General features: G+C 38.6%; 46 protein-coding genes, 2 tRNA genes, 1 pseudogene and 3 other annotated features (1 of these 52 cut by a window edge). Of the genes and pseudogenes, 41 read left to right on the top strand and 8 right to left on the bottom strand.

Annotation, left to right across the window (positions count from 1 at the left end; translation table 11 throughout):
* Window positions 1–255 precede the first annotated feature (255 nt).
* The 19 genes from DES38_RS08185 (at window position 256) to DES38_RS08095 (ending at window position 18,293) form a co-directional block, all read left to right on the top strand.
* Window positions 256–957: a response regulator transcription factor gene (locus DES38_RS08185; protein ID WP_110251624.1), complete on the top strand. Its 702-nt coding sequence runs from the start codon at window positions 256–258 to the stop codon at window positions 955–957.
* A complete protein-coding gene (gene pnpS, locus DES38_RS08180; protein ID WP_110251623.1) occupies window positions 954–2,339 on the top strand; it encodes a two-component system histidine kinase PnpS in 1,386 nt (461 codons plus the stop codon). Before DES38_RS08185 ends, pnpS begins: the two co-directional genes overlap by 4 nt.
* A gap of 149 nt (window positions 2,340–2,488) precedes the next feature.
* Complete coding sequence (polA, locus tag DES38_RS08175; protein ID WP_110251622.1) at window positions 2,489–5,122, top strand: DNA polymerase I; 2,634 nt, start codon at window positions 2,489–2,491, stop codon at window positions 5,120–5,122.
* 17 nt (window positions 5,123–5,139) lie between these two features.
* Window positions 5,140–5,988 carry a DNA-formamidopyrimidine glycosylase gene (gene mutM / locus DES38_RS08170; RefSeq protein ID WP_110251621.1) on the top strand — a complete coding sequence of 283 codons (849 nt, stop codon included), beginning with the start codon at window positions 5,140–5,142 and terminating at the stop codon, window positions 5,986–5,988.
* A gap of 5 nt (window positions 5,989–5,993) precedes the next feature.
* Window positions 5,994–6,593, top strand: coding sequence for a dephospho-CoA kinase (gene coaE / locus DES38_RS08165; protein WP_110251620.1), 600 nt, complete (start codon window positions 5,994–5,996; stop codon window positions 6,591–6,593).
* Between the two features lie 241 nt (window positions 6,594–6,834).
* Window positions 6,835–7,212 carry an adenosylmethionine decarboxylase gene (speD, locus tag DES38_RS08160; protein ID WP_342767370.1) on the top strand — a complete coding sequence of 126 codons (378 nt, stop codon included), beginning with the start codon at window positions 6,835–6,837 and terminating at the stop codon, window positions 7,210–7,212.
* Window positions 7,213–7,379: 167 nt separating this feature from the next.
* Window positions 7,380–7,760: a DUF1499 domain-containing protein gene (locus tag DES38_RS08155; RefSeq protein WP_110251618.1), complete on the top strand. Its 381-nt coding sequence runs from the start codon at window positions 7,380–7,382 to the stop codon at window positions 7,758–7,760.
* Window positions 7,761–7,805: 45 nt separating this feature from the next.
* Entirely contained in the window at window positions 7,806–8,285 is a 480-nt protein-coding gene (gene nrdR, locus DES38_RS08150) for a transcriptional regulator NrdR (protein ID WP_110251617.1), read from the top strand.
* A gap of 120 nt (window positions 8,286–8,405) precedes the next feature.
* A complete protein-coding gene (locus tag DES38_RS08145; RefSeq protein WP_110251616.1) occupies window positions 8,406–9,770 on the top strand; it encodes a replication initiation and membrane attachment family protein in 1,365 nt (454 codons plus the stop codon).
* 10 nt (window positions 9,771–9,780) lie between these two features.
* Window positions 9,781–10,716 (top strand): primosomal protein DnaI, encoded by a 936-nt coding sequence (gene dnaI / locus DES38_RS08140; RefSeq protein ID WP_110251615.1) that lies wholly within the window; start codon window positions 9,781–9,783, stop codon window positions 10,714–10,716.
* Window positions 10,717–10,774: 58 nt separating this feature from the next.
* Window positions 10,775–10,998, top strand: a binding site (T-box leader).
* A gap of 77 nt (window positions 10,999–11,075) precedes the next feature.
* Window positions 11,076–13,028 (top strand): threonine--tRNA ligase, encoded by a 1,953-nt coding sequence (thrS, locus tag DES38_RS08135; RefSeq protein WP_110251614.1) that lies wholly within the window; start codon window positions 11,076–11,078, stop codon window positions 13,026–13,028.
* Window positions 13,029–13,204: 176 nt separating this feature from the next.
* A complete protein-coding gene (locus tag DES38_RS08130) occupies window positions 13,205–14,179 on the top strand; it encodes an aldo/keto reductase family protein (protein WP_110251613.1) in 975 nt (324 codons plus the stop codon).
* Window positions 14,180–14,295: 116 nt separating this feature from the next.
* Window positions 14,296–14,423 (top strand) — a sequence feature (ribosomal protein L20 leader region).
* A 131-nt stretch (window positions 14,424–14,554) separates the two neighbouring features.
* On the top strand, window positions 14,555–15,076 hold the full coding sequence (infC, locus tag DES38_RS08125) for a translation initiation factor IF-3 (RefSeq protein ID WP_211305845.1): 522 nt from the start codon (window positions 14,555–14,557) through the stop codon (window positions 15,074–15,076).
* Between the two features lie 35 nt (window positions 15,077–15,111).
* A complete protein-coding gene (gene rpmI, locus DES38_RS08120; protein ID WP_110251612.1) occupies window positions 15,112–15,306 on the top strand; it encodes a 50S ribosomal protein L35 in 195 nt (64 codons plus the stop codon).
* Window positions 15,307–15,351: 45 nt separating this feature from the next.
* Window positions 15,352–15,711: a 50S ribosomal protein L20 gene (gene rplT / locus DES38_RS08115; RefSeq protein ID WP_110251611.1), complete on the top strand. Its 360-nt coding sequence runs from the start codon at window positions 15,352–15,354 to the stop codon at window positions 15,709–15,711.
* Window positions 15,712–15,799: 88 nt separating this feature from the next.
* Window positions 15,800–16,081: a DUF1294 domain-containing protein gene (locus tag DES38_RS08110; protein WP_110251610.1), complete on the top strand. Its 282-nt coding sequence runs from the start codon at window positions 15,800–15,802 to the stop codon at window positions 16,079–16,081.
* A gap of 48 nt (window positions 16,082–16,129) precedes the next feature.
* Window positions 16,130–16,699, top strand: a complete 570-nt coding sequence (locus DES38_RS08105) for a TVP38/TMEM64 family protein (RefSeq protein ID WP_110251609.1) — start codon at window positions 16,130–16,132, stop codon at window positions 16,697–16,699.
* Window positions 16,700–16,704: 5 nt separating this feature from the next.
* Window positions 16,705–17,190 (top strand): dUTP diphosphatase, encoded by a 486-nt coding sequence (locus DES38_RS08100; protein WP_110251608.1) that lies wholly within the window; start codon window positions 16,705–16,707, stop codon window positions 17,188–17,190.
* Between the two features lie 26 nt (window positions 17,191–17,216).
* Entirely contained in the window at window positions 17,217–18,293 is a 1,077-nt protein-coding gene (locus DES38_RS08095) for a M42 family metallopeptidase (RefSeq protein ID WP_110251607.1), read from the top strand.
* A 115-nt stretch (window positions 18,294–18,408) separates the two neighbouring features.
* Here DES38_RS08095 and DES38_RS08090 read toward each other — a convergent pair whose 3' ends face one another.
* From DES38_RS08090 to DES38_RS12185, 3 genes and pseudogenes are all read right to left on the bottom strand, one after another.
* A complete protein-coding gene (locus DES38_RS08090) occupies window positions 18,409–20,331 on the bottom strand; it encodes a BCCT family transporter (protein ID WP_110251630.1) in 1,923 nt (640 codons plus the stop codon).
* Between the two features lie 150 nt (window positions 20,332–20,481).
* Window positions 20,482–20,912, bottom strand: a pseudogene (locus tag DES38_RS12125) (zinc ribbon domain-containing protein); the annotation flags it as partial.
* 194 nt (window positions 20,913–21,106) lie between these two features.
* The gene (locus DES38_RS12185; RefSeq protein WP_110251606.1) at window positions 21,107–21,703 is read right to left on the bottom strand and encodes a lytic transglycosylase domain-containing protein; all 597 of its coding nucleotides are present in this window, start codon (window positions 21,701–21,703) and stop codon (window positions 21,107–21,109) included.
* Between the two features lie 174 nt (window positions 21,704–21,877).
* Between DES38_RS12185 and DES38_RS08075 the strand changes: the two genes are divergently transcribed.
* Window positions 21,878–22,618: a TrmH family RNA methyltransferase gene (locus DES38_RS08075; RefSeq protein ID WP_110251629.1), complete on the top strand. Its 741-nt coding sequence runs from the start codon at window positions 21,878–21,880 to the stop codon at window positions 22,616–22,618.
* 75 nt (window positions 22,619–22,693) lie between these two features.
* On the opposite strand, the gene DES38_RS08070 is transcribed toward DES38_RS08075, so the two are convergent.
* Window positions 22,694–23,026: a hypothetical protein gene (locus DES38_RS08070; protein WP_110251605.1), complete on the bottom strand. Its 333-nt coding sequence runs from the start codon at window positions 23,024–23,026 to the stop codon at window positions 22,694–22,696.
* Window positions 23,027–23,632: 606 nt separating this feature from the next.
* Window positions 23,633–23,882: a binding site (T-box leader), on the top strand.
* 84 nt (window positions 23,883–23,966) lie between these two features.
* Between DES38_RS08070 and pheS the strand changes: the two genes are divergently transcribed.
* Entirely contained in the window at window positions 23,967–25,001 is a 1,035-nt protein-coding gene (gene pheS / locus DES38_RS08065; protein ID WP_110251604.1) for a phenylalanine--tRNA ligase subunit alpha, read from the top strand.
* Between the two features lie 15 nt (window positions 25,002–25,016).
* A complete protein-coding gene (gene pheT / locus DES38_RS08060) occupies window positions 25,017–27,443 on the top strand; it encodes a phenylalanine--tRNA ligase subunit beta (protein ID WP_110251603.1) in 2,427 nt (808 codons plus the stop codon).
* A gap of 34 nt (window positions 27,444–27,477) precedes the next feature.
* Here the strand turns inward: pheT and rnhC are convergent, their stop codons facing one another.
* On the bottom strand, window positions 27,478–28,401 hold the full coding sequence (gene rnhC, locus DES38_RS08055; RefSeq protein WP_110251602.1) for a ribonuclease HIII: 924 nt from the start codon (window positions 28,399–28,401) through the stop codon (window positions 27,478–27,480).
* Between the two features lie 178 nt (window positions 28,402–28,579).
* Between rnhC and zapA the strand changes: the two genes are divergently transcribed.
* The 6 genes from zapA to uvrC all read left to right on the top strand — a co-directional run bounded on the left by zapA (window position 28,580) and on the right by uvrC (window position 35,837).
* Window positions 28,580–28,840: a cell division protein ZapA gene (zapA, locus tag DES38_RS08050; protein ID WP_110251628.1), complete on the top strand. Its 261-nt coding sequence runs from the start codon at window positions 28,580–28,582 to the stop codon at window positions 28,838–28,840.
* Between the two features lie 6 nt (window positions 28,841–28,846).
* Window positions 28,847–29,374 (top strand): CvpA family protein, encoded by a 528-nt coding sequence (locus DES38_RS08045; protein ID WP_110251601.1) that lies wholly within the window; start codon window positions 28,847–28,849, stop codon window positions 29,372–29,374.
* 63 nt (window positions 29,375–29,437) lie between these two features.
* Entirely contained in the window at window positions 29,438–31,165 is a 1,728-nt protein-coding gene (polX, locus tag DES38_RS08040) for a DNA polymerase/3'-5' exonuclease PolX (RefSeq protein WP_110251600.1), read from the top strand.
* An 8-nt stretch (window positions 31,166–31,173) separates the two neighbouring features.
* Window positions 31,174–33,516 (top strand): endonuclease MutS2, encoded by a 2,343-nt coding sequence (locus tag DES38_RS08035; RefSeq protein ID WP_110251599.1) that lies wholly within the window; start codon window positions 31,174–31,176, stop codon window positions 33,514–33,516.
* 92 nt (window positions 33,517–33,608) lie between these two features.
* The gene (gene trxA / locus DES38_RS08030; RefSeq protein ID WP_484421908.1) at window positions 33,609–33,926 is read left to right on the top strand and encodes a thioredoxin; all 318 of its coding nucleotides are present in this window, start codon (window positions 33,609–33,611) and stop codon (window positions 33,924–33,926) included.
* Window positions 33,927–34,046: 120 nt separating this feature from the next.
* A complete protein-coding gene (gene uvrC / locus DES38_RS08025) occupies window positions 34,047–35,837 on the top strand; it encodes an excinuclease ABC subunit UvrC (RefSeq protein WP_110251597.1) in 1,791 nt (596 codons plus the stop codon).
* Between the two features lie 36 nt (window positions 35,838–35,873).
* Here the strand turns inward: uvrC and DES38_RS08020 are convergent, their stop codons facing one another.
* Window positions 35,874–36,314, bottom strand: a complete 441-nt coding sequence (locus tag DES38_RS08020; RefSeq protein WP_170114372.1) for a DUF2507 domain-containing protein — start codon at window positions 36,312–36,314, stop codon at window positions 35,874–35,876.
* A gap of 342 nt (window positions 36,315–36,656) precedes the next feature.
* The gene (locus DES38_RS08015) at window positions 36,657–37,574 is read right to left on the bottom strand and encodes an aldo/keto reductase (RefSeq protein ID WP_110251595.1); all 918 of its coding nucleotides are present in this window, start codon (window positions 37,572–37,574) and stop codon (window positions 36,657–36,659) included.
* 172 nt (window positions 37,575–37,746) lie between these two features.
* On the opposite strand from DES38_RS08015, the gene DES38_RS08010 reads away from it, so the two are divergent.
* The 8 genes from DES38_RS08010 (at window position 37,747) to DES38_RS07975 (ending at window position 42,462) form a co-directional block, all read left to right on the top strand.
* Window positions 37,747–38,202, top strand: a complete 456-nt coding sequence (locus DES38_RS08010) for a MarR family winged helix-turn-helix transcriptional regulator (RefSeq protein ID WP_110251594.1) — start codon at window positions 37,747–37,749, stop codon at window positions 38,200–38,202.
* A gap of 36 nt (window positions 38,203–38,238) precedes the next feature.
* Window positions 38,239–39,057, top strand: coding sequence for a glutamate racemase (gene racE / locus DES38_RS08005; protein WP_110251593.1), 819 nt, complete (start codon window positions 38,239–38,241; stop codon window positions 39,055–39,057).
* 53 nt (window positions 39,058–39,110) lie between these two features.
* Window positions 39,111–39,878, top strand: coding sequence for a ribonuclease PH (rph, locus tag DES38_RS08000; protein ID WP_110251592.1), 768 nt, complete (start codon window positions 39,111–39,113; stop codon window positions 39,876–39,878).
* Window positions 39,871–40,458, top strand: coding sequence for an XTP/dITP diphosphatase (locus DES38_RS07995; protein ID WP_110251591.1), 588 nt, complete (start codon window positions 39,871–39,873; stop codon window positions 40,456–40,458). The genes rph and DES38_RS07995 overlap by 8 nt, the downstream gene beginning before the upstream one ends.
* A 24-nt stretch (window positions 40,459–40,482) precedes the next feature.
* The gene (locus DES38_RS07990; RefSeq protein ID WP_110251590.1) at window positions 40,483–40,998 is read left to right on the top strand and encodes a metallophosphoesterase; all 516 of its coding nucleotides are present in this window, start codon (window positions 40,483–40,485) and stop codon (window positions 40,996–40,998) included.
* A gap of 188 nt (window positions 40,999–41,186) precedes the next feature.
* Window positions 41,187–41,260 (top strand) — tRNA-Gly (locus tag DES38_RS07985).
* Window positions 41,261–41,266: 6 nt separating this feature from the next.
* Window positions 41,267–41,340 (top strand) — tRNA-Arg (locus DES38_RS07980).
* Between the two features lie 567 nt (window positions 41,341–41,907).
* Window positions 41,908–42,462 (top strand): CueP family metal-binding protein, encoded by a 555-nt coding sequence (locus tag DES38_RS07975; protein WP_110251589.1) that lies wholly within the window; start codon window positions 41,908–41,910, stop codon window positions 42,460–42,462.
* 70 nt (window positions 42,463–42,532) lie between these two features.
* On the opposite strand, the gene DES38_RS07970 is transcribed toward DES38_RS07975, so the two are convergent.
* Window positions 42,533–43,804, bottom strand: coding sequence for an O-antigen ligase family protein (locus DES38_RS07970; RefSeq protein WP_110251588.1), 1,272 nt, complete (start codon window positions 43,802–43,804; stop codon window positions 42,533–42,535).
* 180 nt (window positions 43,805–43,984) lie between these two features.
* Between DES38_RS07970 and DES38_RS07965 the strand changes: the two genes are divergently transcribed.
* From DES38_RS07965 to lon, 5 genes are all read left to right on the top strand, one after another.
* The gene (locus tag DES38_RS07965; RefSeq protein ID WP_110251587.1) at window positions 43,985–44,221 is read left to right on the top strand and encodes a DUF2164 domain-containing protein; all 237 of its coding nucleotides are present in this window, start codon (window positions 43,985–43,987) and stop codon (window positions 44,219–44,221) included.
* Window positions 44,222–44,312: 91 nt separating this feature from the next.
* The gene (locus DES38_RS07960) at window positions 44,313–45,296 is read left to right on the top strand and encodes a tetratricopeptide repeat protein (RefSeq protein WP_110251586.1); all 984 of its coding nucleotides are present in this window, start codon (window positions 44,313–44,315) and stop codon (window positions 45,294–45,296) included.
* Between the two features lie 171 nt (window positions 45,297–45,467).
* Window positions 45,468–46,754, top strand: a complete 1,287-nt coding sequence (gene tig / locus DES38_RS07955; RefSeq protein ID WP_110251585.1) for a trigger factor — start codon at window positions 45,468–45,470, stop codon at window positions 46,752–46,754.
* A 305-nt stretch (window positions 46,755–47,059) separates the two neighbouring features.
* On the top strand, window positions 47,060–48,325 hold the full coding sequence (clpX, locus tag DES38_RS07950) for an ATP-dependent protease ATP-binding subunit ClpX (protein ID WP_110251584.1): 1,266 nt from the start codon (window positions 47,060–47,062) through the stop codon (window positions 48,323–48,325).
* 154 nt (window positions 48,326–48,479) lie between these two features.
* Window positions 48,480–49,809: the 5' portion of an endopeptidase La gene (lon, locus tag DES38_RS07945; protein WP_110251583.1), read on the top strand. The gene runs 995 nt beyond the window's last position; the window shows 1,330 of its 2,325 coding nt (coding positions 1–1,330); it begins with the start codon at window positions 48,480–48,482; its stop codon lies beyond the right edge, outside the window.

Below are 49,809 nucleotides of genomic sequence, written 5' to 3'. Positions count from 1 at the left end.
TTCCGTAGGAAGAAAAAAGACTTATGCGATAGGCATAAGTCTTATACAACAAAGTTTTTATTTTTAATACTGTCTACTTGACACGTATCAGTTCAGGGTTCCCTTGCTTGTGTCTTTTTTATGAATGATTTTACATAAACTTTACTTTGTAAATAATTCTTAACTCAAATCATACAGTTCTTTCATTATCTAACTTCCTTTTAAAATCAAAACACGGTATGATAAAAAGAAAGCAAGGAAGAGGGGGCAATTCTATTGGTAAATAAAATTCTTATTGTAGATGATGAAGAATCAATTGTAACCTTGTTAGACTATCATATTCAGAAATCCGGCTTTGAAACGGATGTGGCCTATTCAGGAACTGAAGGATTAAATAAAGCAAAAGCAACAAGCTACGACTTGATTGTGTTGGATTTAATGTTACCTGGTATGGAAGGCACAGAAGTTTGTAAAGCTTTACGTCTTGAAAAGATTGACACACCGATTTTGATGTTAACAGCTAAAGACGATGAATTCGATAAAATTTTAGGTCTTGAATTAGGTGCTGATGACTATTTAACAAAACCATTTAGTCCAAAAGAAGTGGTCGCTCGTATTAAAGCAATTTTAAGACGGACAAAGAAAAAAGATGATGATCAAGACACGTCTCCAAAAATTACGATTGGTGAGTTAACCATCTTCCCGGAGCAGTATGAAGCTAATTTTAGAGAGGACCTTTTAACCTTTACTCGTAAAGAGTTTGAATTGCTTTATTATCTCGCCAAACACAAAGGGAAAGTATTATCCCGTGATCAATTGTTAAGTGCCGTATGGAACTATGATTTCTCTGGTGATACTCGAATTGTTGACGTACACGTCAGTCACTTGCGAGAGAAAATTGAACCAGATACCAAGCAACCGGTTTATATTAAAACCATTCGAGGTCTTGGTTATAAAATGGAGGAACCCAAAATATGAAGCGTGAACACTTGCGATTGTTCATTTTTCAAATTTTCATAGTATCACTTTTATTTTTAGGTCTTTTACTGATTCTAACGCCACTTACCGCAGGGGGGGATCGGATCATCACTGTGCTGCTTTTAGTGGGTGTCTATATGTCAACAATCTTTCTTTTTTATCAAGTGTTCTTGAACTATATTCGACCTGTCAAAGCAATTAATGATATGGTTGATGCCTTACTTCAAGGGAACTATAAGGTACGAGCACAGGAAGGTTTTTATACAGATACGGGTAAACTACAGGCTTCAGTGAATCAATTAGCAAAGCATCTTCAAACCCTTAATCGACAAGAAAAAATGCATCATCGTCAACTGAATAGTGTGATTGAGAACATGGAAAGCGGTGTAATGTTGATTGATGGACAAGGGTTTGTCCATTTGGTGAATCGGAAATTTCTCGAACTATTTGGACGTGAAAAAATAGATGTTGAAGAGCACTTGTACTATGATGTTCTTGATCAAGAGCGTATTTATCATACCGTACAAGAAGCATTCTTGTATGAACAAACCGTTAAAGATTCGATTATTCATAAGAAAAACTTACAATCGTATTATATCGAAGTCATTGGTGCGCCGTTTTTTAATTCTTCTGGTGATTTAAGAGGTGTTGTGTTAGTCTTTCATGATATTACTGATTTAAAACGTGTAGAACAAATGCGCAAGGATTTTGTTGCTAATGTTTCACATGAATTAAGAACTCCGATTACCTCTATTAAAGGTTTTGCTGAAACGATTTTGGATGATGAGTTCAATGATCCTAACTTAGAGCGAAAGTTTTTATCAATCATCCATAAAGAGAGTGACCGGCTACAAACGTTAATTCAAGACCTATTAGATTTGTCGAAACTAGAAAAAGAAGCCTTTGATTTAACTGTTCAACCACTAATGGTGACAGAGTTGTTAGAAGAGTGTATTGACTTTGCCCGACTAGAAGCGGACAAAAAGTCGATTGCGATTGAAACTGAAATCATTCCCGATGTATCGATTAAAGGTGACTACCCATTACTCCGGCAGGTTTTTCTTAATTTGATTTACAATGCGATTAACTATACCCTTGAAAATGGGAGCATCCATGTAAGTTTAAAAGCAAATGAGAGTTGGATAAAAGTGAGTATTAAAGATAATGGAATTGGTATTCCTCAAGAAGCACTTGATCGAATTTTCGAGCGGTTTTATCGTGTTGATAAAGCTAGAAGCCGTAATACTGGTGGAACAGGACTTGGTCTGGCCATCGTAAAACATATTGTTGAAGGCCATCATGGTTTTGTCGAAGTGGAAAGCGAATTAAACAAAGGGTCTATCTTTACGGTAACCATCCCCAGAGAACAAGTGGAAATCTAAACTTGTTCTCTATTTTTATCTGTTTATCTGACCTTCCTTTCACTATTGATCAACAGCTATGCTTTTTCAATTTAAATAAAGCATGGTAAGATAGAAGTAGTCTTTTACATAAAATGCGAGATACATTTATAGATAGGAGCGTGCGATCAATGAGTAATCAAAAAAAATTAGTATTAATTGATGGGAATAGTGTTTTATATCGTGCATTTTTTGCCTTGCCATTATTAAGTAATGATAAAGGGGTTTACACGAATGCGGTATTTGGTTTTACTAAAATGCTATTGAATATTTTAGAGAACGAACAACCAACACATTTACTTGTCGCGTTTGATGCCGGAAAAACGACATTTAGACATGAGACATATAAAGAATATAAAGGTGGCCGTCAAAAAACGCCGCCAGAATTAAGTGAACAATTCGCGATTGTTAGAGAACTTCTCGATGCGTTTTCAATTAAACATTATGAACTTGACCAATACGAGGCAGATGACATCATCGGTACATTATCAAAACAGGCAGAAACAAAGGGAATCGATGTCCGTGTTATCACGGGTGATAAAGATATGTTGCAACTTGTTTCTGAGAAGACCTTCGTCCAGTTGACGAAAAAAGGCATAAGCGAAACAGCAGTGTATTCACCAGAAGCGTTAACAGAAGCTTATCAATTAAATCCAGATCAAATTATTGATATGAAAGCGCTAATGGGCGACGCTTCCGATAATATTCCTGGTGTGCAAGGTGTCGGAGAGAAAACAGCAATTAAATTATTGAAACAATTTGAAACGCTAACGAACCTATATGATCATTTAGATGAAGTCAGTGGTGAAAAACTACGTGAAAAACTTACCCGGGATAAAGAAAATGCGTTTATGAGTCAAAAGCTTGTAACGATTAATCGGGCGTCGCCTGTGACGATCGATATAACTGAGAGTCGTTTTAATGGTTATGAAAACAATCAAGTGCACCAGCTTTTTAAAACGCTCGGCTTTCAATCTCTTTTAAGTAGCGTAGCTACAGATGAAGTTGTCGAACAAGAACCTTTAAAGCAAATGGAAGTTATTTTGCCCCATGCGTTTAATGATGTTGACCTAACTAATAAAATGAGTCTAGTGGTCGATTTTCTAACCGAACAATACCATACTGATGCTTTATTAGGCATTGGAATAAGTAATGGAGAACAGACCTATTACTTAACCAAAGAACAAGTGATGACAGATGAAGGGTTTAAAGCATGGGCTGCTGATGAGACAAAGAAAAAGGTAACTTTTGATGCGAAGAAAGTCTGGGTTGCGTTAAAACGGTTAGACATAGAAATTAAAGGCATTAGCTTCGATCTATTATTAGCATCTTACTTGGTCAATCCATCCGATAACAGTCATGATATTCCTGCAATTGGCTCACGTTTCAATTATAATGATGTGCATTATGATGAAGAAGTCTATGGTAAGGGTAAAAAACTAACAGCACCCGCACAAGAGCAGTTAGCAGAGCATATCGCAAGAAAAGCTAAAGCGGTCCATGTATTAGAAATACCTGTAACTAAGGCCCTAAAAGAAAACCAACAAGAAGAGCTATTTAATACGTTAGAGCTCCCATTAAGTTTAATTCTAGCTGAAATGGAAGCCACAGGAGTAAAAGTTGATCAAGCTAAATTAGAAGAGATGCAGAAAGATTTGGCAGGTAGAATTGCTGAATTGGAAACCGATATTTATGAAATTGCGGGTGAGACCTTTAACTTAAACTCGCCAAAACAATTAGGCGTGGTCTTATTTGAGAATCTGGAGTTACCGGTGATTAAAAAAACGAAAACTGGCTATTCAACAGCTGCCGATGTGTTAGAGCAACTGAAAAACAAACACCCGGTCATTGAAAAAATACTCTTATACCGTCAACTTCAAAAATTGCAGTCCACGTATTTAGAAGGCCTGTTAAAAGTTATTCATGCTGATGGGAAAATTCATACCAGGTTTAATCAAGCGTTAACTCAAACCGGTCGACTTAGTTCAACTGATCCTAATTTGCAGAACATTCCTATTCGACTAGAAGAAGGAAGAAAAATCAGAAAAGCATTTGTGCCAAGTGAACCTGGATGGAAAATATTCGCTTGTGACTACTCACAAGTCGAATTACGCGTACTGGCCCATATTGCTAAAGATGAAAAACTCACACAAGCCTTTAAAGATGGTAGAGATATTCACACCCAAACCGCTATGGATGTCTTCCATGTCGAAGAAGGTGAAGTGGATAGCCTGATGCGACGCCAAGCAAAAGCTGTTAACTTTGGCATTGTTTACGGTATTAGTGATTACGGTCTTTCACAAAACCTAGGCATCACTCGAAAAGAAGCAAAGGCATTCATTGAGCGCTATTTTACGAGTTATCCAGGGGTAAAACAGTACATGGATGATATTGTGACTGAAGCGAAACAACAAGGATACGTAACGACACTGATGCAACGCCGTCGCTACTTACCCGATATAACGAGCCGGAATTTTAATCAACGGAGCTTTGCGGAACGTACTGCAATGAATACACCGATTCAAGGTAGTGCTGCTGATATAATAAAAAAAGCAATGATCGATTTAAATCAGGCACTTAAGGAAGAACGATTATCGGCACGCGCACTCTTACAAGTACATGATGAGCTCATTATTGAAGCGCCAGAAGAAGAAATCAAACGCTTAAAAGTTCTTGTTCCTAAAGTTATGGAGCATACGGTAGCACTTGATGTTCCTTTAAAAGTTGATTATGCCCACGGTAATACGTGGTACGATGCAAAATAAAAAAGTGAGGTTGTTGTATGCCAGAATTACCTGAAGTAGAAACGGTTAGACGAACGTTAGCCCATTTAGTCATTGGAGAAACGATTACGATGGTAGACGTTTTCTTTGCTAAAATAATTAAAAAACCAAATGATGTTGACCAATTTAAACAAGCTTTAGTTGGGCAAACAATTCGTGCGCTTAAACGAAAAGGGAAATTTTTGATGATCGAATTGGATGATTATGATTTGATTTCGCATTTACGGATGGAAGGGAAATACACCGTAGAAGAAGCGCGAATGCCTGTTGATAAACATACGCATATTATCTTTGGATTTAAATCGGGGAAAACACTTCGCTATCATGATGTTCGTAAATTTGGTACGATGCATCTCTTTGGTAAAGGGGAAGCAGCGGATGCGCTGCCGTTACGCCAAGTCGGTTATGATTTATACCTTGATCAAATAGATGAAGATTGGGTTTTTGAAAAGATTACGGCATCAACTCGAGCAATTAAGAACATTTTACTTGATCAAACAATTGTTGCTGGGTTAGGGAATATTTATGTAGATGAAACATTGTTCAAGTCGAAAATTCACCCATTGACTAAAGGCCTGACCCTCTCTAAAGTTGAGGTTTTACGTATTCTAGATATGGCGAAATTGACGATTGATGAAGCGGTTAAACAAGGGGGAACTTCAATTCGCAGTTACGTTGACGCGAAAGGTGATATGGGTATGTTTCAGCAAACGCTCCATGCATATGGACAAACCGGAGAACCCTGTTCGGTATGTGAACATCCTATAGAGAAAATGAAACTTTCTGGTCGAGGTACACACTTTTGTCCAGTTTGTCAAAAAGAAAAGAATGACAGTGTGAGGAGTTGAAATAGGTGACAAAGGTAATCGGATTAACGGGGAGTATCTCAACAGGGAAAAGCACCGTGTTGTCGTTTTTTAGAGAAAAGGGTGTACCGATCGTCGATGCTGATTTAATTGCTAGAGAGGTCGTCGAACCAGGAGAAAAGACGCTCAAGCAAATAGAGCAGACTTTTGGAGATGATGTTTTATGTCCGAATGGAACATTAAATCGAAAGAAATTAGCTGCGCTTATTTTTGAAGACCCAAAAAAACGTAACGCCTTGAACCAAATCACGCATCCAGCGATCATCGAACGTTTGATCCAACAACGTGATTATTGGGTTGAGCAAGAGGTGCCGATCGTCGTTTTAGATATTCCACTTCTTTATGAAAATGATTTGGAACATTTGGTAGATAAGGTGCTTGTTTCGTATACAAGACCGGCACGCCAATTGGAACGATTAATGGCAAGAGATGACCTGACTCACGCTGAAGCGAAAAAGCGAATTAACGCGCAACAGCCGATCGAAATGAAACAAGAATGGGCTGATTATGTACTTAACAACAGTTTTGAACGGAAAGATACGAAAGAGCAGTTTGAGCGATTATACGCGGAATTACTAGCGACATGAGGGAGTATTTTGCAATATAGATGGAAAAGTAGATGATGGAAACGGAGAAAAAATCTTGCCAAATACGGCGTTTAGTTATATACTTTTCCTACACGTGCATTTTGAAGTATGTACAGAAAAACTTGTATGAAGATGTGCTGTTGATTGCTTAAAGGGTTAGGACCTCTTTGGACTAACTTTCCCCCGTGGCAATGTTAGTAGCTTACATTTTTAAATTTTAGAAATAGGGGGAGTGTTGAATATGGACACAATGGGTAGACACGTTATAGCTGAAATGTGGGATTGTGATAGTGATATATTAAACGATATGGGAAAAATCGAACAAATTTTTGTTGATGCAGCATTAAAAGCTGGGGCAGAGATTCGTGAAGTTGCTTTTCATAAATTTGCACCACAAGGTGTGAGTGGTGTGGTAATTATTTCGGAATCACACTTAACAATTCATAGTTTTCCAGAACATGGTTATGCAAGTATTGATGTTTATACGTGTGGCGATATCATCGATCCAAACGTTGCCTGTGATTACATTGCTGAGAGCTTAAATTCAAAAAAATTAGAAAAAGTAGAAGTGCCGCGTGGTCTTGGACCAATCCAAATCCCACAAGAAGAAGCACAATAATATAGTTTGCCCCCTCTATCTATAAGATAGAGGGGATTTTTCAAATTATTTAACAGTCGATTGGCTTAAGCAATCATGCAATTTAGCACTTGATATCGTTTTCTCAACAGAAACATGTTAAAATGGTGAAGGATACGTAAAAAAAGAAAATTTGATGAGGTGTAATCATGGGATTTAAACAAACATGGAATAAATTTTTCAACAATCACTCAGAAACGTCAGAAAAACACTGGGATAAAGATCTCCAAAGCAGATATTATAAAACAACAAAAGATCGTGCTTTTGATGCAGTAACACAGTACTTTAAGCGTCAACCTAATTGTGAAGTGAAGGCAACATCGCATGACCACGGTGAGATTACGGTAAATTATAAAGGGAAACGTCGTGCTTTTGTTGTTGCGACTGTGATTATGGTTAAACCGATGCAGACATCTGTGGATTTGTCTGTCACAACCGAGGGTGGTTTATTTGACTTAGGTTTTAGTCATAAATTAATCACAAAGTTTTATCAAGATTTACAAAAGGAAATGAATGAAATAAAAAAATAGTTTGATGATAACGAGAACGTGTGAAGACGAGAGGAATGTTTAAGTATGAAATGTCCAAATTGTCAAGATAAGCATACCCGAGTACTTGACTCCAGACCGATAGAAGACAATCAAGCAATCAGAAGGCGACGTGAATGTGAAAATTGTGCCCATCGCTTTACCACCTTTGAACGGGTCGAGGAAATGCCGCTCATTGTCGTTAAAAAAGAGGGTGTTCGTGAGACGTTTAGCCGTGATAAATTAATCAGAGGATTAATGAAATCGTGTGAAAAACGTCCTGTCTCACATGATCAGTTAGAATCGCTAGCACTTGATGTTGAACGAACGCTACGTAACAGAGGCGTCGCAGAAGTTGAAAGCAAAGACGTAGGTGAACTGGTTATGGATGGTTTAGCTGCGATTGATGAAGTAGCTTATGTTCGTTTTGCATCCGTCTATCGTCAATTTAAAGATATAAATGTCTTTTTAGATGAACTGAAAGATATAATTCATCAAACAGATGCTAACAAAAATGAGCCTAAATAGGCTCATTTTTAATCGTTTCAAAACGAAAGCAGGTTGTTTTTTTAAAACCGTTTAATGAAATTTTTCTTAAAATTCGTTACAATAAGGTTATTATATATTTACATGAGAGAGGAAATTGTTATGCACCGTTCAATTGGTAAAATTCTTCCGGCAGATGGGTACCGGACTAAAAAGAATTTTGTGTTATCCCATGATGAATACGAAGCGATTTATCAGTTGTATCAACCAATCATTGGATTAGATGCGGTGAGTTTATATGTCACGTTATTTCACCAAATTGCTTTTCACACGCAACACTCGCACCATTATTTGATGCAAATGTTGAACTTACCACTCGACCGTATTTACGATGCGCGTTTGAAATGTGAAGCAATCGGGTTGATGGATACCTATCGGACGGAAGATGAACAGATGACTTGTTACGATTTTGAGTTGCATCAACCACTAACGCCGATTAAATTTGTGCACGATGATTTACTAAGCCAAATGTTATATCACCAAATTGGTAAATCAAAGTTCCATTCATTGAAAGAACAAATTTTAAACAATCAAGGCATTGAACTAACAGGCGATGTCATTACTGCAAATTTTATTGATGTTTTTAGTAATCGTGAAGCTTATCATGATAAAGAAGCAAACGTTACTGAATCAGAAATTGATCTACCAGATAGTCGTATTGAGATGGAAACAGTGCTTGATTTTGATTGGTTAAGGGATCAAATGAAAACACGCATGCTACCCATTGAGGCTATTTTCACACGCGACAATATGCAATTAATTAATCATATGGCGGTTCTTTATTCATTATCAACCACGGAAGTTGAAAAGATACTCCAGTGGTCGATTGATAGTGATCACCGATTAGATCGTGAAGCATTTAAAGAAGCCTGCTTGGATGCTGTTGATATCAAACCCTCCAAAAAACAAGTCATTACACAACGTGATCGTCTGAAACAAAGCTCGAATGAATCGGACGTAAAAAAGTCAAAACGCGAACGTTATATCGAGCAAATGAAAACCATTAGCCCGAAAGATTTACTGGAAGACTTGTCTAATTCACGCACGGCTTCGACTCAAGACTTAAAAATGATTGCAGGTATTATGGATCAACATAATTTATCAGGTGGGGTTATGAATGTCTTGATTCACTATGTAATGATCAAGACAGATATGAAACTGACAAAGGCATACCTTGAAAAGATTGCGAGTCATTGGTCTAGAAAACAAGTGAAAACGGTTGAAGCAGCGATGAGGCTTGCTAAGGAAGAACATGAAAAATATCAAGAGTGGGATAAGGGCAAAAAACGCAGCTATCAAAAACCAGGCTCTAAGCGGGAAGTTGTCCCAGAATGGTTTAAAAAACAAAAAGAAACACAAGCTAAAAAACAAACAACGCAAGCTTCACCTAAAACGGCAGAAGATGTGTCGGCTTCAGATGACGTTGATCAGTTACTAAAAGCCTATAAAGAAAACAAGCAAAGATAGGGGTGAAGAGATGGAATCTATTGAGCAGTCACTCAAAAAGTGGATGAACGAGAACGAATCCTTTCAAGAGGTTTATCAAAAGATGAAACAAGAGGTATTAAAAGATCCTGATGTCGTTGCGTTCATTCAAGCACATGAGGAACTAGATCAACAGGCAGTTGACCGACAACTAATGAAACTGTACGAATTTCATTCCCAGAATAAAGACTGTGGCAACTGTCCCGATAAGGGTTGTAAAAATAATATTTTACCAGGGTATAAGCCGAAACTTGAGGTTGTTGGTGATACGATTCATCTCACCTATGAAAAATGTCTTTATACATTACAACAAGAAGCACAGAAGAAACGCCATGCCAAAGTGAAAAGTTTATACATGCCGAAAGACATTCTAGAAGCAAAAATCACTGCGATTGACAGTTCAAGCCCTGACCGACATGATGCAATTAAGCGTGTTGTTCGTTATGCCCAAAGTATTGATCAAGGTGTATCAGAAAAAGGTTTATATTTTCACGGTCCTTTTGGTGTAGGGAAGACGTATTTTTTAGGTGCGTTAGCAAATGAATTTGCGGATCGAAATATTGAAACCATGCTAATTTATATGCCGGAATTTGTGCGTGAAATTAAATCATCGTTTAAAGACGATTCCGTTAGTGAGAAGGTTGAAGCGTTTAAAAAAGTTAAGGTATTGATGATTGATGACATTGGTGCCGAATCCTTATCAAGCTGGTTTAGAGATGAAGTATTAGGTTCTATTTTGCAATACCGGATGATGGAAGGCCTTCCAGTGTTCTTCAGTTCTAATTATGATTTACGACAATTAGAGAAACATCTTGCACAGAACTCAAAAGGTGATATTGAAGAGTTAAAAGCAGGCCGAATTATTGAACGAATTAAGCAGGTCAGTAGTCCGGTATTGATTGATGCAGAAAACCGTCGTGAGAATTAATCTAATTCACTCTTGATTTTTTAAAAGGTTAGGCATATAATTACACACATATTCATAATAAAAAGTAATGATGAGGATAAAAGTGTTGGATAGTCGTTCTAAAAGAGAAGAAAACAGTTGCTGAAAGTTTTCTGAACGTCACCGATAACTTACCACCTCTAAACTCCACTTCTGAATCAAGTAAGATGTTGGCGGTTGACCTCCCGTTATGAGGTGTAATGAGCCAAATGTTTAACCATTTGGGAATTAGGGTGGAACCACGAGCTAACGCTTGTCCCTTTGCTGATGATGCAGAGGGATGAGCGTTTTTATATTGGCTAAAATCATCGTGCTTTAAACTAACAAAGGAGTGAATAAAAATGAATGAAGAGTTAAATTTAACATTTCCAGATGGCAACGTAAAGCGTTTCCCGGCAGGTACAACAGGTGAAGACGTTGCTCAATCCATTTCACCGGGACTCAAAAAACAAGCCTTAGCAATCAAACTAGATGGTGAATTTATCGATTTGCGTCGACCTATCCCAGCAAGTGGTACAATTGCAATTGTAACCTCAAGAGATAATGAGGGATTAGAAATCATGCGCCACTCAACGGCACACTTGATGGCACAAGCAGTTAAACGTCTGTTTGGTGAGAATGTAAAATTGGGTGTAGGTCCTACCATTGAAGAGGGCTTTTATTATGATATTGATATGGAACACGCCCTTACACCTGAAGACTTACCGAAGATTGAAAAAGAAATGAAACGAATTGTAGATGAAAATCTTGAAATTAAACGCGTTGAAGTAACGCGTGATGAAGCTTATCGTCGTTTTGAAGCCATTGGTGATAACTTGAAATTAGAGTTACTTGAAGCAATCCCGGAAGACGAGACAGTGACCATATATGAACAAGGTGAATTCTTTGATTTATGTCGTGGGGTACATGTACCACAAACAAGTAAAATTAAAGTCTTTAAATTACTAAGTATTTCAGGCGCTTACTGGCGTGGAGATAGCAATAATAAAATGTTGCAACGTATCTATGGTACGGCATTCTTCAAAAAAGATGCCTTGGATGAATACTTGCATATTTTAGAAGAACGTAAAGAACGTGATCATCGTAAGTTAGGTAAAGAGCTTGAGCTATTTACCGTTTCACAAAAAGTTGGCCAAGGCTTGCCATTGTGGCTACCAAAAGGTGCTACTATTCGTCGCGTCGTCGAACGTTACATTGTTGATTTGGAAGAACGTTTAGGTTATGACCATGTCTACACGCCGGTATTAGGTAGCGTGGAACTATATAAAACAAGTGGACACTGGGATCACTATAAAGACGATATGTTCCCAACATTAGAAATGGAAAATGAAGATTTAGTTCTCCGTCCGATGAACTGTCCACACCACATGATGGTTTATAAAAACCAACTATATAGCTACCGTCATTTACCTGTACGTATTGCTGAACTAGGTATGATGCACCGCCATGAAATGTCTGGGGCATTGGCAGGACTGCAACGCGTTCGTGCGATGACTTTAAATGACGCACATATTTTTGCCCGTCCAGATCAACTAAAAGAAGAATTTATTCGTGTAGTTGAGTTAATCCAACATGTGTATCGTGACTTCGGACTAGATGATTATTCGTTCCGTTTATCTTATCGTGATAAAGAGAATAAAGAGAAATATGTAGATAATGACGAGATGTGGGAAAAAGCACAATTCCTACTTAAAGAAACAATGGAAGAAATGGAATTGGATTATGTCGAAGCGGAAGGTGAAGCTGCCTTTTATGGTCCGAAACTTGATGTGCAAGTGAAAACAGCGCTTGGTAAAGAAGAAACCCTATCAACTGTTCAACTTGATTTCCATTTGCCTGAACGGTTTGACTTAACGTACGTTGGTGAAGATGGTAAAGACCATCGTCCTGTTGTGATTCACCGTGGTGTTGTCTCAACAATGGAACGCTTTGTCGCCTTTTTGATCGAAGAATATAAAGGGGCTTTCCCAACGTGGTTAGCACCAGTACAAGCCCGGATTATTCCAGTTTCTAATGATATTCATTCAGCATATGCGAAAGAGTTAGAAGATCATCTCCGGATGCAAGGCTTCCGGGTAGAACTCGATGTGCGAGATGAGAAAATGGGTTATAAAATTAGAGAAGCACAAACCGAAAAAATTCCATTTGCGTTAGTTGTTGGTGATAAAGAAATGGAAGAGGACGCTGTAAACATTCGTCGTTACGGTGAGCAGAAATCTGAAACATTGTCTAAAGCTGCGTTTGTGGAACTGATGAAGAAAGAGATTGAAGAAAAGTCACAAAAGAAAGCGTAAACCTATCGATGTAAATGAATCGAAATGCATAAATACTAACAACCAGGCCTTAGGGTCTGGTTTTTAGTTTAGCTAAAAATCAAAAGGATTTATCATAACGTGTGTAGAAGGTTAAATTATAGGGTAATTATATCTATAGTATCAGTGTAATTAAAATACAAAGGAGTGAGTAATGGATGAAGTATCGTTATTTAGGTAAAAGTGGTCTTCAAGTCAGTGAATTAGCGCTCGGAAGTTGGTTAACATACGGCAAGTCTGTGGGAGATTCAACAGCAGAGGCTTGTATTGACACGGCTTATGAGCATGGCATAAATTTCTTTGATACAGCTAATGCTTATGAAGCGGGAGAAGCAGAGCGTGTCCTCGGTAAATCATTGAAAAAGTACGATCGAAGTTCGCTAGTCGTTGCGACAAAGGTATTCTTTCCAATGGGAGAAGGTGTTAACGAACGGGGGCTATCGCGAAAGCATATTATTGAACAGTGTGATAAAAGTTTACAACGTTTAGGTATGGACTATGTTGATTTATACCAATGTCACCGTCCAGATCCGAATGTTCCTTTAGAAGAAACGATGCGTGCACTGGATGACCTTGTTACCCAAGGGAAGGTATTGTATACAGGTGTGAGTGAGTTTCAGCATCAAGAATTAGCGCAAGCACAATCAATTAACCAGGCATTGAATTTGCATCCACTTATCTCAAATCAACCGATTTATAACATGATTGAGCGTTATATTGAAAAAGATGTGATTGATAAAGGATGGCAAGAAGGAATTGGACAAGTTGTGTTCTCCCCACTTGCTCAAGGCGTGCTCACCGGAAAGTATAAAGCAGATGCTGCACCACCGGAAGATTCAAGAGCAGCTAATGATGAAACGAATGTTGTGTTGAACAGTTATTTTGATCCACGGGTCTTAAAAGTTGTTAAGCGTTTGAAAAAACTAGCTGAAAGTGAAGGGTATACAACTGCACAACTTGCTTTGGCGTGGATATTACGTAAAAAAGAAGTCGCTTCAGCAATTATTGGAGCAAGTCGACCAAGTCAAATTACAGAAAATATAAAAGCGGTTGACATTGAACTCTCAAGTGATATACTAACTGAGGTTGAAACAATCTTATTACCGATTCGGGATTTTCATCCGATGCGATAGAGTCAGAGACTGGGAAGGAAACTTATCTTAAGGTTTTCTTCCTGGTTATTATCGAACTCACTTGACATGGTGATGTAATGGTGTTATGATTGTATGAGTGAAATTGAATATGATCTTAAGACAAGTAGAGGCACCCGCTTCTCGCCTGTTCGACACAGTACGTAGTTGCCAGGTTACAAATGATTCTGATTAAAGATGACAGGATATGTGTGGGTGCATTATGTACCGACGCTTTTTTTATGTCTTCAATAACTTGAGGCATCTGTATGTCTTATAGAAATTAACAAGCTTGTCAATTGACCATTGGAGACGGTCAGGTTGCGTTAAAGGCGACCGGTCATAATTCATGACGCTTTTAAAAAATCTCGGAGGTGGATGATTATTAGCAAAGATATGAATGTCAATGAGAATATTCGGGCACGTGAAGTTCGACTTATTGATTCTAATGGAGATCAACTTGGTGTTAAGTCTCGTCAGGAAGCTTTAGAAATCGCAGCAAATCGTAATTTAGATTTAGTACTTGTTGCCCCTAATGCTAAACCGCCAGTAAGCCGAATCATGGATTACGGTAAGTATCGTTTCGAGCAACAAAAGAAAGAAAAAGAAGCGCGTAAGAATCAAAAAGTTATTAATGTTAAAGAGGTACGCTTAAGTCCAGGTATCGAAGAGCATGATTTCAATACGAAGCTTCGCAATGCGCGTAAGTTTTTGGAAAAAGGCGATAAAGTAAAAGTATCGATCCGATTCCGTGGCCGTGCCATTACCCATAAAGATTTAGGTCGGAAAGTTCTTGAGCAAATGGCTGAAGAATGTAAAGATTTATCAACAGTTGAGCAAAAAGCTAAAATGGACGGGCGTAGCATGTTCTTAATGCTTGCACCAGTCAATGAAAAATAAGCTTTAATTTATATGCTTTTAAGGAGGAACTACTCATGCCAAAAATGAAAACACATAAAGGCACACAAAAACGTTTCAAAAGAACAGGTTCTGGTAAGTTAAAACGCTCTCACGCGTACACAAGTCACTTGTTTGCTAACAAATCTACAAAGCAAAAACGCAAATTACGCAAAAGCGCACTTGTATCACCAGGGGACCAAAGACGTATCGATCAAATGTTACCAAGATAAGACAGATTACGAGAATATCGGTTAGATATATAGGAGGGAATTATTATGGCACGTGTTAAAGGTGGAACAGTTACACGTAAGCGTCGTAAACGCATATTAAAATTAGCAAAAGGGTACTACGGTTCAAAACATACCCTATTTAAGGTAGCAAAACAACAAGTTTGGAAATCAGGTACGTATGCATACCGTGACCGTAAACAGAAAAAACGCGACTTCCGTAAATTATGGATTTCACGTATTAATGCTGCAGCGCGCATGAATGATTTATCATACAGCCGTCTAATGCACGGTCTTAAACTTGCAGGTATTGAAGTTAACCGTAAAATGTTAGCTGAACTTGCAGTTTCTGATGAGAAAGCATTTACTCAATTAACAGATCAAGCAAAAACAGCATTGAACAAATAATAGCTAGCTAAAGAGTTGTTTTCTCACAAAGAAGACAGCTCTTTTATCTATTTTTACATAATATTTATGGGGAATGTGGGATGTTATCATGCAGTACTTATTCATGTATGTCATTATTATTAATGGTTATGGCTTTTGGCAAATGCGTCAAGACAAAAAACGTGCACAATCAAGGCAATGGCGTTATAGTGAAAAGAGACTGTGGCTTGTAGCTTTAGCGTTCGGAGCCATGGGTAGTTGGATTGGCATGCGTCACTATCGTCATAAAACAAAACATGTTCTCTTTAAATTTGGTATGCCATTACTCGCTGGTATCGAAATGGGTGGCTTGATTTATCTTGTGTTTCGTGATGTGGTGAATGTTATCTAATCTGTCAGGAATAGCTGCTGAAATGTATAGAAGAAAGGGGAGATAATAATGGATCAGTTAGAACGTGTAATTGAAGCAATTCGAGAATCCGGTTGGTTTGTTGCGCCGCTCATCTATTTGTTGATTCATTTTATTCGACCTATCATTTTTATACCGGTAATTCTTTTATTTATCGCAGCAGGTCTAATATTTGGCATTGTACCTGGTATTGTACTATCCTTGGTAGGGATTATGCTCTCTAGTGTTCAGTTTTATGGCTTAACAAAATTAATGCCATCAATGACCCATCGACTTGTACGCATGAAGAAAAAACTGATTGGTGAAGAACGACATGTCACCATAGAACAAATTGCTGTCTTACGACTGTTACCCTTTATTCATTTTCATTTGTTGTCGTTTATCATTTACGAGAAAACGTCAACATTTAAGAAATACATGGAAGAATCATTCTATAGTTCAGTGATGATGGTTGTTATTTATACGGTTATTGGACAGACGATTACTGAATTATCACCACTGGGTGTCGGTATGCTAACTGTTCTTCTTATTCCACTGATCTATTTCTTGAGAAAAGAAGAAAATATTCATCGTATTAAACAATTTTTAAGATTGGAGTGAGCCAGATGCAATTATCAAGCTTGTTTGAACAACAAAGGAAATTAGATAATTATATTGAAACGAAACATAAATTATCAGACAAAGACTTATTTGAAGAAAAGGTATTGGCGCTGTTTGTTGAACTTGGGGAGTTAGCGAACGAAACGCGTTGTTTTAAATTTTGGAGTTTAAAAGAAGCCAGTCCAAAAGCAACAATTCTTGAAGAGTATGTTGATGGGATTCACTTTTTACTTTCGCTCGGTATTACTGTTGAAGCAACCCCTGATATTGTTGATGTTTTTGAACAAGAGGCAACGACAACTTCATTATTTAATCAAATATATCGTGCGATTGATTACTTTAAAGATCGTCGGGATCTTGATACATATATGATTGTTTTCGGTCTCTATTTAAAACTGGCAGAACAATTAGGCTTTACGGAAGCAGAAGTTGTTGAAGCCTATCATAGTAAAAATGATGTTAATTTTAAACGTCAAGACCAAGATTATTAAACTAAACAAACCATGGAGGTTATCTTATGAATGAAAAATTACAGATGTTAAAAGAACTAACGGAAGCAAAAGGAATTTCAGGTCATGAAAAAGAAGCACGCGCTGTTATGGAAAAATATATCAAACCCTATGCAGATGAGGTCTATACTGATAACATTGGAAGCTTAATTGCTAAAAAAGTCGGACAAGCCGATGGTCCTAAAATCATGGTTGCTGGTCATCTTGATGAAGTTGGCTTAATGGTCACACGAATTGACGATAAAGGTTTTCTTTATTTTCAAACCATCGGTGGCTGGTGGAACCAAGTCATGTTAGCACAACGGGTGACGGTAATGACGCGCGAGGGTGAGCTAACTGGAATCATTGGTTCAAAACCACCGCATATTATGTCAGCAGAGGCACGTAAAAAGCCTTATGATATTAAAGACATGTTTATTGATATTGGCGCGACTTCAAAAGAAGAAGCAGAACGTTTCGGCGTTAGACCAGGTGATTCAGTCGTGCCCTATTTTGAATTTCAACCAATGAAAAATGAAAAACTATTACTTGCTAAAGCATGGGATAACCGTGTGGGCTGTGCCATTGCAATTGAAGTATTGAAGCAATTGAAAGATGAAGTGCATCCGAATGTGGTCTATGGTGTCGGTACTGTACAAGAAGAAGTTGGCTTACGTGGTGCGAAAACAGCAGCTAATTTAATTAAACCGGACCTTTCGTTTGCAGTTGATACAGGGATTGCTGGCGATACTCCAGGGATTTCAGCAAACGAAGCTGATAGTAAATTAGGTGATGGTCCACAGTTAATTATTTATGACGCGTCCATGATTAGTCACAAAGAATTGCGTGATTTTGTCGTTACGACTGCTGAGAAAAATGAAATTCCGTTCCAATATGCCACAATCGCAGCCGGTGGAACAGACAGTGGTTCAATTCACTTAACAGCAAATGGTGTACCAGCGCTCTCAATCGGCGTCGCAACGCGTTACATTCACTCACATGCTGCTATTCTACACCAAGATGATTTAGATCATGCAGTACGTTTAATTGTCGAAGTGATTAAACAGTTAGATGCCGACACGGTCAAGGAAATTACGTTTAACTAATTGTAAGACAATATAAAGCTAAACGCGTCTATGCATTAATGCACAGACGCGTTTATTCTGTTGAAGCAGCATTTATTACCTAAAGACATTGCTTCAGTGTTATGAGTAGTTAGCGTTAATGTTCTTTTGTCTGGTGCTCTTTTAGTTGTTCATCTGTTAACACTTCGGTAACCGCGTGAACTAAGACGTCGTCTTTCACACGGGCTTGAATGATTTCAGAAATGATGTGATCATCCGTCACTTCTTGGAGTTTACTCTTAACAGCACTTTCGATTAAGAACTCTTGCCGTAAGCCAAGATATAAGGAATAGATCATGGTCATCAAAATAATTGTAAAAGGCAAACCAGTAATGATGGAGGCCGTTTGTAAAGCTGTTAATCCACCACCAATGAGTAGGGTTGCAGCAACAACCCCTTCCATCACCGCCCAAAAGATACGTTGTGGCACGGGTGAGTCCAATTTTCCGCCAGATGTCAAGTGATCGACGACTAGAGAACCCGAATCTGAAGAAGTCACAAAAAATACCGTGACTAAAAGGATTCCTACTACAGATAGTATGCCTGAGATGGGGAGATTATCAACCATAGCAAATAATGCTAAAGATTCATCGATATTTACGACACGTGATAGATCACTAATACCATTTAGTTGTTGAAACAATGCCGTTCCGCCAAATACGCTCATCCATAAGAATGAAATGGTTGTTGGCACGACAATGACACCGATAATGAATTCTTTAACCGTCCGTCCTTTAGAAATTCTGGCAATAAACATACCAACGAATGGTGACCAAGATATCCACCAAGCCCAATAAAAGACCGTCCAAGTGCCTTGCCAATTCGATGCTCTGAACGTTTCAGCCCATAAACTCATTTCCATGAAATTTGCGATGTAGTAACCGATATTTTGAGTGAACCCGCTCATAATATAAACGGTCGGTCCAGCAATTAAAACAAAGATTAAAAAGATACCAGCAAGAACCATATTAATTTCACTTAGACGTTTAACGCCGCCATCAAGGCCCATGACGACTGAGATTGTTGCAAATCCAGTTATGACAGCAATTAAAATGACTTGTGTGGTTGTGCTGATACCTATCCCAAATAGATGGTTTAAGCCCGCATTGACTTGAGAGACACCAAGTCCGAGTGAAGTCGCGAGGCCCATTAAGGTAGCTAGGACAGATAAAACATCAATAATGTTTCCCCATAAGCCATAGATTTTGTTTCCGATTAAGGGATAAAATAATGAACGAATCGTTAAAGGAAGTCCTTTATTATAACTAAAGAAGGCTAAGCCAAGCCCAACAATTGCATAAATCGACCAAGGGTGAATGCCCCAATGAAAGAAGGTCGATGCCATTGCTGCTTGAGCAGCAGCCGGTGTGTTAGGGCTAATCGAATCAAACATAGGAGAAGGTCCCCCTAAGTGTAAGATTGGTTCGGCAACAGACCAGAATAACAGCCCAATACCCATTCCGGCACTTAAGAGCATTGCATACCAAGCAAAACGGCTAAATTCAGGTTTTGCTTTTTCGCCGCCAATACGTATCGAACCATAACGGCTAAATGCGAAATAAACCGCTGCGACAATAAATACATTGGCAGAAAAAATCATAAACCAACCTGTGTTTTTCGTAATAATGCCTAATGTGGAATCGAATAAGTTCTGTGCTTCAGTTGGAAATATTAATGTTATGGCAATAAATAGAAGTAAAATCACAGATGAGATAATTGTTACCTGAGGATGTATATCAAATCCAAAACGCACCCAGTTTCTTTCGCCAACTTTTTCTTTGCCAGCTTCGTCAAATAATGAAACCGTCGGTTTAATTTGTAGGCCTTTAAATGGTTCGCGATTCTTAATCGCTTCTTTTCGAGCATGAACTTCAGCTTTACGTAACTTTTTTGCTAAAGCGCGTTCAGATTCTAAAATACGATCGCGCTCTATTTGTTCAGGTGTTCGTTTATCCGGTTTGTTTTCGCGCTTTTTCTTTTTTTGTGGAGAATGATTCTTATCTTTTTCTTTTGCTTTCATTTTTGCACGTCCTTTCATTTATAACACACCAATTATAAGCGAATTCGGTATTTTATTGCAATGAAAACTTGAACGACCCCCACTTAACACTCTTACGTGTTGTTTGAGGTGGAGGATTCTAAGAACACAGACCTATCAATCCATGATTGATTAGGCTATCCTCGTTGTCCTGACGGTTAGAAGTCTTAGCGTTTCATTTTTAAGATTCTGTCCCGCGTTAAAATCTCGGTCAGGATGTGTACCACAAGAATGGCAGTCCCACTCACGTAAGTGAAGTTGTTTAACGGCTTTTTTTGGTAGCCACAACATGAACATAGCTGGGAAGAAGCAAATGGCTTAGACACAACAACCACGTGTTTGCGGACATTAGCTAGTTTCTGTTTTGATGCTCGAAGCCATTTAGGATTATGAAATACCTCATCCGTTAAGAGGATAGCAAAACCTTTTAGTCCCGTATCGACACCGATAGATGAACCGGTATTAGGAAGTTCCTGTATGTCTATTTCGACAAGGATGGATGCAAAATATTTGCCACTTGGGTTCCGTCTAACCGTGATAGATAGAAGACGCCGCTCAACCTCTGTTAATGCTACCGGCGTGCAAACACACTGGCTTACATCGTATAGTATGGAATCTGGACAAGCAATTTAAATGATTAATTATTTTATCAGTGAACAGGAATAACTATGAATCGATAAAGAATTATCTTTTACACTAACATTTTTATAAGTCATTTATTTGTCGCAATAAAAAAACTAAGATAAGATTATCTTAGTTAAGAAAGGATATTTTGAATTTTTTTAACATAATTCTGTGTTTCAGTAAATGGTGGAATGCCGCCATATTTATCAACATTACCCGGACCGGCGTTATAGGCAGCTAAAGCAAGTGTTTGATTGCCATCATAGCGCTTCAACATATCGCGCAAATATTTTGTACCACCCATGATGTTTTGTTTGGCATCGAAGCGATCGGTAACACCGAGGGCTTCTGCTGTTTTAGGCATCAGTTGCATGTAGCCAGCAGCTCCGGCATGACTAACAACATCACCCTTAAAATTCGATTCGGTTTGAATAACTGCTCGAATTAGGGACGTATCTACACCATAAGTCGCACTAGCGTCATTAATAATCGTATCCAATGAAGGGTTTATGCGTGCCTCAATAGGAGAAATAACTTCGTTCTGTCTCGATTGTATGTTGGTATGATTTAGTTGCTTACGAATAGAGGGGGCTTCAGTAGACGTATTCATGCTTGCTAAGAGATCATTAAAAAGACCTTCAAATGCATTGTTCTGATTGTTTGGTTGACTGCTATTTAAGTTAGAGATTGATTGTAATTTCATCATTTCTTGCACGAGTCGAATATCCATAGCTAACGTCCTTTTTGGAAAAATAGTTAATCCTAGTTTAAGCGACATTGACAGATAAGTAAAGATAAACTCATCTTGTCGTCTTGATTTATTGAGAAGCAATCGCTATCATGGAGAGAGACTTTAATAGATTAAAGCGCCTAGCTTAAAATGAGAAGTAAAGGAATGAAAAGCATGATTGAATCAATTAAAAATGAAACGGTTAAACAGATACTTAAGTTACATAAAAAGAAATATCGTGATGAGACGAATCGCTTCTTATTAGAAGGTGAACATCTTGTTGAAGAAGCTTTAAAGAGCGATTGGCAGATTGATCGGTTAATTGTCAGAGAAGACTATGGGTTAATCCCGAGTTTTAAAGCGCTAGAACAGCTTGTTGTTAGTCATAAGGTGTTTGATCATCTCTCGCTTACGCCGTCACCACAAGGGGTTATGGCGGTCGTTAAACGCACTGAGCCTAATCTTAGTTATTATCACCGGCTATTGGTCCTGGACCGTGTTCAAGATCCCGGTAATTTAGGTACATTAATTCGGACTGCGGATGCCTTCAAGTTTGATGCGGTTATTTGTCTTGACGGTACAGTTGATGTCTTTAATGATAAAGTGATTCGAGCAACTCAAGGTTCACTTTTTCACTTGCCGGTATTAAAGATGAGTGAAAGCGAGTTATTAACACTTGTCTCAAAACAACAGATCCAGTTAGTGGTCACAACACTAAACGATGCCAAACCACTTGAACAGTTAACGACAGAGGATAAGTTGGCAGTTGTGGTTGGAAACGAAGGGCAAGGCGTCACTGCTTCATTGCTAAAAGCTGCGCATCAAAAAATTAAGATTACCATACCCGGACAAGCGGAATCATTGAATGTAGGTATTGCAGCGGGTATTATAATGTATCAAGTGCAAGGTCGTTAACTTCTATTCGTTTGAGCTGTAGAATGTACCATCAATAGCGGTAAGACTGAGCAAAAGAGGCCGACACGCGATTATTTAATCGATAGTGTTGGCCTCTTTTTTTTGCCACATACGGTAGTTATAAATGATTTGGATTACCGTAGAAATAATGGCGAAAATAATTAGAGCAACCTTAAATATGACAGGAATGTTGGGGAGAAAATACATAACGATACTGAGTAGCACGATAAGCGGAACAGTGACGATCAACGTGCGCTTATATCGTCTTCGATATGTCAGTTTATAATAGGGAAAAGCCCAACCTTTATCAACCTTCGGTTTTTTTCGGTAATATAATCCAGAGCCTACAATAACAACAGCACTGACGATTATGGGCGCAAGAAAAGGAATAGTTAATAAATCGATCATCTGAACACCTCCTTATAGAGGGAAGTATACCGAAATTTTCTATTATTTTCAAGCAGTGGTGAAGCATACAATCTATCTGAATGCTCCAGAATAAATGGGTATTTATTTTGCACGGTTGATTGATCGAGGACGTGCGCTATCGTTTCGGTCAGTGCGAAAATGAAAGCATCGTTTACAATCATTCCAGTTTATACTTTACGAGTCAGCAATGAATGATCTTCTTATCACAGGTTTCCCATAAGGCATGGGGGCGCTAACACAGAAAATGTCACACGATCAAGCGGATGAGTTATGTCTTCATTCAAAACCGTGAATGGAAATGATGAATGTAATTTTTTTGGACAGTAAACAAAAAGCATGCTTAGTTGAGGGAGTGAAGCTATTTTTTGGTGGTGCACTTACATGAAAGGCTGGGATGCTTTAACGTTAGACACCTTTTGGTGTCACGCATACTCGCCACTTAAGGTTGTAACTGATATATGAAAGTAGTCTCTCACTTCTTAGAACAAGTGAAGTGACAAGTGGTTTGCTAGTGGGGTATGATTTTTTATTTGAAAGAAAACTTGCAACGCCGCCGTTTTTTTTCTATAATAAGACGGAGATATTATAAAAGTTATGAACGGGCCAGTAAGTTTGAATCAATACAATGAAACAGGGATGCTTTGTCTTGACTGGAAACAAAGCACATTGGATTTATACTGAAATTTCACTCGGGAACTGTTCTTTGGGATTTTGCTACCCGTTGGGTAGTAAATAATAAAGAACCGGACATGTTTGTTCGTTAACAACAATGAAGTGGGCAAAGGGTGCTTTGTCAACAAGGGTGGTACCGCGACTGTTTAGCCTCGTCCCTTTTTAGGGATAGAGGCTTTTTATTATGCAATAATATAATGAAACAAAGGTCAATGGTCATCAAAAAATTTACGGGAGGTTAACAACGATGCAAGAAAAATTACAAGCATTAAAAGAAGATGCGTTAAAAAAAGTTAATCAAGCAGAAAATTTAAAAGATTTAGAAGCTGTACGAGTGGAGTATCTAGGAAAAAAAGGACCGATTACTGAGGTATTACGGGGGATGGGGAAACTTTCTAAAGAAGAACGTCCTGTCATTGGTGAACTAGCAAATACAGTTAGAGCTGAGATTACACGTGCGCTTGAGCTGAAGAAAAGTACGTTTGAAGCAGAAGCACTGAATGAACAGTTACGGGCGGAGGCAATTGATGTTACGTTGCCAGGCCGTCCGGTAAGTGTCGGAGGTGCACACTTACTGACAGAAATCGTGACTGAAATTGAAGATTTATTTATCGGAATGGGATTTGATGTAAAAGAAGGACCTGAAGTTGAAACCGATTATTATAACTTTGAAGCACTTAATTTACCGAAAGATCATCCCGCACGGGATATGCAAGATTCCTTTTATATTACAGAAGAGTTATTGTTACGCACCCATACGTCTCCGGTACAAGCGCGAACAATGAATGAATTTAAAGGCAATAAGTCCGTCAAGATGATATGTCCAGGAAAAGTCTATCGTCGTGATACAGATGATGCAACGCACTCACATCAGTTCACTCAGGTGGAAGGTTTATATGTCGATAAAAATGTGCGGATGAGTGACTTAAAAGGCGTGCTCAATCAATTTGCTAAACAATTCTTTGGCGAAGAACGTGAAATTCGTCTTCGTCCAAGTTTCTTTCCATTTACGGAGCCATCAGTCGAAATGGACATTTCATGTAAGGTGTGTCAAGGGAAAGGTTGTTCAGTATGTAAGCAAACAGGTTGGATAGAGATTTTAGGTGGTGGTATGGTTCATCCGTCTGTTCTCGAAATGGCAGGTTATGATCCGAAAGAATATAGTGGTTTCGCCTTTGGTATGGGACCTGAACGTATCGCTATGTTAAAGTATGGTGTCGATGATATTCGCCATTTTTACACGAATGATCAACGATTCTTAAAACAATATCACAATCTATAAGATGGAGGGAAAAATATGCTTGTATCAATAAATTGGTTAAAAAATTATGTGAATCTAGGCGGTGAAACGCCAGAATCTTTAGCAGATAAAATTACTAAGACGGGTATTGAGGTTGAAGGTATTACTTATGTAACCGACGGGCTTGAAGACGTGGTGATCGGTTATGTTGAATCGTGTGAAAAGCATCCGGATGCCGATAAGTTAAACCTTTGCCAAGTCAATGTTGGCGAAGAAACGCTACAAATTGTGTGCGGCGCACCAAACGTTGCGGCTGGTCAACATGTAATCGTCGCAAAAGTAGGCGCCGTCCTCCCAGGTAACTTTAAAATTAAAAAAGCGAAGTTACGTGGGCAAGCATCAAACGGAATGATTTGTTCTTTGCAAGAACTAGGTGTTCAGGAACAGTATGTGCCAAAAGATATTGCTGATGGTATTTTTGTTTTTGATGAAGCGGTAAAAGTTGGCGAAGAGGCTAGTCATTATTTAAACTTAGATGATGCAATTCTGGAACTTGGTTTAACGCCAAACCGTTCTGATGCGTTAAGTATGCTTGGTGTCGCTTATGAAGTAGGTGCAATTTTAAACGAACCGGTTCATTTACCAGACGAGAGCTACACCACAGCACCGATAGAAGCTTCAGAACTCGTTACCGTGAAGGTTGAAGCTAAAGAAGACAATCCTTATTACGGGGCATTTATTGCGAAGGATGTCACGATAAAAAAGTCACCACAATGGATGCGTAATTTTCTAATAGCAGCCGGTATTCGCCCTATTAATAATGTGGTGGACATTACGAACTATGTATTACTTGAGTATGGTCAACCTTTACATGCATTTGATTTTAAAAAATTCGAGTCTGATGAGGTCGTCATTCGTCGTGCACATGAAGAAGAAACATTTGTAACCTTAGATGATGAAACACGTTCATTATCGACAGAGCACTTGGTCATTACAAACGGTAAGGTTCCAACTGCACTTGCGGGCGTTATGGGGGGGCGTGATTCAGAAGTAAGCGCCGAAACAACAACAATTCTGCTAGAAGCCGCCTATTTTGCTGGGAAACGCGTCAGACAAGCTGTTAAAGATCATCAATTACGCAGTGAATCAAGTACACGCTTTGAAAAAGGTGTCGATCCTAATCGGGTGAAAAAGGCCGCTTACCGTGCGCTCCACTTACTTGAAACCTATGCGGAGGCCACAATACTTTCAGGTGTTAGTGAAGTCGACACACTAACTTATGACGAAAAAGAAGTTGTGATGACAACAGATCGCATCAATGATCGGTTAGGAACAACCATTAGTGATGATGAAATTGCGATAATTTTAGATAAATTAGCATTTAACTTTGATCGAGAAGACCATATGTTTACCGTGCATGTGCCGACACGACGTCAGGATATTACGATCTTTGAAGACATGTTAGAAGAAGTTGCACGGATTTATGGCTATGATAACTTAGCCTACACGCTACCAGAGGGTGGACAACATGCCGGAAAGCTAACAGAAGCACAACAATTAAGACGGGCAATTAAACATTATATGGAAGGTGCAGGACTAAATGAAGCCATCACCTACTCATTAACAACGGAGGAACGTGCCAAACAACTCGTTTCACCTGAACTAAAAGACATTGCTCAGTCAGCTATCCGATTAAAAATGCCAATGAGCGAAGAACACTCAACCCTTCGCTTGAGCATCTTACCAGAAATGTTAGACGTAATTAGTTACAATCAAGCGCGTAAACAAAAAGATTTAGCTTTTTATGAACTTGGATCAGTGTTTATATCTTCAGAACAAACTGTAACGAGGCAACCAGATGAAACCTTACGTGTTTCGGGTGCCTTAACGGGTCAGTGGTTAAGTCATTTATGGCAACAAGAACAAAAAGCAGTTGACTTTTATGTTGTTAAGGGGATTTTGGAAGGACTCTTTGGACGGTTGAATTTAAAAGTGAGTTATCAAACCGCAGAACTTGAAGGAATGCATCCGGGCCGGACGGCAATCGTTCGCTTGAATGATCAAACGATAGGATTCCTTGGCCAAGTACATCCAACCTTAGCCAAAGGTTATGACGTAAAAGAAACCTATGTTTTTGATTTAAATGTCGATGCAATAATTGAAGCTGTCGATAAAGCACCGAACTTTAATAAGATTCCACGTTTCCCAACAATTACACGTGACATTGCCTTAGTAGTTGATGAAACTGAAGCAGCGGGTGAGATTAAAGCTACGATTGAAGCGTCCGCTGGTCGCTTGTTACAATCGGTAACCATCTTTGATTTATATCAAGGGGAACATTTAGAGGCAGGGAAGAAATCATTGGCCTTTAGTTTGCTATACCTTGATCCTGAACGGACCTTAACTGATGAGGAAGTAGAAACATCATACCAAGATGTGTTAGAAGAAGTTAAAATTAAACACCGTGCACTGTTGCGTTCATAAGAACGCATCGATCAAACATAAAAGAAGCAGTCGCTTATAAATAAGTGGCTGCTTTTTCGGTATTTTTAAAATGAACTTTTGCATAAGATGTGAGCGCTTCTTTACCTTTTTGCTTAATCAATTGAGCCGCAACTTGATCAACTTTTTTTGAAGCGCCCTTAGGAATCGTGAAGCCTGCTTGTTTACTTAGTTTATCCATCTCTTTTACAAAGCTATAACGAGCTAGAATTGAGGCAGTTGCGACTGCGATCGCATGACTTTCAGCTTTTGTCATGAAATAAGTGTTTGGATGTAATTGTTTACCCTCACTGCTTAAATGTTTTTGATAAACTTGCGGTGTTGAGAATTGGTCAATCAAAATGCCATCTGGTTTAACAGGTGAAAGTTTTGTTAATAAATGCGAAATTGCTGTATGATGTAGCATGGTTTTCATTTTCCCTTGGCTCCAACCGCGTGATTGTAGTTGGTTGTACTTCTCGTTATGTAAGACGACTAATGAATAGGGAAGATCAAGTTTCAAGATGGTTTTAGCGAGTTTAACAATCGACAGGTCAGTAAGGTGTTTTGAATCTTTAACACCGAGTTCCTTTAATAACGCGACTTGGTCTGCTCTCACATAAGCACTTACGACGGTGATAGGCCCGAAATAGTCGCCGGTACCCGTTTCATCAGAACCAATAATTGATTGATTGAACAATGCTTTACTCGGTGCATAGCGGTGGTCGTTAACGGAGGACGGCTTTGCTTGAATCGATGGTCCTGATTGCCAGCGAGTTGCTTCTTCATCGGAGCGTTCACCTTGAAACATCACTTTTTTCGAACGATAAGCAGTAATGGTCACCCCATTTGTTTTTGCTTGAAAAACGGCATGTTGCGGTGTTTTTGTTTGATAAGGTTGATAATAGTTAGTCATTGTTGATAGCGTTTTGTCATCAACAGTGATCACGGTTTGTCCCATAATGTTCGGTATCTCCTTCTTTGTAAGTGAATAAGGGTCTGTTGCAGTAGAACCAAGCATAAGTAAACGTGCATCGGTCCCTTTATTAGTATAGCAAACAATTATCGATGAGAATAGTTTCCTAAATCAAGGGTTCATGTTAAGATAAGGGGTAGGATTGATAAAAGGGGGAATTATGGTGTCCCAGCCAAAAAAAACAAGAACCAGTGTCGATATATATGGTAGAAATTATACGTTAGTCGGTGAAGAAGACCTTCACCATATGCGTTTGGTCGCAAGCACCGTCGATGACACGATGCGTGAAATTTATCAAGCGAATAAAAGCTTAGATACATCACGTATTGCCGTTCTAACAGCGGTAAACACAATGAATGATTATTTGAAATTAAAAGAAGATTATGATGCGTTACTAAAAAAAACTGAACAGAAAGAGGATTAATAACACATGGTTGATATTATATTATTACTGTTACTCGTACTCGGTGTATTAAGAGGCTTGAAGCGCGGACTCGTTCTACAAGTATTTCATTTTATTAGTTTTTTTGTCGCCTTTTTTATTGCGACAAGTTTTTACCAAGAGATTGCGGGCATGCTTGAAATGTGGATTCCTTATCCGCCACTTGATGCAGAGAAATGGGCTTTCTTTGGCGAAGCATTCGATTTAGAATCCGCTTATTACAATATGATTGCTTTTGTTGTGCTATTCTTTGGTGTGAAAATTATTCTTTCCATTATCGGCTCAATGCTAGATTTTGTTGCTGAGTTGCCATTGCTAAGTGTAATTAATAGTACTTTAGGTGCCGTCTTTGGCTTTTTAGAAATGTATCTAGTGTTATTTATCTTCATTTTTGTGTTATCACTCGTACCGATTGAGCAAATTCAAAGTTTAATTGACCAATCAGGGGTTGCACAATTTATGATTGAAAAGACACCGTTATTCTCTAATCGTATTATGAATTTATGGTTCTCATAAAATAGCTAATCACAGCCCTTGTAAATGGTACAAGGGCTTTTTTAAAAGAGGGGGACGTAGCGGATGGATGACGTAAATAAAAAAGATATTATTAAACTGCTTGAAGAAATTGCGATTTACTTAGAATTAAAAGGAGAAAATCCTTTTAAAATTGCTGCTTATCGTAAAGCAGCCCAAGCATTAGAAACTGATGAACGTGCCTTAAGCGAAATCGATGATGTGACAAAAATTAAAGGAATTGGCAAAGGCACTGGTGAAGTGATTATTGAATATATTGACAAGCACGAGTCAACCGTTTTAGAAGAACTAAAAGAAGAGGTACCTGCTGGTTTGATCCCCTTACTTGAAATACAAGGACTAGGTGGAAAGAAATTAGCGAAGTTGTACCAAGAACTTGGCGTTACAGATCAAGCATCTCTACAACAAGCATGTGAAGATGGAAACGTCCAAGCACTTGCAGGCTTTGGTAAAAAAACGGAAGAAAAAATTCTTGCAGGCATTAAAGCTCATGGCACTCAACCGGAACGTTTAGCCTTTGATGATGTGCTAGCGGTTAAACAAGAACTAAATGACTATTTATCACAGATTGAAGCGATTCAGCGGTTCGCGCTTGCTGGCAGTATGCGCCGCATGCGCGAAACAGTGAAAGATTTAGATTATATTATTTCAACGGATTCACCAAATGAAGTAAAAAAACAGGTGCTGAAGCTATCGGGTATCAAGGAGGTTGTTGCAAGTGGTGATACTAAAATATCGATTGTATTAGCACGCGATTACGACATTTCCGTTGACTTTCGTCTTGTCGAAGATGTTGCGTTTGCGACCACCTTGCACCACTTTACGGGTTCGAAAAATCATAATGTGAAAATGCGCCAGTTAGCAAAAGCACGTGGTGAGAAAATCAGTGAATATGGTGTTGAAGTCTTGGAAACGGGGCAATTGTTGACCTTTGCATCAGAGCAAAGTTTCTTTAATCACTTTGGTTTACCTTACATTCCACCTGAGTTAAGGGAAGACCAAGGCGAAGTGGAAACATACTCAGGTGACGAAGCCTTGGTTGAGTTATCAGATATACGCGGTGATTTGCATATGCACTCGACCTGGAGTGACGGTGCGCAGTCAATTGAAGAAATGGTTCAATTTGCGCTAGAAAAAGGCTATCAATACATTGCGATTACCGACCATTCTAAGTTTTTACGGGTAGCAAATGGATTGAATGAATCACGGTTACGCAAGCAACGCAAAGAAATTGAACGCTTGCGGCTTGATTATCCTGATATTGAAATTCTTGCTGGTGTGGAGATGGATATTTTACCCGACGGATCGCTCGATTTTGATGATGACTTTCTAAAGGAACTTGACTATGTGATTGGTGCGATTCATTCTTCATTTAATCAATCAGAAGAAGTGATTATGAAGCGATTATTTACTGCTATGGAAAACCCTTATGTTAAACATATTGCTCATCCAACCGGACGGATTATTGGTAAACGGACCGGGTACGCTGTGGCTATTGAAGCACTCATTGAAAAAGCAGTCGCGACTAATACAATACTCGAATTAAATGCGAACCCAAAGCGGTTCGACTTAAATAGTGAACAATTAAAGCTTGCTCAAACGCGTGGGGCTAAAATCGTGATCAATACCGATGCTCATAGCAAAAAGACGCTCGACTTCATGACCGAAGGTGTAGGTGTCGCTAGGCGAGGGTGGATCAAAAAAGATACCGTTGTGAATACTTGGTCGCTCGAGGAACTCCGTAAGTTTTGGCAAAGAAAAGCAGAAAAATAGGTGATAAAATGAATGAACGAATATTTCGTGTGTTAGAATTTGATAAAATTATCAATCAGTTGATTGATGAAGCTCAAACGTCACTAGGAAAAGAACGGGCGCGACAAACAAAACCAGCGATCGATTTAACAGAGGTACACCTGTTACAAGCGGAAACAGATCAAGCTGTCCAAATCATTCGCCTAAATCAACCGCTCCCGTTTGGAGGTGTTTCAGACATTGGTCCAGCTGTTAAACGCGCTGAAATTGGTGGCGTGTTAAGCCCACAAGAATGTTTGCATATCCAAGGGACGATATATGGCGGAAAAAACATTAAACGATTTATGGAACAGTTAGAAGAACCAGAAGCACCGTTAATTCGCGCTCTAGCTGATGAAATTGAGCCTTTAGCTTTGCTCGAACGTGAAATTAAAAATTGTATTGATGACCATGGTCATGTGATGGATATGGCCTCAGATAAATTAAGACAAATCCGCACGAAGATCAGAACCAGTGAACAACGGATTCGTGAACGCTTAGATACTTATACACGAACCAAAACGAAAATGTTGTCAGATCCGATTGTAACGATTCGTAATGACCGTTACGTGTTACCAGTCAAACAAGAATACCGCCAAGCGATTGGTGGAATTGTCCATGACCAGTCATCATCTGGTCAAACTTTATTTATGGAACCACAAAGTGTTGTTGACATCAACAACGTTCTTTCAGAAACGAAAGTGCAGGAAAAAGCTGAAATCGAACGGATTTTAAAAGAGCTATCAATTAAGATTGCAGCTGAGGTTTATCCACTGCGCCACAATTTATCTCAATTAAAAGCACTTGACTATATCTTTAGCCGGGCTCGGTTAGCTGAAAAGATGCAAGCAGCGATGCCGAAAATGAATGATCATGGCTTTATCGATATGAAACAAGCGCGCCACCCGTTGCTTACTGATGACGAGGTCATTGCAAATGATGTCGTACTCGGGGATGATTACCATGCGATTGTTATTACCGGACCGAATACCGGAGGAAAAACGGTGACGCTCAAACTGGTTGGCTTATTGACTTTAATGGCACAGTCCGGTCTCCAAGTTCCGGCCCTCGACGGCTGTGAGCTTGCTGTATTCGAAGATGTATTTGCAGATATTGGTGACGAGCAATCAATTGAACAGAGTTTAAGTACTTTCTCTTCCCATATGACGAATATTGTTGAGATTTTAAAACACGTCAATGCTAAAACATTGGTTCTGTTTGATGAACTAGGTGCCGGAACTGACCCACAGGAAGGGGCCGCACTGGCAATGGCGCTTCTTGATGAAGTCGTTCGCCGCCATGCACGGGTCATTGCCACAACTCACTATCCTGAGCTCAAAGCCTATGGTTATAATCGCGAGGGCGTTATTAATGCGTCTGTTGAGTTCAATGTTGAAACTTTACGACCGACGTACCGTTTACTCATCGGCGTGCCAGGTCGAAGCAATGCCTTTGAAATATCGAAACGTCTCGGTTTAAATGATGAAGTCATCACTGCTGCTAAGCAACTGGTCGGTACCGATACACAAAGTGTGGAACATATGATTGAGTCCTTGGACACAGCGCGTCGTTCTGCTGAGCGCGATTATGAGGTAGCCGAAGCAACACTCGCAGAAGCAGAACAACTAAAAAAAGAACTGGAACAGAAATGGGAGCAGTTTGAACAAGATCGTGATAAGCTCTACAAAAAAGCCGAAGCAAAAGCTGAGAAGGCGATTGAAAAAGCAAGAGAAGATGCAGAAGCGGTTGTTAAGGCAATGAAAGATATGAAAACAAATGCTGAACTAAAAGAACATGAGTGGATAGAAGCAAGAAAAATATTTGATGAAGCACAGCCTGATCTCAGTAAGAAAACAAAGCAACAACCGATTAAAAAGCCGAAAAACGAAGCTCTGAAAGTTGGTGATGATGTCTTACTATTAACATTAAATCAACAAGGGACGATCGTAGAGAAAATTTCTGAAAAAGAATTCCAAGTTCAGGTAGGCATGATGAAAGTTAAGGTGAAGAAAAACAACCTTGAGAAACTTGCACCGAAGAAAGAACAGGTGACACGACCAACCGCAACGGTGAAACAGTCTAATAGTCATGTAAAAACGGAACTTGATTTACGCGGTGAACGTTATGAAGATGCGCTTAATATGCTGGAAAAATATGTTGATGATGCTTTACTACAAGGGCATCCAAGGGTCTCAATTATTCACGGAAAAGGAACAGGCGCTCTAAGAAAGGGAGTGCAGGCGTTTGCTAAACGTCACCGTCACATTGCTTCTGCAAAAGCGGGAGAAATGAATGAGGGTGGAAGCGGCGTAACGATTTTAGAGTTTAAGTAATCGGGTATGAGCATAACGCTAGCCAATAAAAACCCCGGGGTGGTATACTTGGTTTTGTAGAAATCATTCAACAAACATTTAGGAGGAATTATATAATGGCAACTGTAAAAGTAACAGATCAAACATTCCAAAAAGATACAAGTGAAGGTTTAGTTTTAGTAGATTTCTGGGCACCATGGTGTGGCCCGTGTAAAATGATCGGACCTGTTTTAGAAGAACTTTCTGATGAAAAAGCAGATCAAGTGAAAATTGTTAAATTAAACGTTGATGAAAATCAAGAAACTGCAGGGAAATATGGTGTTATGTCAATTCCAACCTTATTATTCTTTAAAGACGGTGAAGTTGTGGATCAAGTGGTTGGTTTCCAACCGAAAGAAGCATTGGCTGCACGGATTGACAACCATGCATAAATTTTGTTAAGGATAGTATAAGGGGAGTCACCTACGGGTGGCTTCTTTTTCTTTCGGAAATCTTTATGCTATACTATGAAAAAATGACAACGAAGTCATGTCAGAGTTAGAGGTGAAGGTATGGCATCAACCATCGAAGAAAAATTACGGGTATTGCCAGCTGAACCTGGTTGCTACCTTATGAAGGACAAGCATGGTACCGTCATTTATGTCGGAAAATCTAAATTGCTTAAGAACCGTGTCCGTTCGTATTTTAGAGGCGCAAATGATCAAAAGACACAACGGTTAGTGCAAGAGATCGTTGATTTTGAATACATTGTCACCTCGTCAGAGATTGAAGCACTGATTTTAGAAATGAATTTAATAAAAAAATATGACCCGAAATATAATATTTTATTAAAAGATGATAAATCTTACCCGTATTTAAAAATTACTAACGAACGTCATCCACGGCTGATCATCACGCGAAAGGTATTAAAAGACAAAGGGCGCTATTTTGGCCCCTATCCAAATGTTATTGCTGCCCGAGAAACAAAGAAATTACTCGATCGGATGTATCCTTTACGTAAATGTAACAATCCTCCCGGCAAGTATTGTCTCTATTACCATCTCGGGCAATGCCTTGCATGTCAAGAGGATCCTCCAGAAAGAGAAGCGTATCAACAAATCATTAACGAAATATCATCTTTCCTAAAAGGTGGTCACAAGGCAATTAAACAAAACCTCAAGGAGAAAATGGAAAGTGCGAGTGAAGATTTAAATTTTGAGCGAGCGATGGAATTAAGGGATCAAATTCAACACATTGATGCAATCATGGAACAACAAAAGATGACACTTAAAGATCAAGTTGACCGCGATGTATTCCACTATACTTACAATAAAGGGTGGATGTGTGTCCAAGTCTTCTTTATTCGGCAAGGGAAGTTAATTGAACGTGATGTATCAGTCTTTCCTTTCTTTGATGAAGCACTAGATACGTTCACTACTTTTATTGGACGCTTTTATTTGCACCAAAATCACCCCTTACCAAAGCAAATATTAGTTCCAGCTCCCGTTGACTATCAGTTGTTGAGCGACTTATTGAAGGTTGATGTCACCATTCCATATCGTGGACGTAAGAAGGAACTTCTTGATTTAGCGGGAAAAAATGCTGAAATTGCGCTTGAAGAAAAGTTTAAATTGATTGAACAAAATGAAGCACGTACCATTAAAGCGGTTGAAAAGTTAGGTGAGGTATTAAATATTGATACACCGCACCGGATTGAAGCGTTTGATAACTCGAATATCCAAGGGCGTGATCCTGTTTCGGCGATGGTTGCTTTTATTGATGGGCAACCTGCAAAAAAAGAATACCGTAAGTATAAGATACGTGATGTGAAGGGACCAGATGACTATGAGACGATGCGAGAGGTTGTTAGACGCCGGTATACTCGGGTATTGAAGGACAAGCTACCGCTGCCAGATTTAATTGTTGTTGATGGGAGTAAAGGACAAATCTCAGCTGCACGTGATATTCTGGAGAACGAGTTAGGACTTGATATTCCTCTAACAGGCTTGGCAAAGGATGATAAACATAAGACAAGCGAACTACTCTACGGGGATCCACCGATGGTGGTTCCACTCGATCGCCAATCTCAAGCTTTTTATCTTATCCAACGGATTCAAGATGAAGTCCACCGATTTGCGATTACCTTCCACCGTCAATTGCGAGGGAAAAATGCTTTTCGATCGGTATTAGATGAGATACCAGGTGTAGGAGAGAAGCGACGGCGTGTATTGTTAACGCATTTTAAGTCAATTAATGAAATTAAAGAGGCAGACTTAGAAACTATGAAGCGCTTAGGTATTCCTGGGCCTACGGCAGAAACGATTTTGGCTCATTTGAATGAAGAAAAAGATCTTGGTGAGTAATTGCTCACTAAGATCTTTTTTAATGTACATCGTCGTTTATCTGTAATGTTTAACGGTAAAAATGACCGTCGCTTTTTTTGGTTTAATGTCTTCCAGTGTTTCACATTGAAAACCGCGGCAATTTGTCATGACTTCTGCAAGTATCCCCGATTCAAAACGGTATTCGTGATTTTCCACGGCCTGGTGACGTGCTGCAATTAACGGTGAGGTTAACTCAAAGATATCTTCACTACGCTTTTCTTTCACATGCGTGAGTTCACCAATGCCCATTTGAATAAACATTTCAATGGCGGTTTCAATTGACGTTACTCGGTGTTCACGGGCCATGTTTTTGCCAAGTACATACAAAATCTGAGGTTTTTCTTCGCCAAGCAAATCATCGAACGCACTGTATCGTAGTAAATCAAACCCGCTGCCGTGTGAAATACGCGCATTGTACAAGGATAATGAATCACTATCTTTATCTTTTTTATGCATAATCTTGTCCCCTTTCATTCTCTTTCTATTATCGGATAATAGAGGGTGAAAATGCAATCTTTTTTAATCGGACAGCTGATGAACTTCGATTGCTGATGCAAGGGGTCAGTATCCGCCAAAATAAAGGGTGATCACCTATCATCTAAAAAATCAATCATGACAAAAAGTAAGAGCTTCCTGTCCGTTCAATAAAATGATCAAATGAGACAAAGCTTCTGCTTTAATAAATCTGTAAAATATCTCTAACTAATAGCATTCACCCTTAGTAGCGCTTAACAGAAAAACACCTAATCTCATATCGAAAGAGGTTAGGTGTTAATCAAGGAAGCGTTTCGCTTATTTTTAAGGGAGATCGTTGCCAGCAGCACGATACAGCTGGTACCATTCCTCACGTGTCAGTTCAATATCATTTGCCTCCGTGATCTGACGCAAGCGGTCGGTGTTCATCGTACCAACAACCGGTTGAATCTGAGCAGGGTGACGCAGAATCCAAGCAATTGCCATTGTTGTTTTCGTTACCCCGTTCTTCTCAGCGAGCTCGCCAAGGGCTTGGTTTACTTCAGGGAAATCAGGGTGATCAACAAACGCACCCTTAATCATTCCGTATTGGAAAGGTGACCAGGCTTGTAGAGTCATGTCATTTAAGCGAGCATACTCAATAATACCTTCGCCTCTTTCAATTGATACATCATTTTCCATGTTGACATTGAGACCGGCATCAATCATTGGTGTATGCATCAAGCTCAGCTGAACTTGATTAATTATTAAATCTTCTTTAAGGTATTTTTTCAACAGATTAATTTGTGATGGGTTTTGGTTACTCACACCAAAATGTTTGACTTTGCCTTGTTGTTTAAGTTGTGTGAAAGCTTCAGCTACTTCTTCTGGTTCAACTAAAGCATCTGGGCGGTGTAATAAGAGAATATCCAAGTAATCTGTATTAAGGCGTTTTAAAATACCTTCTGTCGAATCGATGATATGATCCTTAGAGAAATCAAAAAAGCCTTTTCTAATGCCACATTTTGATTGTAAAATAATATCTTCGCGGCTGACGTTTGTTTGTTTAAATGCATCAGCGAACACTTCTTCAGATTTCCCACCTCCATAAATATCGGCATGGTCAAACAGGTCAACACCTAGATCGATGGCGTTTTGAATAATTTCAGTTGCTTCCGGGGTTGATTTGTCGGCTAGACGCATTAACCCCAAGGCAATGTTGCTTGTTTCTAAATCACTACTTCCGAGTTTTAACTGTTTCACATGTATCTTCCTTTCATTTTCAGGATAAGTCTAGTTTACCACGAATATGATAGCGAATACATTTATACACCTTGATTATTTGTGCGAACCTTTGATTATCTTTCGGTAACGGAACGTTTAAAAAAATGTTATGATGGAAGTAGAACAGTTAAAGAAAGAAGGGAATTCACTTATGTCAGATCATCAGTCGAATCGTCCGATTGTACGTATTGAAAAAAATATGCGTTATATTAATGGGATTATTAAACATAAAGGTCGTGAAATCTTAAAGAATTATTGTATTACAACCCCGCAGTTTATTGCCTTACAATGGTTGCTTGAAGATGGAGATTTGACCATTGGTGAATTGTCGAATAAAATCAATTTAGCTTTCAGTACAACCACCGACCTGGTTGATCGGATGGAAAAAAATGATTTAGTCGAGCGCCGCCGTGATACAAAAGATCGTCGTGTGGTGCGGATTCATTTGTTGAAAAAGGGAAAAGAAATTATTGAAGAAGTTATTGTTAAGCGTCAAGATTATCTTGAGGTTGTCCTCAGTCAAATACCTGAAGAGGAAGTTGCAGGTTTAGATAAACAGCTTCTCATGCTACTTGAGCGTATGGAATGGGATAAAGAAAATAATTAATACGTCACGAAGATGTACGAAAACGAGGGATGTAAGGTGAATAAACCAATTGGTGTAATTGATTCAGGTGTTGGCGGATTAACTGTTGCACGCGAGTTAATGCGACAACTTCCAAACGAATCATTGATATATTTAGGAGATACGGTCCGTTGTCCTTATGGACCGAGGCCAAGAGAAGAAGTGACAAAATTCACTTTTGAGATGGTCGACTTTTTATTGCAGAAAGAAATTAAATTGTTAGTCATTGCTTGCAACACTGCAACAGCATTTACACTTGAACTATTACGTGAAAATTTAACGATTCCAGTCATTGGGGTTATTGAACCAGGTGCAAGAGCGGCTATTTCTGTAACGGAATCTAAGGAAATCGGTGTGATTGGCACGATAGGGACAATTGAAAGTAAAGCCTATCCAGAAGCGCTGCATCATATTTCAAAAGATTTGGTTATTTATGATTTAGCTTGTCCGCAATTTGTGCCACTGGTTGAACGTGACCAGTTTTCTGATGAAGCAGCGTTTGATGTCGTTGAGAATGGGTTACTGCCCCTGTTAGGGCATCAGCAACTCGATACATTGATTTTGGGATGCACCCACTATCCTTTGTTGCATGAGCCCATTCAAAAAGTGATGGGTAATCACGTTGAAATCATTTCTTCAGGGGAAGAAACGGCACGAGAAGTCAGTGCAATTCTTAGTTACCAAGAGATGTTAAATGAGTCGGAAACGGCTGAAAAACATCGTTTTTATACGACTGGATCAAAAGTGGTTTTTGAGCAAATTGCGAACCGTTGGCTAGACCAACCGATCGAACACATTGAAGAGATAGTGATTGATCAATCACTTGATGACAAATAAAATCCGTTGATAGCTTATGCGTATGTATCAGTTATGGCGAAAGGGGACCAAGTATGAGACCAAATGAAAGAGCAGTTAATCAGTTAAGACCAGTAGAAATAGAAACAGGGTTTATTAAACACCCTGAGGGATCAGTATTGATTACAGTAGGGGAAACAAAAGTGATCTGTAATGCGAGTGTTGAGAACAGAGTTCCTCCTTTTATGCGTAATAAAGGAAAAGGATGGATCACTGCCGAATATCAAATGTTGCCAAGAGCGACTGAACAGCGAACCATTAGAGAGTCTTCAAAAGGAAAAGTCTCCGGAAGAACAATGGAAATCCAGCGCTTGATTGGACGTTCTTTGCGAGCAGTTGTTGACCTAGATAAGTTAGGCGAACGGACGGTATGGGTGGACTGTGATGTAATTCAAGCAGATGGTGGAACACGGACAGCCTCAATTACAGGTGCGTTTGTGGCGGTTGTGATTGCGTTAGGTAAGTTAGTTGATGATGGGGTATTAGACCAATTACCAATCACTGATTATTTGGCAGCAACGTCGGTTGGGGTCAGCCAAGACGGGACAAGTTTACTTGATTTAGAATACATTGAAGACAGTGAAGCGGCTGTTGATATGAATGTGATTATGACAGGTAGGGGTGAATTTGTCGAGGTTCAAGGGACTGGGGAAGAAGCAACCTTTACTCGTAAAGAACTTAATGAATTATTAGATTTAGCTGAAGCTGGCATGATTGAATTGTTTGATTATCAAGCAGATGCAATTGGAGTTTATAAAGATATGATTACCAATCAAAACGTTGAGGGCAAAGACAGTGAATAGAGTATTGATCGCAACCATGAACCCAGGAAAAGTAAATGATTTTAAAGTATTGTTTGAACCGCAAGGAATTGAAGTCGTCTCACTTTTAGACTTAGCTGATCCGATTGAGGATATTGAAGAAACTGGCGTAACGTTTGCGGAAAATGCAGCAATTAAAGCAGAGACGATTGCTGAAATGATGCAAATCCCGGTTGTGAGTGATGACTCAGGTCTTAGCATTGATGCATTAAACGGAGAGCCTGGGGTTTACTCAGCACGGTATGCAGGGCTAGAGAAAAACGATCAAAAAAATATTGATAAAGTATTAAAAAAAATGCAACATTTAAGCGGGAAAGAGCGTGCAGCTAGATTTGTCTGTGCAATGGCGTTTGCTGAACCTGGTAAAGAAACCATTATTAAGCACGGATATTGTGAAGGTTTTATTACAAGTGAAATGAAGGGCACGAATGGCTTTGGTTATGACCCGATTTTTCAACCTTTAGGTTATGATAAAACAATGGCTGAACTATCGCCTGAAGAAAAAGGGGCAATTAGCCACCGTGGCCAAGCATTGAGACAATTAAAATCAAGTTTATTCTAACTTATTTAGAAGGGGGTCATGTGTATGACACGTGTATTAATTGTTAGTGATTCACATGGATTTAAATTAGAACTAAAAAAACTCGCTGAACAATATGAGGGTAAAGTAGATGCGATGATTCATTGTGGCGATTCTGAACTTGGATATAACGCTAAGCCGATGGCTTATTTTGATCAAAAAGTAACCGGGAACTGTGATTATGATTCGGATTATCCGGATGAAGCAGTGTTTACGGTTGGCAATCTCACTTATTTTGTCGCGCATGGCCATATGCATCAAGTAAAAACGAGCTTAGATCCAATTAGTTACCGTGCAAGTGAACATGGGGCACACATTGTTTGTCATGGGCACTCACATTTGGCTCATGCGACGAAGCGCGGCGACCAATTGATTATTAATCCCGGAAGTATAAGACTTCCAAGAGGACGCCAAGAAGAGACCTACGCAATATTGACATCATCTGATAACGAAATTAATGTTCATTTCTATCAACTAGATGGTCATGAAGTAGAAGATTTAGCGATGACAATTCAGTTGTGAGGAAAGAGAGCTGTCATTCAATCAAAATGTCAGCTCTCTTTCAATTCAGATGGATTGCAGGAGCAAAATGAATGGTGATATCTGTCATGTATTGAAAAAGTTATTGACACAAATACCATTGAGCATTATAATAAAACTTGTCGGTTAAAGACAAGAACCTAAAAATACTTGTCATTTTTGATACATAAGCGGGTGTAGTTTAGTGGTAAAACCTCAGCCTTCCAAGCTGATGATGAGGGTTCGATTCCCTTCACCCGCTCCATATTTTGTCCCAGTAGCTCAGCTGGATAGAGCAACGGCCTTCTAAGCCGTGGGTCGGGGGTTCGAATCCCTCCTGGGATATATTTAAAACTTTTTAATCAACTTTGGTTAAAAGGTTTTTTTGATGCGCGCAATCACTTACTGTTTAAAAATCAGATCTGCCAAGCTTTTTTTTCCATTTGTAATTAAAGCTTACAACTGAATATAGTAGTAACTGACAAGGAAGTATAGAGTGCTACCATGTCAAAATATTTATAAAAACCGGAATTTAATGTGTAATTTTCATTTGTTTTAGGAACATAAATAATTGAAAATTCATCGTGAGTTTTCCATGAGATTGTTATTCGTATTTGTAGATCTTGTGTTTTTTGAGTTAAGCAATTTAGAAAATGTGATTCATTTCTATTCTACTCATCGCAAATAGAAAGCCTATTTTGTTTATTTCATACCACGATAAGATAGAAGATTGAAAGACCATGTCCACTATTGGGTAGTCACAAACCCATACTTCAAACAGACGATGAGGCCATTAAGAGGTGGAAAGGTGACGCCTGGCTAAACTATATGACTAGCCATAATAAACAATTTCACGTATAGTTGACTTGCACCATCAATATTTGATGATGATAATAAGGAGTGAATTATTTAATGACAAAACGAACAAAAAAAATAATCCTTGCCTCTACAATTATTCTGGTGGTTTTAGGGTTGATCTTTAGCGCTAGTCAGCTAATAAATGATAAAAAGGCCACGGAAGTAAATGAAGAAGATATAGATTTTAAGGCACTTGCAACAGCATATAGCATGCGTGAAATCACAGATTCAGATGCGTCGATTTCATCACACGAGCTCATCATTACTGAACCTGACAATCAAGTGAGAACCTACAATCTAGCGAAGGAACCGTTCTTTGTTTCGTTTGCCCCATACATTAACCAAACGCATCCCTGTGCAATTCATAGTTTAAGTGGATGCCAAGGAGAATTGGTAAATGAAGATTTTGAGGTATTAATTGAAGATGAACAAGGCAACATTGTTGTTGATCAAGTCATGACATCACAAGCCAATGGTTTCATCGATGTTTGGTTACCTAGAGATAAAGACTATCAAATAACCGTCACATATAACGATAAAGTGGTTCATTCTACATTCTCAACGTTTAAAGAAGACAATACTTGTATCACGACTATGCAACTTGCTTAGTGGCTAGGGCATTGAATTTGGGTACGAACAAAAAGGGCTGTAGCCCTTTTTGTTTTGAAAAATATTCTCATTAGAATAGAATATCCTTGTGTGTTGACTTAAAAACAAATGGATTCGCAAGAATACCGAGAAAAATCCAAAAGAGTGGGGCGACGCTTATCACGCTTATGTTAAAAAAGGCTTGCACCAGATAAGCAGCTACTCCGATTAAAAAGGGAAGGTATCGCCAATCATGTCTAGAGTGTGCGACACCCTTAAATAGAACAATAATGAGAAAACTAAGGTAGAATAGTAGTGAAGGAATCCCCGTTGTTACTGCGATGTGTAAATACTCATTATGTGCTTTGTCAAAGGTAATTAACCGCCCAAATCGTTCAATCGTTTCTTCATTATAGGATGCATTAAAAACAGTCCCTAAATTTTCTAGACCGTAGCCAGTAAGGGGGCGTTCTTTGATGAGTGCTAGTGTTTTAGTCCAAATATAAATGCGATTGGATCCAGTACGTTCATAATCTTCATCTTTAGAAATTACGGTTTTAGCTTCAGAAGAAATACTAAAAAATCGCTCGGCAACAAAGCCATGGCTATAACTATTTAATAGGACGATAATGATCGTGAATGAAAGAAGTAAGCTGCGGAATTCTTTTTTTATATTTGGTTCAATCAATCGATAAGCGATCAACAATAAGACTGTCATGACAAAACCGATCATTGCACTTCGCGTGTAGGTAATAATTAAGGCAGAGAAGATAAGTAAGGAAAAGATTAAGTGATAAATCTTTTTTGTTTTTAAGAAGAATAGGCTAAACACTGGTAACGTCAGCACTAGAAAAGCTCCGAGAAAGTTAGGATTTCCAATGGTAGAATAAGGGCGCTGGTGGATATTTCTTTCGGTGAATTGTTCAAAGAGCGGGTCGAAACCGAAATGCTGACTGAGTGCGTATGCGCTGACAAGGGTTGTAGCGAGTACCAATGCGATCATATGATATATGTTGAAGCGAAAGAAGTTTTTTGTGAAGATAAACAAAAATCCATAGGTGAACAGAGCAAGTAGACCTTCTTCACGTTCATCCGTACCAACAATAGAATGGTATGGATCGACAGAAAAAATAGTTGTGAATAAAAGGGTAATAAGATAAAGCAATAATAAATAGGTTAATTTGTCTTCTTCAATTTTTAGCTGGTTGCGATTTTTAAGATAAATAATAACCATTAGCCCAAAAATTAGGTAGAGTAAGATGACTTTTGGGTATGAAAAACGATTAGCTGCACTTGGAATAACGAGTAAAGGAATGCCAAGTAGAACAAAACTTAAAAGGTAATTGATTTGTTTTAATGCCATAGATGACCACACCTTTCCTTAACTAACTATGCCTAACTATAACATAATTGGTGATATAGTGGATAATTGTTACAGATTATCGTGTGACAAATATTTCTTGGTTTTCTAGTTAAAGATGAGGGTGTAAATTAATTCATGTTATACTAGTGAAGTCGATAAATATAGCGGGGGGAATGAGAAGTGAGGTTAGAAAAGCAAGAACATCAAGCGATGATTGATGATTTAATCCGCTATTTTGAAATTGAGCGCGGGGAACAACTCGGTTCGATTGAGGCAGAACAATTAATTGAATTTTTTAACAAGCACCTCGCCAATTATTATTATAATCAGGGTGTTGAAGATTCAAGACAACTTGTCGAAGACAAAGTACTTAATCTAGATGAGGACTTGCGAGCAATGATGCGGGTGAAAAAGTAGTGAATCACTGCAGGGGTTTAAAAGTTAGCCTTATGGGTAAATAGTAGTTAGTAACTTTTTCGTTAGCAATGAACAAGAGGGGGGTGAGAAGATGAAAGAAAGGGAACATAAAATCGTTCTGTTTCCTAAGGAAAAAGAGCGTTTAGAGAAACAAGCATTTCAATCGTTTCATAACCATCAATACAAAGAAGCACTTACGTTTTTGAATGAGCTGATTGACTATGGTGTTGAAGATATTGATGTGATTGTTGCAAAAGTCACTTGTTTAATTGAGTTAGGACGTCAAATTGAAGCGGAATACTTATTGGAAGATCAAATTGATCAACAAACAAAAGATTATTATTCTTACATAAACATTTATGCAACGGTTTTATTTCAAGCACATAAACATAAACGCGTCGATGAGTTATTAGCAGAAGCTTTAACAGAGGCAAAGTTGGAAAACCCGATGCGCTCACAACTCGAGAAATTATATGAAGTGAATCAACCACTAGTATCTGAAGAAGTTGATAAAGAAACAAGTATTACGAAACGTGAACTTGTTAGTGCATTAGAGTCAAAGGATGTTAATGCGCAATGGCATTTGATTAATCATTTGCAAGGTCAACCGATTACACCATACATATCTTTATTTGAACATATGTTAGCTGATGCCTCGGTACACCCTGTAATTAAGACGGTCGTACTTAATCTGTTACAAGCGAATCAATTTGAACAAGTTGTTTCGATTGAAAAATTCGGCCATTTCAAGGAAATAAAGCCGAAACGTTATCCATATATGAATGATCATCCGATTAAGAAGCAGTTATTAAGTGAATTAAGTGATATTGAACAAAAGGATCCAACCTTCTTTCGGATGGTCAATCAATTAATTGATCGGTATTTTTATGTTCACTACCCAATGGTTGAACACTTAGAAGATATTGCATTGGTAAAAGCAGCGTTACTTGCTCTTGTGGAAGGCTCGTTTAAGGAAACAATTGATGTTAGTGGCGAGAGAAAAGCTGATATTGAAGTGACGATTAATCGTTTTATTGAAGCTGAACAACTCTATTTTTCTGTGATAGAGGAGTAGTAAGTGAGATTAGATTAAAAAATGTAGACTGTTGATCACAATATGTTGAAACCATGATGGATTATGTTATAATATAAGGGTTGTAATTTGCGTTCGGTCTTGGATTACAGAAACGTATCACTAGAGAACGGCAAATAAAATCATATATACGTATTTATGGAGGGAAAATTAATGACAGCTAAATGGGAAAAACAAGAAGGCAATCAAGGTCTTCTTACCGTTGAAGTAGAAGCAGATCAATTTAAAGGTGCGCTTGATGAAGCGTTCAAAAAAGTAGTAAAAGATGTACAGTTACCAGGATTCCGTAAAGGTAGAATTCCTCGTGGCATGTTCGAACAACGTTTTGGTGTGGAATCATTATACCAAGATGCGGTTGATATCATTTTACCAGAAGCTTATGGTAAAGCAGTTGAAGAAGCTGGTATTGATCCAGTTGACCAACCTGAAATTGATATTACACAAATCGAAAAAGGCAAAAACCTAATTTTCACAGCAACTGTGACTGTTAAACCAGAAGTTAAATTAGGCGAGTACAAAGGTTTAGAAGTTGAAGTTGAAGACGTTAACGTTACAGACGAAGACGTAGAAGCTGATCTTGAAAATCAACGTCAATCACTAGCAGAACTTGTTGTTAAAGAAGAAGGTACTGTTGAAGATGGTGATACTGTTGTTATGGACTTTGAAGGATTCATCGATGGTGAAGCATTTGAAGGCGGATCAGCAGAAAATCATTCACTAGAAATCGGTTCAGGTTCATTTATTCCTGGATTCGAAGAAAAATTAATCGGTCAAGAAACAGGTGCAGAACTTGATGTTGATGTGACATTCCCAGAAGAATATCACGCTGAAAACCTTGCCGGTAAACCAGCTACATTTAAGGTTAAAATTCACGAAATTAAAGCGAAAGAATTACCAGAAATGGATGATGAATTCGCGAAAGATGTAGATGACGAAATTGAAACATTAACTGAGTTAAAAGAAAAAACGAAAAAACGTCTTCAAGAAGAAAAACAAAATCAAGCAGATTCACAAATGCGTGAAAGCTTAATCACGCAAGCAAGTGAAAATGCTGAAATTGATATTCCGGATGCGATGGTTGATGGTGAACTTGACCGTATGCTTCGCGAATTCGAGCAACGTCTACAACAACAAGGTATGACACTTGAAATGTACTTCCAGTTCTCAGGTCAATCTGAAGATCAACTGAAAGAACAAATGAAAGAAGATGCTAAAAAACGTGTGCGCACCAACTTAGTTCTTGAAGCAATTGTTGAAGTTGAAGAATTAGAAGCAACTGAAGCAGATGTTGAAGCTGAGTTAAATACGATGGCAGAAATGTATCAATTAGAAATGGATCAGTTGGTACAAATGCTTGGTGGTAACACAGATGCAATTAAAGAGGATCTTAAAATCAAAAAAGCAATTGATTTCTTAGTAGAACAAAGCGTTAAAAAATAATAGCTCTACTAAATAAGAAAACAAGGCGAGATTATTCGCCTTGTTTTCACCCTTACAAACACGCTTTTTAGTTATTAAAAGGGGTGTTTTATTTTTTTGCGCAAGCAAAAAGGTTTTTTCAATACTTTTTGATGAACTTATGATAAAATACATATGCTTTCGTTTTTGTGCACACGTTTATCTGTGTCATTAAACAAGCAAATAGTGGATAAGTACTATTATTTTAATTCTGATAAGTTATTTGATATGATGATAGTAATCGTCCGATGAAAAAGTTTTTGTTTACTATAGAGAGGTGACATATAATGTATAAATTTAATGAAGAAAAAGGGCAATTAAAATGCTCGTTTTGTGGCAAAAGTCAAGATCAAGTTAAAAAATTAGTCGCTGGTCCAGGTGTCTATATATGTGATGAGTGTATTGACTTATGTGCAGAGATTGTCGAGGAAGAACTCGGGACAGAAGAAGATATGGAATTCACAGAAGTACCGAAACCACAAGAGATTAACAAAATTTTAGATGATTACGTGATTGGTCAAAACAAAGCCAAACGTAATTTATCGGTCGCAGTTTACAACCATTACAAACGAATCAATGCACCAAAATCTACTGATGATATTGAACTGCAAAAAAGTAACATTGCAATGATTGGTCCAACAGGAAGTGGTAAAACCCTATTAGCACAAACGTTAGCGCGTATTTTAAATGTGCCATTTGCTATCGCAGATGCAACATCATTGACTGAAGCCGGTTATGTCGGAGAAGATGTTGAAAATATCTTGCTTAAATTAATTCAAGCAGCAGATTATGATGTGGAAAAAGCTGAAAAAGGGATTATCTACATCGATGAAATCGATAAAGTCGCAAGAAAATCAGAAAATCCTTCAATTACACGTGATGTTAGTGGTGAAGGTGTACAACAAGCATTGCTTAAGATTTTAGAAGGAACAACCGCTAGTGTTCCTCCTCAAGGTGGACGTAAGCACCCTCACCAAGAATTTATTCAAATTGATACAACCAACGTTTTATTTATTGTCGGTGGTGCATTTGATGGAATTGATCAGATCATTAAAGGTCGCCTAGGTAAAAAAGTCATAGGTTTTGGTGCTGAGACAGATGCAGGTGAGCTTGACAAAGCACAACTGCTACAAAAAATATTACCTGAAGATTTACTCAAATACGGTTTAATTCCTGAATTTATCGGACGTTTACCGATTATTGGAGCACTTGAACCGCTTGACCAAGATGCCCTGGTAGAAATTTTAACACAACCGAAAAATGCTTTAGTTAAACAATATAAACGCCTATTCGAAATGGATAATGTTGAACTTCAGTTTGAAGAAGATGCGCTTGTAGCTATTGCCCATAAAGCAATGGAACGAAATACAGGAGCACGTGGCTTACGTTCGATTCTAGAAGGTATCATGTTAGATGTTATGTTTGAGCTTCCATCACGGGAAGATATTAAAACGTGTGTTATAACTAAGGAAACAGTCGAGAATGAAGCAAATCGTCCAAAACTGTTACTTGAAGATGGCTCAGAATTAAACGAAACAGAAGAAACAGCGTAATGATTGTTTTAATCCCTTGTCTTATGCAAGGGATTTTCTGTTCTACATAAAATATAGTTGAACATTGTCGCTAGCAAAATGGTTGATAAATAGTGACGTGAGGAAGGCCCGCATCGATATAGAGAAACAATCAACGTTTGGGAGGGAATCAAACATGGAAAAAGGGAGTCTTTTAACATTACCAGTACTGCCACTTCGAGGGACATTAGTCTATCCATCAGTCATTGTCCATTTAGATGTTGGACGCAAGCCATCAATTGAAGCGCTCGACATGGCAATGCTTGAAGATCGGCGAATCATGTTAGTTACACAGAAAGAGACGGCCATTAAGGACCCAAAAGAAGAAGATTTATTTAGCTTTGGGACCGTCGGTTATGTCAAACAAATGTTAAAATTGCCAAATGGGACATTTCGTGTGCTCATTGAGGGCTTGAAACGTGCCCAAGTGCTTAATTATACAGCAACAGAACCCTACTATTTAGCAGAAATTGAAGTTGAAGACGATCAAAACATTGAACAAGATTTAAAAGCAGATGCTTTTGTAAGGTCAATTCTAGATCAATTTAAACGATATGTTGACCTATCACCTAAACTCTCTAAGGAAGTCTATGAAAGTACAGTTGATATTGAAGACTTAGGTCAATTAACCGATGTCGTTGCATCTCATTTACCCATTAGATTACCGACGAAGCAAATGCTACTCGAAATACTAGCAGTTGATGAGCGGGCCAAAACGTTAATCCAAGTATTAACCGATGAGTTAGAAGTCTTACGCTTAGAGAAACAGATTGGTCAACAAGTAAAAAAAACAATTGAACAATCACAGAAAGAGTATTATTTACGTGAGCAAATGAAAGTGATCCAAAGTGAATTAGGTGATAAGGACGGGAAACGTAAGGAAGTTTCTGATTTAGAGGAAAAAATCGAAACAAGTGACATGACAGACCGCATCAAAGAAGTCGCCATGAAAGAATTACAGCGCTACGAACGGATTCCGCAAACAAGTGCAGAATCTGGGATCATCAGAAATTACTTGGACTGGTTAATCCAACTGCCATGGCAAACGACAACGACGGATCAATTGGATGTGACGAAGACGGCTCGGATTCTTGATCAAGACCATTACGGTTTAGAAACCGTAAAGGAACGGATCTTAGAATACATCGCTGTTCAAGCGTTGACACATGATTTAAAGGGTCCGATTCTCTGTTTAGTGGGTCCTCCAGGTGTCGGAAAAACATCCCTTGCAAAATCAGTCGCTCGAGCTATGAACCGAGAATTTGTTCGTCTGTCACTGGGTGGGGTTAAAGATGAATCAGAAGTACGTGGTCATCGACGCACTTATATTGGTGCAATGCCAGGTCGAATTATTCAATCGATGAAAAAAGCAGGAACAGTCAATCCGGTCATGTTATTGGATGAAATTGATAAAATGTCAAGTGATTATAAAGGTGATCCGTCATCAGCAATGTTGGAAGTGCTTG

Source organism: Streptohalobacillus salinus (assembly GCF_003201605.1).
GTDB lineage: Bacteria > Bacillota > Bacilli > Bacillales > Amphibacillaceae > Streptohalobacillus > Streptohalobacillus salinus.
Note: the sequence above shows the minus strand (reverse complement) of the source record. Positions and strands in the feature narration are given on the sequence as shown.

What these genes read in the sequence shown, in the direction of transcription:
- DES38_RS08095 (WP_110251607.1), top strand. Translation starts at nt 17,217, where the DNA reads ATGAATGAAAAATTACAGATGTTAAAAGAACTAACGGAAGCAAAAGGA.
- DES38_RS08075 (WP_110251629.1), top strand. Translation starts at nt 21,878, where the DNA reads ATGATTGAATCAATTAAAAATGAAACGGTTAAACAGATACTTAAGTTA.
- DES38_RS08045 (WP_110251601.1), top strand. Translation starts at nt 28,847, where the DNA reads ATGGTTGATATTATATTATTACTGTTACTCGTACTCGGTGTATTAAGA.
- DES38_RS12185 (WP_110251606.1), bottom strand. Translation starts at nt 21,703, where the DNA reads ATGGATATTCGACTCGTGCAAGAAATGATGAAATTACAATCAATCTCT.
- clpX (WP_110251584.1), top strand. Translation starts at nt 47,060, where the DNA reads ATGTATAAATTTAATGAAGAAAAAGGGCAATTAAAATGCTCGTTTTGT.
- rplT (WP_110251611.1), top strand. Translation starts at nt 15,352, where the DNA reads ATGGCACGTGTTAAAGGTGGAACAGTTACACGTAAGCGTCGTAAACGC.
- rnhC (WP_110251602.1), bottom strand. Translation starts at nt 28,401, where the DNA reads ATGGGACAAACCGTGATCACTGTTGATGACAAAACGCTATCAACAATG.
- DES38_RS07970 (WP_110251588.1), bottom strand. Translation starts at nt 43,804, where the DNA reads ATGGCATTAAAACAAATCAATTACCTTTTAAGTTTTGTTCTACTTGGC.
- pheT (WP_110251603.1), top strand. Translation starts at nt 25,017, where the DNA reads ATGCTTGTATCAATAAATTGGTTAAAAAATTATGTGAATCTAGGCGGT.
- DES38_RS08145 (WP_110251616.1), top strand. Translation starts at nt 8,406, where the DNA reads ATGCACCGTTCAATTGGTAAAATTCTTCCGGCAGATGGGTACCGGACT.
- tig (WP_110251585.1), top strand. Translation starts at nt 45,468, where the DNA reads ATGACAGCTAAATGGGAAAAACAAGAAGGCAATCAAGGTCTTCTTACC.
- dnaI (WP_110251615.1), top strand. Translation starts at nt 9,781, where the DNA reads ATGGAATCTATTGAGCAGTCACTCAAAAAGTGGATGAACGAGAACGAA.
- rph (WP_110251592.1), top strand. Translation starts at nt 39,111, where the DNA reads ATGAGACCAAATGAAAGAGCAGTTAATCAGTTAAGACCAGTAGAAATA.
- DES38_RS08010 (WP_110251594.1), top strand. Translation starts at nt 37,747, where the DNA reads ATGTCAGATCATCAGTCGAATCGTCCGATTGTACGTATTGAAAAAAAT.
- DES38_RS08070 (WP_110251605.1), bottom strand. Translation starts at nt 23,026, where the DNA reads ATGATCGATTTATTAACTATTCCTTTTCTTGCGCCCATAATCGTCAGT.
- DES38_RS08100 (WP_110251608.1), top strand. Translation starts at nt 16,705, where the DNA reads ATGCAATTATCAAGCTTGTTTGAACAACAAAGGAAATTAGATAATTAT.
- DES38_RS08110 (WP_110251610.1), top strand. Translation starts at nt 15,800, where the DNA reads ATGCAGTACTTATTCATGTATGTCATTATTATTAATGGTTATGGCTTT.
- mutM (WP_110251621.1), top strand. Translation starts at nt 5,140, where the DNA reads ATGCCAGAATTACCTGAAGTAGAAACGGTTAGACGAACGTTAGCCCAT.
- speD (WP_342767370.1), top strand. Translation starts at nt 6,835, where the DNA reads ATGGACACAATGGGTAGACACGTTATAGCTGAAATGTGGGATTGTGAT.
- DES38_RS07975 (WP_110251589.1), top strand. Translation starts at nt 41,908, where the DNA reads ATGACAAAACGAACAAAAAAAATAATCCTTGCCTCTACAATTATTCTG.
- DES38_RS08020 (WP_170114372.1), bottom strand. Translation starts at nt 36,314, where the DNA reads ATGCATAAAAAAGATAAAGATAGTGATTCATTATCCTTGTACAATGCG.
- polX (WP_110251600.1), top strand. Translation starts at nt 29,438, where the DNA reads ATGGATGACGTAAATAAAAAAGATATTATTAAACTGCTTGAAGAAATT.
- infC (WP_211305845.1), top strand. Translation starts at nt 14,555, where the DNA reads ATGATTATTAGCAAAGATATGAATGTCAATGAGAATATTCGGGCACGT.
- pheS (WP_110251604.1), top strand. Translation starts at nt 23,967, where the DNA reads ATGCAAGAAAAATTACAAGCATTAAAAGAAGATGCGTTAAAAAAAGTT.
- DES38_RS07990 (WP_110251590.1), top strand. Translation starts at nt 40,483, where the DNA reads ATGACACGTGTATTAATTGTTAGTGATTCACATGGATTTAAATTAGAA.
- uvrC (WP_110251597.1), top strand. Translation starts at nt 34,047, where the DNA reads ATGGCATCAACCATCGAAGAAAAATTACGGGTATTGCCAGCTGAACCT.
- DES38_RS07960 (WP_110251586.1), top strand. Translation starts at nt 44,313, where the DNA reads ATGAAAGAAAGGGAACATAAAATCGTTCTGTTTCCTAAGGAAAAAGAG.
- nrdR (WP_110251617.1), top strand. Translation starts at nt 7,806, where the DNA reads ATGAAATGTCCAAATTGTCAAGATAAGCATACCCGAGTACTTGACTCC.
- DES38_RS08090 (WP_110251630.1), bottom strand. Translation starts at nt 20,331, where the DNA reads ATGAAAGCAAAAGAAAAAGATAAGAATCATTCTCCACAAAAAAAGAAA.
- rpmI (WP_110251612.1), top strand. Translation starts at nt 15,112, where the DNA reads ATGCCAAAAATGAAAACACATAAAGGCACACAAAAACGTTTCAAAAGA.
- DES38_RS08130 (WP_110251613.1), top strand. Translation starts at nt 13,205, where the DNA reads ATGAAGTATCGTTATTTAGGTAAAAGTGGTCTTCAAGTCAGTGAATTA.
- pnpS (WP_110251623.1), top strand. Translation starts at nt 954, where the DNA reads ATGAAGCGTGAACACTTGCGATTGTTCATTTTTCAAATTTTCATAGTA.
- DES38_RS08035 (WP_110251599.1), top strand. Translation starts at nt 31,174, where the DNA reads ATGAATGAACGAATATTTCGTGTGTTAGAATTTGATAAAATTATCAAT.
- thrS (WP_110251614.1), top strand. Translation starts at nt 11,076, where the DNA reads ATGAATGAAGAGTTAAATTTAACATTTCCAGATGGCAACGTAAAGCGT.
- polA (WP_110251622.1), top strand. Translation starts at nt 2,489, where the DNA reads ATGAGTAATCAAAAAAAATTAGTATTAATTGATGGGAATAGTGTTTTA.
- DES38_RS08105 (WP_110251609.1), top strand. Translation starts at nt 16,130, where the DNA reads ATGGATCAGTTAGAACGTGTAATTGAAGCAATTCGAGAATCCGGTTGG.
- DES38_RS08155 (WP_110251618.1), top strand. Translation starts at nt 7,380, where the DNA reads ATGGGATTTAAACAAACATGGAATAAATTTTTCAACAATCACTCAGAA.